Here is a 55,684-nt window from a genome sequence, read left to right on the forward strand (position 1 = left end):
AGGCGCACGTCGAGCGCGGCGATCTCCTCGGCGGCCATCTCGGTCATTTCTGGATCATCCAGCATGCTGTCAGCGGCGGCGCGCGCGCTGACGGCCGTGTCGTAGGCGGCCAGGGTCGCGGTCAGTGGCGCGAGGCGCGCATGCTCCTGCGAGAGTTCGCGCAGGCGCTTCGCATCGGCGGCGACATCGGCGCCTGAGAGCAGGCGTTCGAGCTCTTCGTGGCGTTCGGCGAGTTGTTCGAGCTTGCGGCGGATCGAGGGGTTCATCGGCATTCCGGGCCGCGTTCGCGCGGCGCGCGCATGATACGCGAGCCGCCGCGCCGGTCTGCGCCGGCATGACTTCATGGCCGTGCGGCGAAGGCCGGCCAGCCCGACAATGGCTCGTCCCCCGTGGTGGAGAACTCCATGTTCAAGCGTGCGTGTGCCTGGGTGCTGGTCGCGGCCCTTCCGCTGTCGGCTTGCGCCGCCGCCGACCGCTGGCAGTTGCCTGTCGCGGTCAAGACCCTCGACAACGGCCTGACCGTGGTTGTCAGTGAAGACCACAGCTCGCCGACCGTCGGCGTCAGCGTCGTCTACCACGTCGGCATGCGTCTCGAACCCAAGGGACGCACCGGTTTCGCCCATCTGTTCGAGCACCTGATGTTCCAGGGAACGCCGGAAGCGCCGAAGGGCGTGTTCGACCGCGTCATCAGCAGCGGAGGCGGCTTCAACAATGGCTCGACGCGTGGCGACTACACGAACTACATCGAGACCGCGCCCGTATCGGCGCTCGAACCGATCCTCTGGCTCGAGGCCGACCGCATGAAGACGCTGGACTTCTCCGCGGAGAACCTCAAGAACCAGCAGGACGTGGTCAAGGAAGAGATCCGCGTCAACGTGCAGAACCGCCCGTACGGCCTGTTCTTCTGGGACGGTCTCAACGCCATCGCGTTCTCGAAGTGGGAGAACAGCCACGACGGTTACGGCAGTTTCACCGACCTCGAGAACGCGAAGCTGGAGGACGTGCGCGCCTTCCACCGCGATTTCTACGGCCCGAACAATGCAGTCATCGCGATCGCCGGCGATGTCGAGGCCGAAGCGGTGTTCGCCCTGGTCGAGAAATACTTCGGCGGCATCGCGAAACGGCCGGTGCCGCCGCGCGCTGACGTCGACGAGCCGCTCAATGCGCAGGAGAAGCGCGAGCGGCAGACTGATGCGCTGGCGCAGGTGCCGGCCTTCGCGGCCGGCTGGAAGATGCCGGCGCGCGGCAGTGCCGACCACGCGCCGATGGCGGTGCTCGCCCAGTTGTTGGTCGGCGACACCGCGTCGCGTCTGTACCAGGGTTTGGTCAAGGGGCGCGAGCAGTTGCTCAATGTCGAGGGTGGCCTCAACTGGCCGCTAGGCGACGCCTGGGACTATGACGGTCCGACGCTGTTCGTGCTGTTCGGCCTGTACAAGCCGAATGCCTCCATGGATGCGATCCTGTCCGCCATCGACGAGGAGGTCGCACGCGTGGCCGGCAACGGCATCGATGCGGCCGGCCTGTCCCGCGTGAAAACCCGGATGATCGCCGATTACTACAACGGCCTCGACGCGTTCATCTCGCGCGCCGACGCGCTGGCCAAGGCGCAGGTGCTGTGGGGTGATGCGAATGCCGTCAACCGCGTACCCGGCTGGATCGATGCGGTTACGACCGACGATGTGAAGCGCGTCGCCGCAAAGTACCTGGTCGCTGCCAACCGTGTCGCCATCGACCGCGTGCCGGTCGCCGCCGCGACCGCCACGGACCCGCAATGAGGCCATCCATGAAAACCCCGATCCTTTCCCTCGTTGCGGCATTGTCCCTGGCCTTTGCCACTGGCGCGACCGCCGCCGAACCGTTCGTTCCGAAGGGCATGCCCAAGTTCGGTGCCGACAGGCCGCTGCCGATCCCCGAAATCGCGCAGAAAACGCTGGCCAACGGGCTTGCCGTGTGGGTGCTGCCACGCCGCGGCGGCAATCCGAAGGTCGACCTCGTGCTCGCCGTGCGCGGCGGCAAGGCGGCTGATCCGCTCGCGCGACCGGCGATGTCCGATCTGCTCGCCGACCTGCTGGTCGAGGGCACGTCCAATCGCGATTCGGTGCGCATCGCCGAGGACTTGCAGGCACTCGGTGCCACGCTCACCGCCAGTGCCGGCAACGAAGGCATCAGCCTGCGCGCAGCCGGCATCGCCTCGGGGGCCGAGTCGCTGGCCCTGCTGTTGGCCGATGTCGCGCGCCACGCCAACTTCCCCGCCGCCGAGATCGAGCTGGCCAAGAGCAACGCGATGCAGGCACTCAAGGCCGCCGAGGCCGAGGCCAGCTACCAGGCCGACAATGCCTTCGACGAGGTCGTCTATGGTGATCATCCGTATGCACGCACTCGGCCGACCGAGGCTTCGATCGGCAGCACCGATCGCGCTGCCCTGGTCACCGCACACGCCGCACGCTTCCGCCCTGATCGCGCCCTGCTGGTGATTGCAGGCCCGATCACCGGCGAACGCGGCTTCGCGCTTGCCGAGAAGGCCTTCGGCGACTGGAAGGTCAAGGGCAAGGCGATCGCCGACGTGCCGAAACCCGAGCCCACGCGGCTCGCACAGCGTGTGTTCGTCGAGCGTGCCGGCAGCGTGCAGTCCGCCGTACGCATCGGTCGCCCCGGCTTTGCCGCCGGCAATGCCGACGAGATCCCGGCGACGATCGCCAATGCCGTGCTCGGCGGCGATTTCTCGAGCCGCCTGTCGAGGGTGCTGCGCGAGGAGAAGGGCTACACCTACGGCGCTTACAGCGCATTCTCGACGTACCGGCTCGGCGGGGCGTTCGCGGCCTCGGCCGACGTGCGCAACGAGGTCACTGGCGACGCCGTCGGCGAGTTCCGCAAGCAGATGCAGATGCTCGTCGACACGCCGGTCGCTGCGGAGGAGCTCAACCGCGCGAAACGCTCCGTGGCGGGCAATTACCTGTTTCGCAACCAGTTGCAGGGTGCGGTCGCCGCCTCACTGGCGAACGGCTGGCTGCTTGGCCGCCCGCCCGAGTACCTCGGCGAATATGTCGGCCGCACCAATCAGGTCACGGCTGCGCAAGTCCAGGCGATCGCAACGAAATATTTCGACCCGAAGCAGCTCAGCATCGTCGTCGTCGGCGACCAGGCCGTAGTCGCGCAGCTCACGCCGTACGGCAAGTTCGTGACCAAATCGAAATAGGCATCCGCCCCGCAGAACCCAGCCGCAGGAAGCGGCCGTAGGAAGCGGCCGTAGGAAGCGGCCGTAGGAAGCGGCCGTAGGAAGCGGCTTCAGCCGCGATGCTCTGGCTGTACAACGCAACAACGAAGGAGCATCACGCCTGAAGGCGTTTCCTACAGGGCGATGGGTTCCCGGAGAGCATCACGCCTGAAGGCGTTTCCTACAGGGCGATGGGTTCCCGGAGAGCATCACGCCTGAAGGCGTTTCCTACAGGGCGATGGGTTCCCGGAGAGCATCACGCCTGAAGGCGTTTCCTACAGGGCGATGGGTTCCCGGAGAGCATCACGCCTGAAGGCGTTTCCTACAGGGCGATGGGTTCCCGGAGAGCATCACGCCTGAAGGCGTTTCCTACAGGGCGATGGGTTCCCGGAGAGCATCACGCCTGAAGGCGTTTCCTACAGGGCGATGGGTTCCCGGAGAGCATCACGCCTGAAGGCGTTTCCTACAGGGCGATGGGTTCCCGGAGAGCATCACGCCTGAAGGCGTTTCCTACAGGGCGATGGGTTCCCGGAGAGCATCACGCCTGAAGGCGTTTCCTACAGGGCGATGGGTTCCCGGAGAGCATCACGCCTGAAGGCGTTTCCTACAGGGCGATGGGTTCCCGGAGAGCATCACGCCTGAAGGCGTTTCCTACAGGGCGATGGGTTCCCGGAGAGCATCACGCCTGAAGGCGTTTCCTACAGGGCGATGGGTTCCCGGAGAGCATCACGCCTGAAGGCGTTTCCTACAGGGCGATGGGTTCCCGGAGAGCATCACGCCTGAAGGCGTTTCCTACAGGGCGATGGGTTTCCGGAGAGCATCACGCCTGAAGGCGTTTCCTACAGGGCGATGGGTTCCCGGAGAGCATCACGCCTGAAGGCGTTTCCTACAGGGCGATGGGTTTCCGGAGAGCATCACGCCTGAAGGCGTTGCCTACTCTATGCCGAGCTTTTCCAGCCGGTAGCGCAACTGGCGCAGGGTCAGGCCGAGCTGGCGGGCGGCGGCGGTGCGGTTCCAGCGCGTCGCTTCGAGGGCTTTCATGATGACCGCACGCTCGGTCTCGGCGACAGTCGCGGCGAGATCGCCGCCGTAGGCGGAATCGGGCAGGACGCGTGCCGGCGGTTCTGTCGCGCCCGGCGCTGCGGGCGGCGGTGGCGGTGCAGCCTGCGCCTGCAGGCTGCTGGTGTTGGCCCAGCGTTCGGCGTTCTCGCTGGTCATTGCTGGCGCACGTGCGACCAGGCGCAGATCTTCGGCGCTGATCGTGCCGTTCTCGCACAAGGCCACGGCGCGTTCGAGCACGTTCTCGAGTTCGCGCACGTTGCCGGGAAAATCGTAGTCGAGCAGTGACTTCAGTGCATCGGGAGTCAGTCGTGCCGGCGTGGTGCCGCTGTCGCGACCGAGCCGTTCGAGCACGCGGCCGGCAAGTTTGGGGATGTCGTCGCGGCGCTCGCGCAGCGGTGGTACACGCAGTTCGATGACGTTGATGCGGTAGAAAAGGTCCTGGCGGAACGCGCCGAGGTCGACCAGCTTGGCGAGATTCTTGTGCGTGGCCGAGAGGATGCGCACATCGACCGGTACTTCCGCGCGCGCGCCGATCGGGCGCACAGCCTTTTCCTGTATCACGCGCAGCAGCTTGACCTGCATGTGCACAGGCAGCTCGGCAACCTCGTCGAGGAAAAGGGTGCCACCGTGTGCAGCCTGGAACAGGCCTTCCTTGTCGGCGTGCGCGCCGGTGAAACTGCCTTTCTTGTGCCCGAAGAATTCGCTCTCCATCAACTCCGAAGGGATCGCGCCACAGTTGACGGGCACGAACGGCGCGGCCGCGCGCGGGCCGAGTTCATGGATCAGGCGGGCGACCAGCTCCTTGCCGACGCCCGATTCGCCGGCGATGTACACCGGTGCCTGGCTGCGCGCGACCTTGGCGATCGTCGCGCGCAGTTCGTTCATGGCCGTCGAATCGCCGATCAGGCGCGACTGGCTGGCGTCCGTGCTCGAGCGCTTCTCCTCGGACAGCTTCAATGCTGTCTGCACGAGGCGACGCAATACGTTGATGTCGACGGGCTTGGAGACGAAGTCGAAGGCGCCGGCCTTGAGTGCGATGACGGCGGCATCGACGTTGCCGTAGGCGGTGATCATCGCCACCGGCGTTTCCGCATAGTTGGCAGCGATGTGCTCGATGACGTCGTGGCCGGTACCGTCGGGCAGGCGCATGTCGGTGAAGCACAGCGCGTAGCGTTGTTCGCCGAGGCGGGTCTTGGCTTCGGTGACGGTAGCGGCGGTTTCGACGATCAGGCCCATGCGACCGAGCGTCAGGGTCAGCAATTCGCGGATATCCCGCTCGTCGTCGATGACCAGTGCGTATTGCTTGCTCATGCCTTGCCAGGGTGAGGGGTGAGCGACCCGGCCAAGGTTAGCGGTAGCGTGGTGCCATGGCAAAGGAACCGGGGCCCATGTCGCGCGCCAGGGAAATTCACGCGGGCTCGTCCGATGCCGGCGGTGCCGATTCGGGCCCGCCGAGCGCGAACAGGCGTTCGGCCGAACGCAGCAGCTCGATGTCGCCCCGCAGCGCGGCTGCGCGCAGGCTTGCGCTCGGCGCATGCAGCAGCTTGTTGGTCAGGGTATGGGCGAGGTACTCGAGGGCCTCCTCGGGCGGGCGTCCACGCGCGAGCAGGGCGCGCGCGCGCGCGAGCACGTCGTCGCGGCTGGCTTCGGCCTCGCGGCGCAGGCCACCGACCGGGTTGCGCAGGTCGAGCGCGCGCCACCACTCCATGAAGTGCTCGACCGACAGCTCGATCATCGCCTCGGCCTCGCGTGCGGCCTGCTGACGCGAGCGCAGGTTCTCGTCGATGACCTCGCGCAGGTCGTCGATCGTGTAGAGGAAGACATCGTCGAGAGTACCGACCGAGGCTTCGATGTCGCGCGGGACGGCGATGTCGACGAGGAACATCGGCCGGCGTCGGCGCGCGCCGATCGCGCGGGCGACCATGGCACGAGTCAGTACGGGTTCCGGCGCGGCGGTCGAGGAGATGACGATATCGGCTTCGGCCAGATGGCGTTCGAGATCGGACAATGGGATCGCGTAGCCGCCGAAGCGCGCGGCCAGCGCCTGTGCATTGTCGAGCGTGCGATTGGCGACAATCAGGCGACGCACGCGCGCCTCGGTCAAGTGGCGCGCGGCCAGCTCGATCGTCTCGCCGGCGCCGATCAGCAGCACGCAGGCCTCGGCGAGGTCGGCAAACACGCGCTCGGCCAGGCGCACCGCGGTGAACGCGACCGACACCGTGCTGGCGCCGATGCGCGTGTCCGAGCGCACGCGCTTGGCCACGGCGAAGGTGTTCTGGAACAGGCGCTCGAGCGGTGCGTCGAGCGCGCGTGCTTCGCGCGCGAGGGTGTAGGCGTCCTTGACCTGGCCGAGGATCTGCGGTTCGCCGAGCACCATCGATTCGAGCCCGGTGGCGACGCGGAACAGGTGGCGCACGGCGTCGGCGTCGTGGTGGCGGTAGGTGAACTCGTCGATGTTCGAGCCGGCAAGCTGGCGGTGGCGGTGCAGCCATTCGAACGGCGAGGACTCGGCACCCGCTTCGACGTTGCAGTAGAGCTCGGTGCGGTTGCAGGTCGACAGGATCGCCGCCTCGCGCACGCCGGGCTGGGCGATCAACTGGCCGAGGGCTGGGCCGGTATGCTCCGGCGCAAAGGCCACGCGCTCGCGCAGCGACACCGGCGCTGAGAGGTGGTTGAGTCCGAGGGCGATCAGGGCCATGCGTGCGACAATCGGCTAAGCTTGCCCGTGAACGAACAGGTGCGCGGCGGGGTAGCGACGATGCCGGTCCCGGATGCGGTCCCAGCCACCCGTGGCCGGCGCGGTCGCATGAAATTGTGCGGTCCGTACCCCCCAAGTTCAAGCAAGTACCGGTTTCCGAAGGTGTCCGCGCGTGTCGATCGGTTCCCGCAAGCATCTCATCCGCGCCCGCACGGTCCCGGCCTTGACCGCATTGGTGCTGCTGGTTGGCGTCGCCCTCGCCGGTTGCACGGCGCCGCAGGCACGACCTGCCCTGCGTCAGTCGACCACACAGAGCGTGCACCCGGTCGCCATAGAGGACGACCTGCCGCTGCAACTGATCGCTGCCGAACTGGGAATGCAGCGCAACGACCTCGCCGAGGCCGCGCGTCGCTATGCGCGCGCGGCGGTGCTGACGACCGATCCGGCGGTGGCTGAGCAGGCGACGCGCCTGGCCATCGCGATCAAGGCCTGGCCGACCGCACGCAGCTCGCTTGCGCGTTGGCAGTCGCTTGCCCCCGATGCACTGGGGATCGTGCAGTCGCGGGCCTGGATCGCGCTTGGCGAGGGCGATGTCGATACCGCCACGGTCGAGCTTGAACGCCTGATTGCAAAAGGGGATCGTCGCGCATGGCGCGCGTTTGCCCAGGTGCTCGTCGGCAGTGCCGACAAGGCGCTTGCCGCGCGCATGCTGGCTCAGGTCGCCACGCCGGAGCGTTTGGGCCAGGGCGAGGCTGACTGGGTGGCAATGAGCCAGCTCGCCTTGCGTCTCGGCGACAAGGACCTGGCCACGCGCCTTGCCGACCAAGCACTGGCACGCTTTCCCAGTGCCGATACCCATGCTTGGAGTGCCCAGCTCGCCATCGATCGCGGTGACCACGATGCGGCGCGCCGTCAGTACGCCGAGGCGCTCAAACGTGATCCTGGCAGCTTGCGTCTGCGCAGTGGCTACGCGGCGCTGCTCGGCGACAGTGGCGACAACGTCGGTGCCGCACGCGTGCTCGCCGCCGGCGAACAGACCGACGGGACATTCGGCGCACGGGCCGCCTATGCCGCACGTGCTGGCGACAAGGCCCTGCTGGCGGCGCTGTATGGCGAGATCGAGAAACACGGCGGCGAACGCTCGCCGAAGCGGCTCATGCTGCTCGGCCAGGTTGCCGAGTTCCTCGAACGCCCGCATGAGGCGATCGGCTGGTATCGGGAAGTTCCCGAAGGCGACGAACGCTGGTTCGCCGCCGGCATGCGCATCGTCGTGCTGAGCGACAAGGCGGGCGACGCGGTCGCTGCACGCCAGCGTCTGGCCGAACTGCGCATGGTGGCCGGCACCGATGTCGAGGATGCGGTTCGCCTGTACCTGCTCGAAGCCGAACTGCTCGATGCGAAGGCGCAGACAGGCGAGGCTGACGCGGTCTACCAGCGCGGGCTGGATCAGTTTCCCGGAGATTCGCGCCTGCTCTATGCGCGCGCGATGCTGGCGATCGAGCGCGATGACCTTGCTGCGGCCGAGCGCGATCTGCGCGCAATCATCGAAGCGGATGCCGACAACGCCGAAGCGCTGAACGCGCTTGGTTACACCCTGGCCGACCGCACCGATCGCCACGCGGAGGCGCTGGACCTGATCCGCCGCGCGCTCGCGCTGAAGCCCGACGAGGCGGCGATCATCGACAGCTACGGCTGGGTGCACTATCGCCTCGGCGACCTCGACGAAGCGACCCGACAGCTGCGCCGCGCCTATACGAAGGTGCCGGATGCCGAGATCGCCGCCCATTTCGGCGAGGTGTTGTGGGTCGGCGGTGAGCGCGACGCGGCACGCCGTGTCTGGGAGGAAGGGCGACGCAAGGATCCGGACAACAAGGTCCTGCTCGAAACGCTGGGCCGCTTCGACCCGTGAAGTACTTCGTCCCCCTGCGCCTGCTCGCCTGCGCCCTCGGCCTGGCCTGGCTGGCCGGCTGCGCGTCGCAGCGCATCCGTCCTGATGCCGGCTTGATGGAGGCGCAGGCGCAGCGTGAGCGCTCGCTCGCTGCGCAGCCGGCATGGGCGCTCAAGGGGCGTCTGGCCGTGGCGACCCCCCAGGATGGCGGCAGTGGATCGCTCGAATGGTGGCAGGACCGCGACCACTACCGCTTCACGGTGAATGCGCCGGTCACCGGCAAGACCTGGACCCTCGAAGGCGATGCGACGCGGGCCGAGCTGACCGGCCTGCGTGCCGGCCCGGTGCTTGGTGGCAACGCGGCTGCCCTGCTCGAACGTGAACTCGGTTGGAAGGTGCCAGTCGCGCAACTGGCCTCGTGGGTGCGCGCGGCACGCGCCGGCACACAAGGGGAACTGGTCTTCCGCGCCGACGGCCTGCCGGCTTCGCTGCTCGAGGATGGTTGGAAAATCGACTATCCCGACTATTTCGATGGCACCACGCCGGCACTACCGCGGCGCGTGTTCGCCAGCCGCGGCGGCTATCGCGTGCGGCTCGTCATTGAACGCTGGCAGACGCCATGAGCTTTTCCGCCGAAGAGGGCTGGAGCGCCTGGCCGGCGCCGGCCAAGCTCAACCTGTTCCTGCATGTCATTGGCCGGCGGGCCGATGGCTACCACCTGCTGCAGACCGTGTTCCACCTGCTCGACTGGGGCGACACCGTGCATTTGCGCCCGCGCGCGGACGGTGTAATTCGGCGTGCCTCGACCCTCGCCGGTGTGGCCGAGCACGACGACCTCGTCGTGCGCGCCGCACGGCGCCTGCGCGAGCACGTTGGCCAGCCCGGACTCGGTGCCGACATCGCCGTCGACAAGCGCATCCCGCTCGGCGGCGGACTCGGCGGCGGCAGCTCCGACGCAGCCACCGTGCTGGTCGGCCTCGACCGACTCTGGGGTCTCGGCCTGGGCAATGATGTCCTCGCTGGCCTCGGCCTGGCGCTTGGCGCCGACGTGCCGGTGTTCGTGCGCGGGCGCAGCGCGTTTGCCGAAGGCATCGGCGAAGCGCTGACGCCGCTCGAGCTGACGCCGACCGACTACTTGGTCGTCGACCCCGGTGTCGGTGTGCCGACCGGCGAGCTTTTCCGCGCCCCGGAATTGACACGCGACATGCCACCGCTGACAATTCGCGGCTTCCTTTCCGGCGAGCCGACGCGAAACGCGTTCGAACCGGTCGTGCGTGCGCGTTTTCCGGCCGTTGCGCGCGTCTTCGATTGGCTGGCACCTCACGGCGAACCGCGTCTGAGCGGTTCGGGTGGTGCGGTGTTCATGCCCGTTGGGAGCGAAGGTGCAGGCTTGGTTGCGGCCTGTCCGGCCGGGATGCGTGCGTGGATCGCACGCGGCATCGACCGCTCGCCGCTGCTCACGGCGGCGGCTGGTGGCAGCATGGCTTGAAGGCGCACGGCCGTTCCACCGTGCCGTGAAGGTTCCGGGTTTCCGCTGGGGCGTCGCCAAGTGGTAAGGCACCGGGTTTTGATCCCGGCATTCGCAGGTTCGAATCCTGCCGCCCCAGCCACGTCGCGACAGGCGGCGACCCCTCATGCCGGCCTGGCGATGGCGGCACTGCGTTGACGGAGTGGCGTGTGAATACGGCGGCGAAATCCACCGGCATCCTGGTGTTCAGCGGCAACGCCAACCGGCCGCTCGCGCAGACCATCTGCGAGGAGCTCGCCATCCCGCTCGGCAAGGCCCAGGTCGGCCGCTTCAGCGACGGCGAGGTGCAGGTCGAGATCGAGGAGAACGTGCGCCGCCAGGAGGTGTTCGTCATCCAGCCGACCTCGGCGCCGACGGCGGACAACTTCATGGAACTGCTGGTGCTGGTGGATGCGCTCAAGCGCGCCTCGGCGGCCAGCGTGACCGCGGTGCTGCCGTACTTCGGCTATGCGCGCCAGGACCGCCGCCAGCGCTCGGCGCGCGTGGCGATCACGGCCAAGGTCGCGGCGAAGATGATCGGCACGGTCGGCACCGACCGCGTGCTGACGGTCGACCTGCACGCCGACCAGATCCAGGGCTTCTTCGACATCCCGCTCGACAACGTCTATGCCTCGCCGGTGCTGCTGGCCGACATCTGGCGCTACTACGCCAGGGACAACCTGATCGTGGTCAGCCCCGACGTCGGGGGCGTGGTGCGCGCGCGGGCGATCGCCAAGCGCCTCGACGACGCCGATCTCGCGATCATCGACAAGCGCCGCCCGCGGCCGAACGAATCGACCGTGATGAACATCATCGGCGAGGTGCGCGACAAGGTCTGCGTGCTCGTCGACGACATCGTCGACACCGCCGGAACGCTGTGCGCCGCCGCGGCTGCGCTCAAGCGCAACGGCGCACGCAAGGTCGTCGCCTACTGCACGCATCCGGTGCTGTCCGGCCCGGCGATCCAGAACATCGAAGGCTCGCAGCTCGACGAGCTCGTCGTCACCGACACCATAGCGCTGTCGCCGGCCGCCCAGGCCTGCGCGCGCATCCGCCAGCTGTCGGTGGCCGAACTGCTCGCCGAGACGATCCGCCGCATCGCCTACGGCGAGTCAGTCAGTTCGCTTTACGTGGATTGAGGCGCGGCGCCCGTCCGGCGCAATGTCGAGATCCGTTCCAAGGCTTCCCTGGTCGCGGGGAAGTCCAATCGCCGCCGCGAGGCGGTCCATCGAAAGACAGGTAGTACCAACATGGCAAAGTCACACAAGATTTCGGTCCAGCTGCGCAAGGACGAGGGGAAAGGTGCGAGCCGCCGCCTGCGTCGTGCGGGGCAGGTGCCGGCCGTCGTCTATGGCGGCAAGCTCGACCCAGTAAGTATCCAGATCGAGCACGAGGCCGTCTGGCTCGCCTCGCAACACGAGTCGTTCTACTCGGCGATCCTCGACCTCGACCTCAACGGCGACGTGCAGAAGGTGCTGTTGCGTGACATGCAGCGCCACCCATTCAAGTCGCAGATCGCCCACCTCGACTTCCAGCGCGTGCTCGACGACCAGCCGATCCGCCTGCGTGTGCCGCTGCATTTCCTGAATCAGGAGCAATCGGTTGCCGGCAAGACCTCGGGCGTGGTCATCACCCACGAGCTCAACGAAGTCCTCGTCTCGTGCCTGCCGAAGGATCTGCCGGAGTTCATCGAGGTCGACCTCTCCGGCCTGGGCGTCGGCGATATCGTCCATCTTTCGCAGGTCAAGCTGCCGGGCGGCGTCGAGATCCCCGAGCTGAAGCTCGGCAAGGAACACGACATCGCCATCGTCATCGCCAAGGAAGCGAAGGAAGAGGTCGATCCTGTTCCTGCCGAGGGCGAGGCGGCTCCTGCCGCGGATGCGAAGAAGGACGCGCCGAAGAAGGACGCGAAGAAGTAAGCGGCGGCACAGGGCGGCATGGCTGGCCTGCGCCTTGTGGTCGGCCTCGGCAACCCCGGGGCCGAACACCTCAGGACCCGGCACAACGCCGGGTTCTGGTTCGTCGATGCGCTGGCGCAGCGCGAGGGTGTGCGCTTCGGCATCGAGTCGAAGCTGCATGCCGAGACGGCCAGGATCGTCGTCGACGGCCAGCCGGTGTGGCTGCTCAAGCCGATCACCTTCATGAATCGCAGTGGCCTCGCCGTCGCTGCCGCCCTGCGCTACTGGAAGATCGACCCGGCCGAGATGCTGGTCGCCCACGACGAACTCGACCTGCCCGCTGGCACGGTGCGGCTCAAGTTCGACGGCGGCCACGGTGGTCAGAACGGCCTGCGTGACCTGTTCGCCCACCTCGGCCACGGCCGTTTCCACCGCCTGCGCATCGGCATCGGCCATCCCGGCCACAAGGACCGCGTCACCTCATGGGTGCTCGGGCGGCCCGGAGTGAATGACGAGCAGGCCATCCTCGGCGGCGTCGGCGCGGCGCTGGACCTGGTGCCGATGATCGTCGCCGGCGAGTTCGACAAGGCGATGCAGAGGTTGCACACCAGTAATCGTGATTCGTGATTCGTGATCGGTGATCCGAAGAAGCACCAGTTCTTCGTCGCCATTCCGAACCGCAAGCTCGTCTTGCGGCTTTCACGAATCACCAACCACGAATCACCAATCACGGATCTCGAGTCATGGGCATCAAATGCGGCATCGTCGGCTTGCCCAATGTCGGCAAGTCGACCCTGTTCAACGCGCTGACCAAGGCGGGCATCGCCGCAGCGAATTTCCCGTTCTGCACGATCGACCCGAACGTGGGCGTGGTACCGGTGCCCGATCCGCGCCTCGAGGCACTGTCCAGTATTGCCAAGCCACTCAAGATCATCCCGACGACGATGGAGTTCGTCGACATTGCGGGACTGGTCGCCGGTGCCTCGAAGGGAGAGGGGCTCGGCAACAAGTTCCTCGCCCACATCCGCGAGGTTGATGCGATCGCACACGTCGTGCGCTGCTTCGAGGACACCGACATCGTCCACGTTGCCGGGCGCATCGATCCGATCGCCGACATCGAGACGATCGATACCGAACTGGCCCTGGCCGATCTCGAATCCGTCGACAAGGCGCTGGCCCGCGTCGAGAAGGCGGCCAAGGCCAACGACAAGGACGCGCTGGCACGTCGTCCGGTGCTGCAGAAGCTGCGCGCCGCACTCGACGAGGGACGTTCGGCCCGCAGCATCGGATTGGACGACGAGGAGAAGCAACTCGTCCGCGACCTGTTCCTGCTGACCCTGAAGCCCCTGATGTACATCGCCAACGTGCGCGAGGACGGCTTCCAGGACAATCCCTTCCTCGAGCGCGTGCGCGAGCACGCAGCCGCCGAAGGCGCCCAGGTCGTGCCGGTCTGCGCAGCCATCGAGGAGGAGCTTGCCCAGCTTGACGATGCCGATCGTGCCGAGTTCCTTGCCGACATGGGGCTCGACGAACCGGGTTTGAATCGCGTGATTCGCGCCGGCTACGCCCTGCTTGGCCTGCAGACCTATTTCACCGCTGGCGAGAAAGAGGTGCGTGCCTGGCAGGTCAAGGTCGGCGCCACCGCGCCGCAGGCGGCGGGCGTCATCCACACCGACTTCGAGCGCGGCTTCATCCGTGCCGAGACGATCGCCTACGACGACTACATCCGCTACAAGGGCGAAGCCGGTGCCCGCGAAGCCGGCCGCCTGCGCCTCGAAGGCAAGGACTACATCGTCAAGGAAGGCGACGTTCTGCACTTCCGTTTCAACGTCTGATCAGTCCAGAATCCGCTCTCGTCACATCGGCCCGGTGACCGGAGATGCGGATGAAGTGGCGCCTCGCTGGGATCGTGCTCGCCGTGCCCTTGATTGCGGCGTGCACTGGTCAGGCTGTCCCGGCGGACGAGGTCGATCAGCAAGAGCCCGCCGGCGAACGGCGCGAATCACAGCAGGCGCCGGACGCATTGCATGCCTCCGCCGAGAGCGGTGATGCGCAGGCGCAGTTCACGCTGGGCATCCTGCTGCTCGAGTCCGGTCGGGAAGAATCCCGGGCGAAAGGCACGCAGTGGTTGGCCGCAGCGGGTGAGCAGGGTCACGCCCTCGCCCTTATGACCTTGGGCACGCTGGCGCTTGAGCGCGGGGACGAGGCTTCCGCGCTGACTCATTTGCAGAATGCGGCCGCGACCGGCGACCCGGACGCGAACTACGCCCTGGGTCTGGTTCACTTCAACGGCGAGAACGTCGTGCCGGACGCGGCGCGCGCTGCGGACCTGTTCAAGGTGGCTGCCGATGCCGGTCACGCCGCGGCGCAGATGCGTCTGGCTGCGGCCTATTGGAATGGCGAAGGCCGTGCGCGCGATCCCGAACAGGCTTTTTTCTGGTTCCTGCTGGCCGCACCTGAAAACCGGAGCGCAGCGGAGTTTCTGCCCTCCGCCGAATCCGCCCTGGATTCCGCGCAGCGCGAGGCGGTACTCAAGAGGGTGGCTGGATGGAAGCCGAAGAACCACGTTCCGGCGTGGTCGTCGAAGCGGGGCAAGGGCCACTGACGCTCTTGCGGTGGAAGCCGCTACCACCAAAGCAAGCCCGGACAGGGCTGGGTCGGATGCGGGCGGCTTGTGACGAGTCGAGGTCGTCAGTGCAGTCCGCGCCGCAATCCGTACGGGGGGCGGCGGCGGAGCCGAAAAATCCGCGACGGTCCGCATGAACTCCCGTCCTGCCATCTCGTTCGGACCCCATCGGGGGCGGTGGGACTGTTGACACCCCCCGAACCCGTCCGCGACAATGCGCGGCTCCGTTTTCCGGAGGGATACCCAAGCGGCCAACGGGGGCAGACTGTAAATCTGCTGGCTCACGCCTTCGGTGGTTCGAATCCACCTCCCTCCACCAGCTGTACCAGTGGCACGGCCCCGCAGGAGGTGGATGAGAACCACCGAATCGGGTGCCGGTTCGACCGATTCGCAGGAGCGAATCGGAACGCGACGCGAAGCGGCGCGGCCCCGGACGGGCGGAGGGCAGGAAGCCCGGAGTCATCCACCTCCCTCCACCAGCTGTACCAGTGGCACGGCCCCGCAGGAGGTGGATGAGAACCACCGAATCGGGTGCCGGTTCGACCGATTCGCAGGAGCGAATCGGAACGCGACGCGAAGCGGCGCGGCCCCGGAGGGGCGGAGGGCAGGAAGCCCGGAGTCATCCACCTCCCTCCACCAGCTGTACCAGTGGCACGGCCCCGCAGGAGGTGGATGAGAACCACCGAATCGGGTGCCGGTTCGACCGATTCGCAGGAGCGAATCGGAACGCGACGCGAAGCGGCGCGGCCCCGGAGGGGCGGAGGGCAGGAAGCCCGGAGTCATCCACCTCCCTCCACCAGCTGTACCAGTGGCACGGCCCCGCAGGAGGTGGATGAGAACCACCGGATGGGGTGCCGGTTCGACCGATTCGCAGGAGCGAATCGGAACGCGACGCGAAAGCGGCGCGACCTGTTCAGATTCAAGGAGTTCGGCCCGGGCGGGAGTAGTTCAATGGTAGAACCTCAGCCTTCCAAGCTGATTGTGCGGGTTCGATTCCCGTCTCCCGCTCCACTGGACACCCGGCAAGGTTTACGGCTTCAGCTTCAACTGTTTTGAAAAGTCCGGCATGGATGCCGGGTTGTTCCTTGCGAGCAGGGAGGGTCGCACGAGTACCTGCTCACGTAGCTCAGTCGGTAGAGCACTTCCTTGGTAAGGAAGAGGTCGATGGTTCGATTCCATTCGTGAGCACCACCGCTTTCCCACATCCCTAGTCGATTCGAGAAGAACGCTGCCATGGCAAAAGGTAAATTCGAGCGCACCAAGCCCCATGTGAACGTGGGCACGATCGGTCACGTTGACCACGGCAAGACGACGCTGACGGCGGCGCTGACGAAGGTCGGGGCGGAGCGTTTTGGCGGCGAGTTCAAGGCGTACGACCAGATCGACGCGGCGCCGGAAGAGAAGGCGCGCGGGATCACGATCTCGACGGCGCACGTGGAATACGAGTCGCCGACGCGTCACTACGCGCACGTTGACTGTCCGGGTCACGCGGACTACGTGAAGAACATGATCACGGGCGCGGCGCAGATGGACGGTGCGATTCTGGTGTGTTCGGCTGCGGACGGTCCGATGCCGCAGACGCGCGAGCACATCCTGCTGGCTCGCCAGGTCGGCGTGCCGTACATCGTGGTCTTCCTGAACAAGGCGGACATGGTGGACGACGCGGAGCTGCTGGAGCTGGTGGAGATGGAAGTCCGCGAGTTGTTGTCGAAGTACAACTTCCCTGGCGACGACACGCCGATCGTGAAGGGCTCGGCGCTGAAGGCGCTGGAAGGCGACCAGTCGGAGATTGGCGTGCCGGCGATCCTGAAGTTGGTGGAAGCGCTGGACAGCTGGATTCCTGAGCCGCAGCGCGACGTGGACAAGTCGTTCCTGATGCCGGTCGAGGACGTGTTCTCGATTTCGGGACGCGGCACGGTGGTGACGGGCCGCATCGAGCGCGGCGTGATCAAGGTCGGTGACGAAATCGAAATCGTCGGCATCCGTCCGACGCAGAAGACGACGGTCACGGGCGTGGAGATGTTCCGCAAGCTGCTGGACCAGGGCCAGGCGGGCGACAACGCGGGCCTGCTGCTGCGCGGCACCAAGCGTGACGAAGTGGAGCGTGGCCAGGTGCTGGCCAAGCCGGGTACGATCACGCCGCACACGAAGTTCGAGGCGGAGGTGTACGTGTTGTCGAAGGAGGAGGGCGGTCGTCACACGCCGTTCTTCAAGGGCTACCGCCCGCAGTTCTACTTCCGCACGACGGACGTGACGGGTGCGGTGGAGCTGCCGGAAGGCGTGGAGATGGTGATGCCCGGCGACAACATCAAGATGGTGGTGACGCTGATCGCGCCAATCGCGATGGACGAGGGTCTGCGCTTCGCGATCCGCGAGGGTGGCCGCACGGTCGGCGCGGGCGTGGTGGCGAAGATCATCCAGTAAAAGGGGCAGGGGACGAGGGCTCAGGGATTGGAGCGGCCCGTGAAGCGGGCCGGGAATCCCTGCCCGACGCCAAGCTGTTCTTGAATGGTCCAGCAGGGATGCTGGTTTGTTCTTTTGTCGTCAGGGAGGACGGCTGAAATGAACGCCAGTAGCTCAATTGGCAGAGCAGCGGTCTCCAAAACCGCAGGTTGGGGGTTCGAGTCCCTCCTGGCGTGCCACCGGAGCGCAAGTCGCTCCGGTGGTCCAGTGAACGAATCGAGACGACGGCAGGAATGAACGCAAAGGTCGAACACAGCGGCGGCAACAGCCCGGCCGATCGCGTCAAGCTGTGGCTGGCGGGGCTGGTCGTCGTGGCGGGGATCGTCGGTTTCTACTACTTCGCCAACCAGTGGCCGGTCGCCGTGCGTGCGATCGGCCTGGTCGTCGCCTTCGTGCTTGCCATCGTTGTCGGTGCCGGCACGCACAGCGGACGCGCCCTGCGTGAATACATCGCCGAGTCACAGTTCGAACTGCGCAAGGTCGTATGGCCGACTCGCGAAGAGACGGTGCGCACGACGGGCGTGATCATCGTCGTGGTCATCATCATCAGCATCGTGCTGGGACTCATCGACCTCCTGCTCAAGGTGGTTGTGATGGACTGGCTGTTGAAACTCGGGCAGTGACACAAGCAATGGCCAAGCGCTGGTACGTCGTCCACGCCTATTCGGGCTTCGAGCATCAGGTCGCGCGTGCGCTCAAGGAACGCATCGTGCGTGCCGGCATGCAGGAGAAATTCGGCGACGTGCTCGTGCCGACCGAGGAAGTCATCGAAATGCGCGGCGGTCAAAAGCGCCGTAGCGAGCGCAAGTTCTTCCCTGGCTATGTACTGGTGCAGATCGAGACCAGTGGCGAAGGCGGAGGTTTGCGAATCGACGACGATTCCTGGCATCTCATCAAGGAAACCCCGAAGGTCATGGGGTTCATTGGTGGTACTGCCGATCGCCCGCTGCCGATCAAGGATTCCGAGGCCGAGGCAATTGTTCAGCGCGTGCAGGAAGGCGTCGACAAGCCGAAGCCGAAGGTGCTGTTCGAGCCGGGCGAGATGGTGCGCGTCACCGAAGGTCCCTTCAACGACTTCAATGGTGTCGTCGAAGAGGTCAACTACGAAAAGAGCCGCTTGCGCGTGGCGGTACTGATTTTCGGGCGTTCAACTCCGGTCGAACTCGAGTTCGGACAGGTGGAGAAGGCCTGAGGGCCGGGATTCGGGATTCGGGATTGGGGATTCGGTGAAGCGAAAAAGCACGCGCTTTTGCTCTTTCCGAATCCCCAATCCCGAATCCCCAATCCCATGATTCCAAAAACAGCGAGGAGCCTGACAACAGGCGCTTGCACTCGCAGGAGTGAAACATGGCAAAGAAGGTAGTCGGTTACATCAAGCTGCAGGTGAAGGCCGGTCAGGCCAACCCCTCGCCGCCGGTCGGCCCCGCGCTCGGTCAGCGTGGCCTCAACATCATGGAGTTCTGCAAGGCGTTCAATGCCGCCACGCAGAAGCTCGAGCCCGGCCTGCCGATCCCGGTCGTCATCACGGCGTATTCGGACCGCAGCTTCACGTTCATCACCAAGACCCCGCCGGCGTCGATCCTTCTCAAGAAGGCCGTCGGCATCCAGTCCGGTTCCAAGCGACCGAACACCGAAAAGGTGGGCAAGGTCACGCGCAAGCAGCTCGAGGATATCGCCAAGACGAAGGAGCCTGATCTGACCGCGGCGAGCCTGGATGCGGCCGTGCGCACGATCGCCGGCAGCGCGCGCAGCATGGGTCTGGTGGTGGAGGGCTAAGACATGGCAACGATTGGAAAGCGCTACAAGGCCCTCCGCGAGAAGGTCGTTCCGGGCAAGGCCTATGGCCTCGACGAGGCGATCAAGATCGTCAAGGATGGTGCCAAGACGAAGTTCGTCGAATCGGTCGACGTGGCGATCCGCCTCGGCATCGATGCGAAGAAGTCCGACCAGGGTGTGCGCGGTTCGTCCGTGCTGCCGCATGGCACCGGCAAGAGCGTGCGCGTGGCAGTGTTCTGCCCGCCGGGTGAGAAGGCCGAAGCGGCCAAGGCCGCAGGCGCCGATGCGGTCGGCATGGATGACCTCGCCGAACGCATGCAGACCGGCGAGATGAACTACGACCGCGTGATTGCGACGCCGGACGCGATGCGCGTCGTCGGCAAGCTCGGCCAGCTGCTCGGCCCGCGTGGCCTGATGCCGAATCCGAAGGATGGCTCGGTCGCGGCGGACGTCGTCAATGCAGTCAAGAACGCGAAGGCGGGTCAGGTGCGTTTCCGCAACGACAAGGCCGGCATCATCCACTGCACGATCGGCAAGGTGAATTTCGAGGCCAGCGCGCTCAGCGAGAACCTCGGCGCCCTGTTGGCCGACCTCGTCAAGGCGAAGCCCGCCGCGGCAAAGGGCGTGTTCGTGCAGAAGGTGTCGCTGTCGAGCACGATGGGCGTCGGCGTGGCGATCGATCCGTCGAGCCTGCCGCTCAAGTAAGTATTTCCACGGTCGGCTGCCGCGTGCAGCCGGTCGGTCGATTTTGAGGGCATCGCCCGGCCGGAAACGGCTGGGCGACCGCCGTCAAAGACCGCAGGCGGCCAGCACCGCCGGGTCGGGACGCATGGATGCTGTTTCCTGCGAAGGATGATCCCGATCCGTCGGCAAGGCCTCAAAACAGCCAGCCTGCGCAGATGGTGCCCCTGCTGGACGTTCTCTGTTTCAGGTCGCTGGACAGATCGGTCAGAAAGGCCACCGCCGGGACGTATCGACGTCCCCGGCTCCCAGGACGGGAACCGACCAGGACCGCAAGCGGCAGGAGCCGCGAGCGGAATCGAGAGGCAGGGATTCGAGGTTCGGAAAGGTGGTTCGCGGAAGCGCTTGAGTTCGAGCTCTCCGCTGGTCACCCGCCGCGAATCACGGGCCCCCGCTCTAACGAAGGAGTGCCAATGGCTCTCAATCTGTCCCAGAAGAAAGAAGTCGTCGCCGAATTGTCCGGCGTCGCGGGCACGGCCCACTCCCTGATCGCAGCCGAGTATGCAGGCACCACGGTCGAGCAGTTGACCGCGATGCGCAGGAAGGCACGCGAAACCGGCGTCTACCTGCGTGTCGTCAAGAACACGCTCGCCTCGCGTGCCGTCGCCGGCACCGAGTTCGAGTGCGTGCAAGACTCGCTCGTCGGTCCGCTGCTGTATGCGTTCTCGACCGAGGAGCCCGGCGCAGCCGGCCGCCTCATCAAGGAGTTCGCCAAGTCGAACGACAAGCTGAAGCCGAAGGTCGTCGCCGTCGGCGGCCAGCAGTACCCGGCCAGCCATGTCGACGTGCTTGCCGCGCTGCCGACCCGCGATCAGGCGCTGGCCATGCTGGCCCGTGTGCTCGCCGAACCCGCCGCGATGTTCGCACGCGCGGTCAAGGCGGTCGCCGACAAGCAGGGCGGTGGCGATGTCCCCGCTGCTGCCGAAACGGCGTGACGCCCGACCCGGCGACGATCCACAGAATCCCATCCAGTCAAACATTCAGAAGGTAAACATCAATGTCTCTGTCGAACGATCAGATTGTCGACGCGATCGCCGCGAAGTCGCTCATGGAAGTGATGGAGTTGGTCAAGGCCATCGAGGAAAAGTTCGGCGTGTCCGCCGCCGCCCCGGTTGCCGTGGCGGCCGGTCCGGCCGCTGCCGCCGCTCCGGCCGAGGAGCAGACCGAGTTCACCATCGTGCTGAAGAGCGCGGGTGACAAGAAGGTCGACGTGATCAAGGCGGTCCGTGCGATCACCGGCCTCGGTCTCAAGGAAGCCAAGGACCTCACCGAAGCGGGTGGTGTCCTCAAGGAAGGCGTGTCGAAGGACGAGGCTGCGAACTTCAAGAAGGATCTCGAAGCCGCCGGCGCCACTGTCGAGGTCAAGTGACTTCAGGATGAAGTCATCCCGGACAGCCCACGGACGGGCGGCGATCCGGGGTCCAGCGCCTGCATCGATGCAGTACGCCGGGCTCCGTCCATCGCCGGAATGACGCCAAGAAGCCTGGGGGTGCAAACCCCCGGGCTTTGTCCGTTGCAGCAACGGGATTGGTGATTGGCGATACGGGATTCGCAAGAGCAGGCAAAGCCGCCGGTTCCTGACGAATTCCGAATCCCCAATCCCGAATCCCGGCATTTCAAACCCCGGCTGGCGTCCCCCGCGCTGGCCAAGCTCCGAGGCGGTACCCCACGATGACCTACTCGTTCACTGAAAAGAAGCGCATCCGCAAGGATTTCGGCAAGCGGCCACCGGTACTCGATGTGCCGTTCCTGCTTGCGATCCAGGTCGATTCCTACCGCGAGTTCCTGCAACTCGACGGCGATCCGAACAAGCGTGAAGACAAGGGGCTGCACGCCGCGCTCAATTCGGTGTTCCCGATTTCGAGCTATTCGGGCAATGCCGCACTCGAGTATGTCAGCTATCGCCTCGGCGAGCCGCCGTTCGACGAGCGCGAATGCCGGTCGCGCGGCATGAGCTACGGTGCACCGTTGCGCGTGACCGTGCGCCTCGTGATCTACGACCGCGAGTCATCGAACAAGGCAATCAAGTACGTCAAGGAGCAGGAAGTCTACATGGGCGAACTGCCGCTCATGACCGATACCGGCACCTTCATCGTCAACGGCACCGAGCGCGTCATCGTTTCGCAGCTGCATCGTTCGCCGGGCGTGTTCTTCGACCACGACCGTGGCAAGACGCATTCGTCGGGCAAGCTGCTCTACAGCGCGCGCGTGATCCCGTATCGTGGCTCGTGGCTCGACTTCGAGTTCGACCCGAAGGACGCCCTGTTCACGCGCATCGACCGTCGCCGCAAGCTGCCGGTGACGATCCTTCTGCGCGCGCTCGGCTACACCAATGAGCAGATGCTCGACATCTTCTTCGAGCACAACGTCTTCCATCTCGGCAAGAAGGACGGCGCCGAGCTCGAGCTCGTTGCCGAACGCCTGCGCGGCGAGACGCTGAACTTCGACCTCAAGGTCGGCGACGAGGTCATCGTCGAGACCGGCAAGCGCATCACCGCACGCCATGTGCGCCGGCTCGAAGCGGCCAAGATCAAGTCGCTGGAAGTGCCCGACGAATACCTGGTCGGCCGAATCCTCGCCACCGACATCGTCGACACCAAGACCGGCGAACTGCTCGCCGCGGCCAACACCGAACTGGCCGACTCGCACCTTGAGGCGTTCCGCAAGGCCGGCGTCGAGAGGATCGCGACCCTGTGGGTCAACGACCTCGATCGCGGTGACTACATCTCCAAGACCCTGCGTATCGATCCGAGCCGTACGCCGCTCGAGGCGCTGGTCGAGATCTATCGCATGATGCGCCCGGGCGAACCGCCGACCAAGGACGCCGCGCAGAATTTGTTCCAGAACCTGTTCTTCTCGTCCGAGCGCTACGATCTCGATCGCGTTGGTCGCATGAAGTTCAACCGCCGCGTCGGCCGCAAGGACGACCGCGGTCCCGGTGTGCTCTATGACGGGCGCTACTTCCGCGACCGCAACGACGAAGCGTCGAAGTCGCTGGTCAAGGAACTGGGCGACGGTTCGGACATCCTCGACGTGCTCAAGGTGCTGATCGAGATCCGCAACGGCCGTGGCACGGTCGACGACATCGATCACCTCGGCAACCGCCGCGTGCGTTCGGTCGGCGAGATGGCCGAGAACGTGTTCCGCATTGGCCTCGTGCGTGTCGAGCGCGCGGTCAAGGAGCGCCTGTCGCTGGCTGAATCGGAAGGCCTGACCCCGCAGGAGCTGATCAACGCCAAGCCAGTGGCGGCGGCGATCAAGGAGTTCTTTGGCTCCTCGCAGCTCTCGCAGTTCATGGACCAGAACAATCCGCTGTCGGAAGTCACTCACAAGCGCCGCGTCTCGGCGCTCGGCCCGGGCGGCCTTACCCGTGAACGTGCCGGTTTCGAGGTGCGCGACGTGCATCCGACCCATTACGGCCGTGTCTGCACGATCGAGACGCCGGAAGGTCCGAACATCGGCCTGATCAATTCGCTGGCCGTGTATGCGCGCACCAACGAGTATGGCTTCCTCGAGACGCCGTACCGCAAGGTCGTCAACGGCAAGATCACCAACGAGGTCGAGTACCTGTCGGCGATCGACGAAGGCGACCATGTGATCGCCCAGGCGAACTCGCCGCTCAAGAAGGACGGCAGTTTCGTCGAGGACTTCGTCTCCTGCCGTTCGCATGGCGAGTCGGAACTGCGCCCGTCCAGCGACATCGAGTACATGGACGTGTCGCCGATGCAGACCGTGTCGGTTGCTGCCGCGCTGGTGCCGTTCCTCGAACACGATGACGCCAACCGCGCACTCATGGGCGCGAACATGCAGCGCCAGGCCGTGCCGACGCTGCGCGCGCAGACCCCGGTCGTTGGTACCGGCATCGAGCGCGCCGTGGCGCGCGACTCGGGCGTGATCGTTGCTGCGCGCCGCGGCGGCGAGATCGACCAGGTCGACGCCGCGCGCATCGTCGTGCGCGTGCACGAAAGCGAGATCGGCGAGAACGACGCGGGCGTCGACATCTATCCGCTGACCAAGTACACCCGCTCGAATCAGAACACCAACCTCAACCAGCGTCCGCTGGTGAAGGTCGGCGACAGGGTCGAGAAGGGCGACGTGCTCGCCGACGGTCCGTCCACCGACCTTGGCGAACTCGCGCTAGGCCAGAACATGCTCGTCGCGTTCATGCCGTGGAACGGCTACAACTTCGAGGACTCGATCCTGATCTCGGAGCGTGTGGTCCAGGAGGACCGCTACACGACGATCCACATCGAGGAACTGACCTGCCAGTGCCGCGACACCAAGCTCGGTCCCGAGGAGATCACTGCCGACATTCCCAACGTCGGTGAGCAGGCGCTCGCGCGTCTCGACGAATCTGGCATCGTCTATATCGGAGCCGAGGTCAAGGCCGGCGACATCCTCGTCGGCAAGGTCACGCCGAAGGGCGAGAGCCAGCTCACGCCCGAGGAGAAGCTGCTGCGTGCGATCTTTGGCGAGAAGGCCTCGGACGTGAAGGACAGCTCGCTGCGCGTGCCGCCGGGCATGGATGGCACGGTGATCGATGTCTCCGTGTTCACCCGTGATGGCATCGAGAAGGACAAGCGTGCGCGCCAGATCGAGGAGATGGAGATCAAGCGCATCAAAAAGGACTTCGATGACCAGTTCCGCATCCTCGAGGGTGCGATCTACGCGCGCCTGCGCACGGCGATCGTCGGCAAGGTCGCCAACGGCGGTCCTGGCGGCCTCAAGAAGGGCGTCGAAATCACCGACGCGTACCTCGATGGCCTGAAGAAGGACGAGTGGTTCTCGATCCGCATGAAGGACGAGGATGCGGCCGATTTCCTCGAGCGTGCGCAGGAACAGGTCAAGGGCCATCGCGAGGAGTTCGATCGCCGCTTCAGGGAGAAGCAGGCCAAGATCACCGCGGGCGACGATCTCGCCCCCGGCATGCTCAAGATGGTCAAGGTCTACCTCGCCGTGAAGCGCCGCATCCAACCCGGCGACAAGATGGCGGGTCGCCACGGCAACAAGGGTGTGGTTTCGATGATCGTGCCGGTCGAGGATATGCCCTATGCGGCTGATGGCCGCCCAGTCGACATCGTGCTGAATCCGCTCGGCGTGCCCTCACGCATGAACATCGGGCAGATCCTCGAGACCCACCTCGGCTGGGCCGCCAAGGGCCTCGGCGAAAAGATCGGTCGCATGCTGGATGCCAACGAGAAGGTTGGCGAGGTGCGCAAGTTCCTCGACGCGATCTACAACCATGACAAGGACGCGTTCAAGGCGCGGGTCGACCTGAAGTCGCTCAACGATGACGAACTGCTTGCGCTCGCGCGCAACCTCCGCAATGGCGTGCCGATGGCGACGCCGGTGTTCGACGGCGCGTTCGAGTCCGAGATCAAGGCCATGCTGAAGCTCGCCGACTTGCCTGAGTCGGGGCAGACGCAGCTGTTTGACGGCCGCACTGGCGAAGCCTTCGATCGCCCGGTCACTGTCGGCTACATGCACATGCTCAAGCTCAACCATCTCGTCGACGACAAGATGCACGCGCGTTCGACGGGTCCGTACTCGCTGGTCACCCAGCAGCCGCTTGGTGGCAAGGCGCAGTTCGGTGGCCAGCGTTTCGGCGAAATGGAGGTCTGGGCGCTCGAGGCGTACGGTGCCGCGTACACGCTGCAGGAAATGCTCACGGTCAAGTCCGACGACGTGTCCGGCCGCAACCAGATGTACAAGAACATCGTCGACGGCGATCACGAGATGGCCGCCGGCATGCCCGAGTCGTTCAACGTGCTGGTCAAGGAAATCCGCTCGCTCGCGATCAATATCGAGCTTGAAGAAACCAAGACCAAGTGATCGGCTGCTGAGCACAGGAGAACCCCATGAAAGACCTGCTTAACCTGTTCAACCAGCAGCGTCAGACGCTGGACTTCGACGCGATCAAGATCGCACTCGCGTCGCCGGACCTCATTCGCTCATGGTCGTTTGGCGAGGTGAAGAAGCCGGAGACGATCAACTACCGCACGTTCAAGCCCGAGCGCGACGGTCTGTTCTGCGCTGCGATCTTCGGTCCGATCAAGGACTACGAGTGCCTGTGCGGCAAGTACAAGCGCATGAAGCACCGCGGCGTGGTCTGCGAAAAGTGTGGCACCGAGGTCACTCTGGCAAAGGTCCGTCGCGAGCGCATGGGCCACATCGAGCTGGCCAGCCCGACCGCACACATCTGGTTCCTGAAGTCGCTGCCTTCGCGCATTGGCCTGATGCTCGACATGACCCTGCGCGACATCGAGCGCATCCTCTACTTCGAGGCATACGTGGTCATCGATCCGGGCCTGACTTCACTCGAGCGCGGCCAGTTGCTCAACGAGGAGCAGTATCTGCAGGCGGTCGAGGAACATGGCGACGAGTTCGATGCGCGCATGGGCGCCGAGGCTGTCTATGAGCTGCTCAAGACGATCGACCTCAACGCCGAGATCGTGCGCCTGCGTGAGGAAATCGCCTCGACAAACTCGGAGACCAAGCTCAAGCGCTTGTCCAAGCGCATCAAGCTGGTCGAGAGCTTCATCGAATCCGGCAACCGCCCGGAGTGGATGGTGCTGACCGTGCTGCCGGTGCTCCCGCCGGACCTGCGTCCGTTGGTCCCGCTCGACGGCGGTCGTTTTGCCACGTCCGACCTCAACGATCTGTATCGTCGCGTCATCAATCGCAACAACCGTCTGAAGCGCCTGCTTGAACTCAATGCGCCCGACATCATCGTGCGCAACGAGAAGCGCATGCTGCAGGAAGCGGTCGATGCATTGATGGACAACGGTCGTCGCGGTCGTGCCATCACCGGCACCAACAAGCGACCGCTGAAGTCGCTGGCCGACATGATCAAGGGCAAGCAGGGCCGCTTCCGGCAGAACCTGCTCGGCAAGCGTGTCGACTACTCGGGCCGCTCGGTCATCGTGGTCGGCCCGACTCTCAAGCTGCACCAGTGCGGCCTGCCGAAGAAGATGGCGCTCGAACTGTTCAAGCCGTTCATCTTCTCGAAGCTGCAGCGTCGTGGTCTGGCCACGACGATCAAGGCCGCCAAGAAGCTCGTCGAGCGTGAAGAAGGCGACGTCTGGGACATCCTCGAAGAGGTCATCCGCGAACATCCGGTCCTGCTGAACCGTGCGCCGACCCTGCATCGCCTCGGTATCCAGGCCTTCGAGCCGGTGCTGATCGAGGGCAAGGCGATCCAGCTGCATCCACTGGTCTGCACGGCGTTCAACGCCGACTTCGACGGTGACCAAATGGCCGTGCACGTGCCGCTTTCGCTGGAAGCCCAGCTTGAGGCGCGTGCACTCATGATGTCGTCGAACAACATCCTGTCGCCAGCCAACGGGGACCCGATCATCGTACCGACCCAGGACGTCGTGCTCGGTCTGTACTACATGACCCGCAGTCTCGAAAACCGTCTCGGCGAGGGCATGGTGTTCGCCAATGTCGATGAAGTGCATCGCGCTTACGACAACCGCAAGGTCGACCTGCACGCTCGCGTCAAGGTGCGTATCAGCGAGGTCGCCGTTGACGAGACCACCGGCGAACGCAATCGGCACATGTCGATCCAGGAGACGACGATCGGCCGAGCCCTGCTTTCCGAAGTGCTTCCGGAAGGTCTCCCCTTCGCGCTGATCAACACCGAACTGACCAAGAAGAACATTTCGCGTCTGATCAACGGTTGCTATCGCCAGCTTGGTCTCAAGGAAACCGTCGTGTTTGCCGACAAGCTCATGTACATGGGCTTCCACTACGCGACGCGTGCCGGCATCTCGATCGGCATCGACGACATGAAGATTCCTGGTACCAAACGCGAGATCCTCGAGCACGCTGAGAAGGAGGTCGTCGAGATCCAGGAGCAATTCCAGTCTGGTCTGGTGACTGCCGGCGAGCGCTACAACAAGGTCGTCGACATCTGGTCGCGTACGAACGAGCAGGTTGCCCAGGCGATGATGAAGGGCATCGGTGTCGACAAGGTCAAGAACGCCAAGGGAGAGGACGTCGAACAGAAGTCGATGAACTCGCTCTACATCATGGCCGATTCCGGCGCGCGTGGTTCGGCGGCGCAGATCCGTCAGCTCGCCGGCATGCGCGGCCTGATGGCGCGCCCGGACGGTTCGATCATCGAGACGCCGATCAAGGCGAACTTCCGCGAGGGCCTCGACGTCCTGCAGTACTTCAACTCGACCCACGGCGCGCGCAAGGGTCTGGCCGACACGGCGCTGAAGACCGCGAACTCCGGCTACCTGACGCGTCGCCTGGTCGACGTCGCCCAGGACGTTGTGGTCACCTCGGTCGACTGCGATACGGCGAATGGCCTGACCATGACCGCGATCGTCGAGGGTGGTGATGTCGTCGAACCACTGCGCGACCGCGTGCTCGGCCGAGTCGCCGCCGAGGACGTGTTCGCCCCCGGCAACGACGAGGATCCGATCGTTGAGCGCAACACCCTGCTCGACGAGAAGATCGTCGAAAAGCTCGAGGTCGCTGGCGTGCAGTCCGTGCTGGTGCGTTCGCCGATCACCTGCGACGCGACATTCGGTGTGTGCGCACGTTGCTACGGCCGTGACCTTGCACGGGGCCACATCGTCAACATCGGCGAGGCGGTCGGCGTCATTGCCGCGCAGTCGATCGGCGAGCCCGGCACGCAGCTGACCATGCGCACGTTCCACATCGGTGGCGCGGCTTCGCGTGCCGCCGCCGTCGACAACGTGCAGGTCAAGACGACCGGCACCCTGAAGTTCAACAACCTCAAAACCGTGCAACATGCCAACGGCAACCTGGTCGCCGTGTCGCGCTCGGGTGAGCTTTCGATCATGGATGCGCACGGCCGCGAGCGCGAACGTTACAAGGTTCCGTATGGCGCAGTCATCGATGTCAAGGACGGCGCCGCGGTCAAGGCTGGCCAGACGATCGCCAAGTGGGACCCGCATACCCATCCGATCGTCTCCGAAGTCGCCGGCGTGATTCGTTTCGTCGACTTCCAGGACGGCATCACCGTGCAAGAGCAGGTCGACGAGCTGACCGGCCTGGCCAGTTCGGTGGTGACCGATCCGAAGCGCCGCGGCGGTTCGGCCAAGGACCTGCGCCCGATGGTGCGCATCGTCGACAAGAAAGGTGGCGAACTGCGCCTGCCGGGTACTGACATCCCGGCCCAGTACTTCCTGCCGGCCGGCGCGATCGTCTCGCTGCAGAACGGTGTCGAGGTCGGCGTCGGCGATGTCGTCGCGCGCATTCCGCAGGAAACCTCGAAGACCCGCGACATCACCGGCGGTCTGCCACGTGTGGCCGACCTGTTCGAAGCACGCAAGCCGAAGGAGCCGGCGATCCTCGCCGAGCGTTCGGGCGTGATCAGCTTCGGCAAGGACACCAAGGGCAAGCAGCGCCTGATCATTCGTGATGCCGATGGCAACGAGCACGAGGAGCTGATTCCGAAGTGGCGCCACGTCATCGTGTTTGAAGGCGAGCATGTCGAGAAGGGCGAGACCATCGTCGATGGCGAGCCCAACCCGCACGACATCCTGCGCCTGCTCGGTGTCGAGCAGCTCGCCTCGTACCTGACCAAGGAAATCCAGGACGTCTACCGCCTGCAAGGCGTGAAGATCAACGACAAGCACATCGAGGCGATCATCCGCCAGATGTTGCGCAAGGTGGAGATCACCGATGCCGGTGACACGCGTTACTTGCGTGGCGAGCAGGCTGATCGCCTGCGCGTCATCGAGGAAAATGCGCGTGCCAACGCTCGCGACGGCCGCCCGGCGCAGTTCGATCCTGTCCTGCTCGGCATTACCAAGGCATCGCTGGCCACGGAGTCGTTCATCTCGGCGGCCTCGTTCCAGGAGACGACGCGCGTGCTGACTGAGGCGGCGGTCCGTGGTACCCGTGATACCTTGCGGGGCCTGAAGGAAAACGTTATAGTCGGCCGCTTGATTCCTGCCGGTACCGGTCTCGCTTACCACTCGAAGCGTCGCAGTTTCCACGGCGAGCTGACCGAGTCGGAGCGCGAGGCGCTGGGCACCTCGAGTTCGGTGGCCGAGGCCGTTGCAGAGGATGGCGACGCGCACTGATCGTCGACCCGGTCGCATCGGTTGCCTGCTTGATTCGACCGCACATCGAAACGGGGCGCATGGAGCGCCTCGTGTTCGGGCGACAGGCGCGAACGCTGGCGACGCCGTCGTGTTGACGGCTTCGCCGCGCGCTCGTTAAAATTCCGCTTCTGGGCAGGCCGGGTTTACTCGGCCTGTCTTTTGTTTCTCAGGGCCCTATACACATGGCAACGATCAACCAGCTGGTGCGCAAGCCGCGCAACCCGAAGTCCTACAAGAGCGCCTCGCCGGCACTGCAGGATTGTCCTCAGCGTCGCGGCGTTTGTACGCGTGTCTACACGACCACGCCGAAGAAGCCGAACTCGGCCCTGCGCAAGGTGGCCAAGGTTCGGTTGACCAACGGCTTCGAGGTCATCAGCTATATCGGTGGCGAAGGCCACAACCTGCAGGAGCACTCGGTTGTGCTGATTCGCGGCGGTCGCGTCAAGGACTTGCCGGGCGTGCGCTACCACACGGTGCGTGGCAGCCTCGATGCCGCCGGCGTGACCAAGCGCCGCCAGAGCCGTTCCAAGTATGGGGCCAAGCGCCCGAAGGGCTGATCTGGCCCGCACTACATCGACAGGCGCTTCGGCGTTTGAGTATCAAGCGGCCCCGGTGCCGCACTATTGAGAAGAACCCATGTCCCGCAAAGGCAATACCCCTACCCGCGAACTGCTGCCCGATCCCAAGCACGGCAGCGACGTCATCGCCCGTTTCATCAACATGGTGATGCAGAGCGGCAAGAAGTCCGTCGCCGAGAAGATCGTCTACGGCGCGCTTGAGCAGATCGGCCAGAAGCATGCCGAGCCGGTCGCCCTCGTCGAGAAGGCGCTCAACAACGTGGCCCCGGCGGTCGAGGTGAAGTCCCGTCGCGTTGGTGGTGCCACGTATCAGGTTCCGGTCGAGGTTCGCTCGACCCGTCGCATCGCCCTGGCCATGCGCTGGCTCATCGACGCCGCGCGCAAGCGGGGTGAGAACACGATGCCGCGCAAGCTTGCGGCCGAGCTGCTCGACGCGGCAGAGAGCCGTGGCGGCGCGGTCAAGAAGCGCGAAGAAACGCACCGCATGGCGGAAGCCAACAAGGCGTTCTCGCACTACCGCTGGTAAGCCGAAGAGTGCGGTCAGGACGACCGCTTTTTGATCTTCGCGTTCAGGGACGAGCGCAAAGGCGAAGCCGAAGAGTGCGGCCAGGACGACCGCTTTTTGATCTTCGCGTTCAGGGACGAGCGCAAAGGCGAACCCGAAGAGTGCGGCCAGGACGACCGCTTTTTGATCTTCGCGTTCAGGGACGAACGCAAAGGCAAACCCGATATGGCGCGCACCACCCCCATCGACCGCTATCGCAATTTCGGCATCATGGCCCACATCGATGCCGGCAAGACGACGACGACCGAGCGCATCCTGTTCTACACCGGCGTGAACCACAAGCTCGGTGAGGTCCACGAGGGTGCCGCCACGATGGACTGGATGGAGCAGGAGCAGGAGCGCGGCATCACGATCACGTCGGCTGCGACGACATGCTTCTGGGCCGGCATGGATGGGAGCCTCGAGCAGCACCGCTTCAACATCATCGACACGCCAGGACACGTCGACTTCACGATCGAAGTCGAGCGTTCGCTGCGCGTGCTTGACGGCGCCGTCTTCGTGCTTTGCGCGGTCGGTGGGGTGCAGCCGCAGTCGGAGACAGTCTGGCGCCAAGCCAACAAGTACGGTGTGCCGCGCCTGGCCTTCGTCAACAAGATGGATCGCACCGGCGCAGACTTCAACAAGGTCGTCGCCCAGCTGAAGGCGCGACTCGGCGCGAATCCGGTACCGATGCAGGTTCCCATCGGCGCCGAAGAAGGTTTCGAGGGCGTCGTCGACCTCATTAAGATGAAGGCGATCTACTGGGATGCCGAGTCCCAGGGGCTTAAGTTCGAGTACCGCGACATTCCGGCCAACCTCCGGGAAACCTGCGAGAAGGCGCAGGCCTTCCTCGTCGAGTCGGCTGCCGAGACGTCCGAGGCGCTGATGGACAAGTATCTCGAGGAAGGCGCCCTGACCGAGGAAGAGGTCCTCGGCGGCATCCGTGCCGGTACGGTGGCGACCTCGATCATTCCGGTGTTCTGCGGCACGGCCTTCAAGAACAAGGGCGTGCAAGCGATGCTCGATGCGGTCATCCAGTTGCTGCCGTCTCCGGTCGACCGTCCGCCGGTAAAGGGCATCGACGAGGACGAGCACGAGGCGAGCCGCAAGGCCGGTGATGCGGAGCCCTTCTCGGCGCTCGCGTTCAAGATCATGACCGACCCGTTTGTCGGGTCGCTGACCTTCTTCCGCGTCTATTCGGGCGTGCTGAACTCCGGCGATACGGTCTACAACCCGGTCAAGGCGAAGAAGGAGCGCGTCGGTCGACTCCTGCAGATGCATGCGAACCAGCGCGACGAGATCAAGGAAGTCCGCGCCGGCGACATCGCAGCTGCGGTCGGCCTGAAGGATGTCACCACGGGCGATACGCTGTGCGCGCAGGACAAGGTCATCACGCTCGAGCGCATGACCTTCCCGGAGCCCGTCATCGCCATGGCGGTCGAGCCGAAGACGAAGTCCGATCAGGAGAAGATGGGCATTGCCCTGTCGCGCCTGGCCCAGGAAGACCCGTCCTTCCGCGTGCGCACCGACGAGGAGTCGGGGCAGACGATCATCGCCGGCATGGGCGAACTGCACCTCGACATCATCGTCGATCGCATGCGGCGCGAATTCAACGTCGAGGCCAATGTCGGCAAGCCGCAAGTCGCGTACCGCGAGGCGATCCGCAGGCCGGTGCGCCAGGAAGGCAAGTTCGTGCGCCAGTCGGGCGGCAAGGGCCAATACGGCCATGTCGTCATCGAGATGGAGCCACAGGAGCGTGGTGCTGGTTACGTGTTCGAGAACATGACGGTCGGCGGTTCGGTTCCCAAGGAATATGTTCCCGCCGTCGACAAGGGCATCCGTGAGGCGATGACGAACGGCCCGATGGCGGGATTCCCTGTCGTCGACATCAAGGTGAAGCTCGTCGACGGTTCGTACCACGAGGTCGACTCGAACGAGATGGCGTTCAAGATCGCCGGTTCGATGGCCTTCAAGGATGGGTTCAACAAGGCCAGCCCGGTCCTGCTCGAGCCGATGATGAAGGTCGAGGTCGTCACGCCCGAGGACTACATGGGCGACGTCATGGGCGACCTCAGTCGTCGCCGTGGCATCCTGCAAGGCACTGACGACACGCCGTCCGGCAAGACCATCAACGCCCAGGTTCCACTCGGTGAGATGTTCGGCTATGCGACAAGCTTGCGGTCGATGTCGCAGGGTCGTGCGACCTTCACCATGGAATTCGACCACTACGCCGAAGCGCCGACCAACATCGCCGACGCAGTAATCAAGAAATCCTGAGATTCGGGATGGGGGATTCACTCACGGCGGCCCCCCGACACCCCGATATCGAACCCCCAATCCCCTCAATCCTGGAGTTCAAGATGGCCAAGGGTAAATTCGAGCGCACCAAGCCCCATGTGAACGTGGGCACGATCGGTCACGTTGACCACGGCAAGACGACGCTGACGGCGGCGCTGACGAAGGTCGGGGCGGAGCGTTTTGGCGGCGAGTTCAAGGCGTACGACCAGATCGACGCGGCGCCGGAAGAGAAGGCGCGCGGGATCACGATCTCGACGGCGCACGTGGAATACGAGTCGCCGACGCGTCACTACGCGCACGTTGACTGTCCGGGTCACGCGGACTACGTGAAGAACATGATCACGGGCGCGGCGCAGATGGACGGTGCGATTCTGGTGTGTTCGGCTGCGGACGGTCCGATGCCGCAGACGCGCGAGCACATCCTGCTGGCTCGCCAGGTCGGCGTGCCGTACATCGTGGTCTTCCTGAACAAGGCGGACATGGTGGACGACGCGGAGCTGCTGGAGCTGGTGGAGATGGAAGTCCGCGAGTTGTTGTCGAAGTACAACTTCCCTGGCGACGACACGCCGATCGTGAAGGGCTCGGCGCTGAAGGCGCTGGAAGGCGACCAGTCGGAGATTGGCGTGCCGGCGATCCTGAAGTTGGTGGAAGCGCTGGACAGCTGGATTCCTGAGCCGCAGCGCGACGTGGACAAGTCGTTCCTGATGCCGGTGGAGGACGTGTTCTCGATTTCGGGACGCGGCACGGTGGTGACGGGGCGCATCGAGCGCGGCGTGATCAAGGTCGGTGACGAAATCGAAATCGTCGGCATCCGTCCGACGCAGAAGACGACGGTCACGGGCGTGGAGATGTTCCGCAAGCTGCTGGATCAGGGCCAGGCGGGCGACAACGCGGGCCTGCTGCTGCGCGGCACCAAGCGTGACGAAGTGGAGCGTGGCCAGGTGCTGGCCAAGCCGGGTACGATCACGCCGCACACGAAGTTCGAGGCGGAGGTGTACGTGTTGTCGAAGGAGGAGGGCGGCCGTCACACGCCGTTCTTCAAGGGCTACCGCCCGCAGTTCTACTTCCGCACGACGGACGTGACGGGTGCGGTGGAGCTGCCGGAAGGCGTGGAGATGGTGATGCCCGGCGACAACATCAAGATGGTGGTGACGCTGATCGCGCCAATCGCGATGGACGAGGGTCTGCGCTTCGCGATCCGCGAGGGTGGCCGCACGGTCGGCGCGGGCGTGGTGGCGAAGATCATCCAGTAATACGGAACGGGATCGGCAATGGCGGCAGCGAAGTACGCTTCGCTGCCGCATGATTCCGACGCCTGTTCACATTTTTCCGCCGGGTGTGTACAATGCCCGGCTCACAGCGAAAGGAGGCACAGGAGGTGCTTCGTGTTCGCGGGACAAGGAAGCGCGTGCCGACTCGTCATCGTCAATGCTGTTGACGGTCTCGTTCGGCGCGTATTACACTCTTCCGTCTAGGCGAGCCGGGTGACTGGCTCGCCTGGTTTTTTGGTTCAAACGTTTTTCGGGGGTCGACCACGGAGTCCGATCCCGTCGCTCTTTTCATCCAGGAATCACCGCAATGGCTGACCAGAAGATCCGCATCAGGCTCAAGGCGTTCGACCATCGCCTGATCGATCGCTCGGCGAGCGAGATCGTCGAGACCGCGAAGCGCACGGGTGCGCAGGTGCGCGGACCGATTCCGCTTCCTACGAAGATCGAGCGCTACACCATCCTGGTGTCGCCGCACGCCGACAAGGATGCCCGTGACCAGTACGAGACGCGTGTGCACAAGCGCGTGCTGGACATCGTGGATCCCAACGACAAGACCGTGGATGCCCTCATGAAGCTCGACCTGGCCGCCGGTGTCGACGTCCAGATCAAGCTCTACTGACCAGCGGCCCGCGACAGGAAACGACGATGAGTATCGGATTGGTAGGCCGCAAGTGCGGCATGAGCCGGGTCTTCACTGACGACGGCCGTTCGGTGCCGGTGACGCTGATTGAGGCGACGCCGAACCGGGTCACTCAGGTGAAGACGACGGAAACCGACGGCTATAACGCCGTCCAGGTCACGGCCGGCGCGAAGCGCGCGGCGCTGATCAACAAGCCGCTGGCTGGCCACTACGCCAAGGCCAAGGTCGAAGCGGGTCGTGGCTTGTGGGAGTTCCGCCTCGAGGCGGCCGATGTGGCCAAGTACGTTGTCGGTGGCGAGATCAAGGCCGACGAGGTGTTCTCGGTCGGTCAGGCCGTCGACGTCGCGGGCGTGAGCAAGGGCAAGGGCTTCCAGGGCACGATCAAGCGCCACAACTTCACGATGGGCGACGCCACGCACGGCAATTCGCTTTCGCATCGCGCGCCGGGCTCCATCGGCCAGCGCCAGACTCCGGGTCGAGTGTTCCCGGGCAAGAAGATGGCTGGCCACATGGGTGCCGTGCGTCGTTCCTCGATGAACCTCGAGGTCGTGCGCATCGACAGCGAGCGCCACCTGATCGCCGTCAAGGGGTCGGTGCCGGGCGCTCCGGGCGGCAACGTCATCATCCGTCCCGCGGTCAAGGCCTGAGGAGCGACGCCATGGAAATCAACGTCATTGGCGCCAAGCCGGTCAACGTTTCGGAGGCCGTGTTTGGCCAGGAGTTCCGCCAAGATCTCGTGCATCAGGTCGTGGTCTCGTACCGCAACGCTGGGCGCGCCGGAACGAAGGCGCAGAAGTCGCGTTCAGACCTGTCCGGTACGACCAAGAAGTTCAAGAAGCAGAAGGGCGGCGGTGCGCGCCACGGCGACTACCGTTCCCCGATCTTTGTCGGTGGCGGCGTGAGTTTCGCCGCGCGCCCGCGCAGCTTCGCACAGAAGGTCAACCGCAAGATGTATCGCGGTGCGTTCGCGTCGATCCTTTCCGAACTGAACCGCCAGGGTCGCCTGCGCCTGGTCGAATCCTTTGGCATCGATCAGCCGAAGACCAAGGCGCTGGTTGGCAAGCTCGCTGCGCTCGAGGCGACGGGGCGTACCGTGCTCGTGGCCGAGAATGCCCCCGAAGCGCTTTACCTGGCTGCGCGCAACGTGCCGTACGTGCATGTGGTCGATGCCGCCGCGCTCGATCCGGTCAGCCTCGTCGGTGCGGATCACGTGCTCATGACCGTCGAGTCGGTCAAGAAGATCGAGGAGTGGCTGGCGTGAAAGAGAATCTCTACAGCGTTCTGCGTGCGCCGCTGATCTCCGAGAAGACGGCGCGTTTGCAGGAAACCAACCAGTACGTGTTCGAGGTGTCGCAGGGCGCCACCAAGGCCGATGTCAAGGCGGCCATCGAGCAGCTGTTCAACGTCCAGGTCAAAGCCGTGAACGTGGTCAACCTGCGTGGCAAGACCAAGGCGTTTCGTCAGCGCATCGGCACGCGTGGTGGCAGTCGCAAGGCGTACGTCCGCCTCGGCGAAGGCCAGTCCATCGACGTGATGGCCAAGGCCTAAGGTGGCTGCGGGTGCTCCGGCACCTGCGGAATCAGGAAAACAGACATGGCACTGATCACTCTCAAACCCACTTCGGCAGGACGCCGCTCGGCGGTGCGCGTTTCGACGCCCGGCCTGCACAAGGGTTCGCCCTATGCGCCGCTGACCGAGTCGCAGACCAAGACCGGCGGTCGCAATCACTACGGTCGCATCACCACGCGCCACAAGGGCGGTGGTTCGAAGCAGCACTACCGCATCATCGACTTCAAGCGTGACAAGGAAGGCATCGCCTGCCGCATCGAGCGCCTCGAGTACGACCCGAACCGCACCGCGCACATCGCACTGTTGCTGTATGTGGATGGTGAGCGGCGCTACATCATCGCACCCAAGGGCGCGCAGGTCGGCGACCAGCTCATGGCCGGGCGCGAGGCGCCGATCAAGGTCGGCAATGCGCTTCCGTTGCGCAACATCCCGATCGGCTCGACCGTGCACTGCATTGAGATGAAGCCGGGCAAGGGCGCTCAGCTTGCGCGTGCCGCCGGCGCCTCTGCGCAGCTCGTCGCTCGTGAGCAGGGCCATGCAACGCTGCGCCTGCGTTCGGGCGAGATGCGCAAGGTTCCAGTCGAGTGCCGCGCGACGATCGGCGAGGTCGGCAACAGTGAGCACAGCCTCGAGAAGCTCGGCAAGGCCGGCGCCAGCCGCTGGCGTGGCGTGCGTCCGACCGTTCGCGGCGCGGCCATGAACCCCGTCGACCATCCGCACGGTGGTGGCGAGGCGAAGGCCGGCCAGGGCAACCCGCATCCGGTATCGCCGTGGGGCATGCCGACCAAGGGTTACAAGACGCGCAAGAACAAGCGGACCAACCAGTTCATCGTGCGCGATCGCAGAGGCTAAATTGAATTGTCCGGCCCGGATGGCCGGTCCTTCCGGGTCAGGACGACCCATGAGGAAAACACCATGGCTCGTTCACTGAAGAAAGGCCCGTTCATCGACCACCATCTCCTGAAGAAGGTGGAGAGTGCGTCGGCGTCCAACAACAAGCGTCCGATCAAGACTTGGTCGCGCCGTTCCATGATCTCGCCGGAAATGGTCGGGCTCACGCTCGCCATCCACAACGGCCGTCAGCACGTGCCGGTGTTGGTCAATGAGAACATGGTCGGCCACAAGCTCGGCGAGTTCGCCGTGACCCGCACGTTCAAGGGTCACTCGGGCGACAAGAAAGCCGCAGACAAGAAGAAATAAGGAGCCCGCCCGTGGAAGCCAAAGCGATTCTGCGCAGCGCGCGCATCTCCGCCCAGAAGGTCCGCCTCGTCGCCGACCAGGTTCGTGGCATGGATGTCGGCAATGCGACCAACCTGCTGGCGTTCAGCAACAAGAAGGCCGCGCATCTGGTCAAGAAGGTGTTGCTGTCGGCCATCGCCAACGCCGAGAACAACCTTGGCGCCGACGTCGACGAACTGAAGGTTGCGAAGATCTTCGTCGATGACGGTCCGGTCCTGAAGCGCATGCATGCGCGCGCCAAGGGACGTGGTACCCGTATTTCCAAGCGCACCAGCCACATCACCGTGGTCGTGGGCGAGTAAAGGACGCTAACGATGGGTCATAAAGTCAATCCCACCGGCTTCCGCCTCGGCGTTTCGAAGGACTGGAACTCGAAGTGGTTTGCCAACAAGCGCGAGTTCGCCGGCTATCTGGTTGCCGACCTCAAGGTGCGCGAACTTCTGAAGAAGAAGCTCGCCCAGGCCGGCATTTCGAAGATCCAGATCGAACGCCCGGCCAAGTCCGCACGCGTCACGATCCATACTGCCCGCCCAGGTGTCGTCATCGGCAAGAAGGGCGAGGACATCGAGAAGCTGCGCAAGGAAGTCTCGCAGGTGATGGGTGTTCCAGCCCACATCAACGTGACGGAAGTGCGCAAGCCGGAACTCGACGCCCAGCTCGTCGCCGAGTCGATCGCCCAGCAGCTCGAGCGTCGCATCATGTTCCGTCGCGCAATGAAGCGCTCGGTGCAGAATGCCATGCGCCTTGGAGCGCTCGGTATCAAGATCAACGTCGGCGGCCGTCTCAACGGTGCTGAAATCGCCCGCTCCGAGTGGGCCCGCGAGGGTCGCGTGCCGCTGCACACGCTACGTGCGGACATCGACTACGGCGTCGCCGAAGCGAACACGACCTATGGCGTCATCGGCGTCAAGGTGTGGATCTACAAGGGTGAGATCTTCGACCTCCACGCTGCCACCCAGGAAGCCAAGGTCGAGGCCGCCGAAGAGCGTGCGCCGCGCCGGGCTCCGGCGGCGAAGCAAGGAAACTAAGCCATGTTGCAACCGAAGCGAACCAAATACCGCAAGGTGCAGAAGGGCCGCAATCCGGGTCTGTCCTACGTCGCCACGAAGGTCAGCTTCGGTGCGTACGGCCTCAAGGCGACCACGCACGGACACCTGACTGCGCGCCAGATCGAGGCGGCTCGCCGCTGCATCACGCGTTTCGTCAAGCGTGGCGGCAAGTTGTGGATCCGCGTATTCCCCGACAAGCCGATCACCAAGAAGCCGATCGAGGTCCGCATGGGCAACGGCAAGGGCAACGTCGAGTTGTGGGTGGCGCCGATCCAGCCGGGTCGCATGCTGTATGAAATCGAGGGCGTGGACGAGACCACCGCGCGCGAGGCGTTCCGCCTGGCCGCCGCGAAGCTGTCCGTGCAAACCCAGTTCGTAGCCAGAACGGTGCTGTGATGGAACTGAAAGAACTTCGGCAGAAATCGGAGAAGGAACTGAACGAGCATCTCGGCGAGTTGCGCCGCGAGCAGTTCAATCTGCGCATGCAGAAGGGTTCCGGACAGCTCACCCAGACGCACCAGTTCGGCCGGGTTCGGCGCGAGATCGCTCGCGTCAAGACCCTGCTTGGCAGCAAGAAGTAAGGACGGTCGGCAATGAGCGAGACACAGAAAAGCGCACGCACCGTCGAAGGCCGCGTGGTCAGCAACAAGATGCAGAAGACGGTGACCGTGCTGCTCGAACGCCAAGTGCAGCATCCGCTGTACGGCAAGATCGTGCGGCGCTCCACCAAGGTGCACGCGCACGACGCCAATGGCGAGTGCCGCGAAGGCGACGTGGTCCGCATCTCAGAGACGCGGCCCATGTCGAAGACGAAGAACTGGCGCGTGGTCGAGATCGTCACGCGGGCCGCTCAATAAGCCCGCCGGACGTAAGGAGCAAGCAACATGATCCAGATGCAGACCACGTTGGCCGCGGCGGACAACAGCGGCGCCCGTGAACTGATGTGCATCAAGGTGCTCGGTGGCTCGAAGCGCCGCTATGCGCAGATCGGCGACGTCATCAAGGTGTCGGTGCGCGAAGCGATTCCGCGCGGCAAGGTCAAGAAGGGCGAGGTCTACGATGCCGTCGTCGTGCGTACGCGCAAGGGCGTGCGCCGCGCGGACGGGTCGCTGATCCGTTTCGACGGCAATGCCGCCGTCCTCCTCAACAACAAGCAAGAGCCGATCGGCACTCGTATCTTCGGGCCGGTCACGCGTGAGCTGCGCAGCGAGAAGTTCATGAAGATCGTCTCGCTCGCTCCGGAAGTGCTGTAACTGGGAAACCGCCATGAACCGCATCCGCAAGGGCGATCAGGTCATCGTGATCGCCGGCAAGAACAAGGGGCAGAGAGGCGAGGTCGTGCGCGTGGTCGGTGACCGCGTGTTCGTTCAGAACATCAACCTCGTCAAGCGCCACACGAAGCCGAATCCCCAGGCCAACCAGGCTGGCGGCATCGTCGAGCGCGAAGCCTCGATCAATATTTCCAACGTCCAGTTGTTCAACTCCGCCACCGGCAAGGGCGCGCGCGTCGGCTTCAAGAATCTTGAAGACGGTCGCAAGGTTCGCGTCTTCCGCCCGTCCGGCGAAGTGATCGACGCTTGAGGTCCGCCATGACGACGCGTCTTGAAACGATTTACCGCGAGAAGATCGTGCCGAAGCTCACCGAGCGCTTCGGTTACGAGAACCCGATGCAGGTGCCGCGCCTGGTCAAGGTCACGCTCAACATGGGCGTGGGTGAGGCCGTGGGCAACAAGAAGGTGCTCGAGAACGCTGTGGCCGACATGGCCAAGATCGCTGGCCAGAAGCCGGTGGTGACGCTGTCGAAGAAGTCGATCGCGACGTTCAAGATTCGCGAGAACTGGCCGATTGGCTGCAAGGTCACGCTGCGCCGCGCGCATATGTACGAATTCATCGACCGCCTGGTCAATATCTCGTTGCCGCGCGTGCGCGACTTCCGCGGCATTTCCGGCCGTTCTTTCGACGGCCGCGGCAATTACAACATGGGCGTGAAGGAACAGATCATCTTCCCGGAGATCGATTTCGACCAGATCGATGCGTTGCGCGGCATGGACATCGCCGTGACCACGACCGCCCGCACCGATGAAGAAGCCAAGGCGCTGCTCGAAGCGTTTGGTTTCCCGTTCCGCAACTGATTCAGCCAGGCAGGAATAGACGGCAATGGCCAAGACTTCCATGATCGAGCGCGAGACCAAGCGCGCGAAACTCGTCAAGCGGCATGCGGCCAAGCGCAAGCAGCTGAAGGAAATCGTCAGCAGCCCGACGGCCTCGTATGACGAGAAGCTCGAGGCCGCCACGAAGCTGCAGAAGCTGCCGCGTGATTCGAGTCCGTCGCGCCAGCGCAACCGCTGCGCGCAGACTGGTCGTCCACGTGGCGTCTACCAGAAGTTCGGTCTCGGCCGGACCAAGCTGCGTGAAGCGACCATGCGCGGCGATGTGCCGGGGCTGCGCAAGGCGAGTTGGTAACAAATCCCGGGATAGGGGATGGAGAATAGGAAATCGTGCAGGCACGCTTTCCAACTCCAGATTCCCGATTCCCCGTTCCCGCAACAAGCGGATATCGATGCTAGTCAGGAACTGAAACATGAGCATGACTGATCCCATCGCCGACATGTTCACGCGCATCCGCAATGCCCAGTTGACGGGCAAGCGCGTAGTGAAGATGCCGTCGTCCCGTATGAAGCAGGCACTCGCCACACTGCTCAAGGATGAAGGCTACGTGGCCGACTTCCAGGTGCAGAGTCGCGAAGGCAAGCCCGAACTCGAGATCGCCCTGAAGTACCACGAGGGCAAGCCGGTCATCGAGCGCCTCGAACGCGTCAGCCGTTCCGGGCTGCGCGTGTACCGCGGCAAGAATGAACTGCCGAAGGTGCTCAACGGTCTTGGCGTTTCGATCGTTTCCACGTCGTCCGGCATCATGACCGACGCCGCCGCCCGCCAAAAGGGCATCGGTGGCGAGATCATCGGCATCGTGGCGTAAGGAGCACAGAACATGTCACGCGTTGCCAAGAAACCCGTTTCGATCCCCAAGGGCGTCGACATCCAGGTGAACGCCGAAGCGATCACCGTCAAGGGCCCGAAGGGTGCGCTCAAGCTGCCGACGCCTCCTGGCGTCGTCGCCGAGATCAAGGATGGTCAGGTTCTGTTGAACGGCAAGACGCCGAACGACATCAAGATGGCCGGAACCGCACGCGCTTTGATCGCCAACATGGTGGTCGGCGTCAGCGAAGGCTACCAACGCAAGCTCGAGCTCGTCGGCGTCGGCTATCGCGCCGCGTTGCAGGGCAAGGACCTCAATCTGAGCCTCGGCTTTTCGCACCCGATCGTGTTCAAGGCGCCAGAGGGCATCACCCTCGAAGTGCCGACGCAGACCGAGATCCTGATCAAGGGTGCCGACAAGCAGTGCGTCGGCGAGGCGGCCGCAAAGATCCGTGCGTTCCGTCCGCCGGAACCCTACAAGGGCAAGGGCGTGCGTTACTCGGGCGAGAAGATCACCATCAAGGAAGCCAAGAAGGCGTAACAGGTCGAATCTGTCATTCCTGTGTGCAGAAGCAACCATGCCCGGTTGCGCTCCACACCGGACTCAGTCCGACCCCAGGCCGATCCGCTTCCTTCCGGAGAATTACAGTGGAAAAGAAGATTGCAAGACTTCGCCGCGCCAAGTCGACGCGCATGCACATCCGCGAACTCGGTGTCGCTCGCCTCAGCGTGCATCGTACCGGCCAGCACCTCTATGCGCAGGTCATGACTCCGGGCGGTGACAAGGTCATCGCTGCCGCGTCGACGGTGCAGAAGTCGGTTGCCGAAGGCCTGTCCGGCACGAAGAACAAGAGCGCCGCCGCCGCAGTGGGTCGAGCGATCGCTGAGCGTGCACTCAAGGCCGGCGTCGACACGGTCGCCTTCGATCGCTCGGGTTTCCGTTACCACGGTCGCATCGCAGCGCTCGCGGAAGCTGCGCGTGAGGCGGGCCTCAAGTTCTAACGGGACGGGGGCGAGGTTCCTCGTCCCCCATCCTACGCTTCAATCACAACTCCAAGCGGCCAAGCCGCAAGCAAAAGTCCGCATCGCCCTGGCGTGCGGCAACATAGGTGAAGCATGTCGACAAATGAACGTGAGAACAGCGACGGCCTTCTCGAGAAGCTGATCGCGGTCAATCGCGTGGCGAAGACCGTCAAGGGTGGCCGTCAGATGAGTTTCACGGCACTGACCGTGGTTGGCGACGGCGACGGCCGCGTGGGTTTCGGCTATGGCAAGGCCCGCGAAGTGCCGATTGCCATCCAGAAGGCCATGGAGCGTGCGCGCAAGAACATGATCCGCGTACAGCTCAAGGAAGGTACGCTCTGGCATTCGGTCAAGGCCAACCATGGCGCCGCGCGCGTATACATGCAGCCCGCATCCGAGGGTACCGGTGTCATTGCCGGCGGTGCGATGCGTGCCGTGCTCGAGGTGGTCGGCGTCAAGAACGTGCTGGCGAAAGCGGTCGGTTCACGCAATCCGATCAACCTCGTGCGCGCGACGATCAATGGACTCACCGCGATGGCGACGCCGCAGCGCATCGCTTCCAAGCGCGGCAAGACGCTCGAGGAGGTGCTCGGCAATGGCTAACGAGACGAAGACCGTGCGTGTGCGCCTGGTCAAGAGCCCGAACAGCTGCAAGGCGGTGCATCGCCTCAGCGTGCGCGCGCTCGGCCTGCGCAAGCTCAACGATGTGCGCGAACTGAAGGACTCCCCGTCCGTGCGTGGCCTTATCAACAAGGTCAGCTACCTCGTCCGCGTCGAAGACGCCTAAGCGTCGTCAGCAAACAGGAACAGCTCTCATGCGTCTGAATACTCTCAAGCCAGCCGCCGGCGCCCGCAAGGCGGGTGTGCGCGTCGGCCGCGGCATCGGCTCCGGCCTTGGCAAGACTGCCGGTCGCGGCCACAAAGGCTCGTATGCGCGTACCGGCAAGGGCAAGATCAAGGCCGGTTTCGAAGGCGGCCAGATGCCGCTGCAACGCCGTCTGCCGAAGGTTGGCTTCCGTTCAAGGAAGTCGCACGAGGTCTCCGAGGTGTTGCTGTACAAACTCGGCGTGCTCGACGTCGAAGTGATCGATTTCGAGGCACTGCGCGCCGCCGGTCTCGTCGAGAAGCGCGCGGAGCGCGCCAAGATCGTCAAGAAGGGTGAGTTGACCCGCGCCATCAAGCTGCGCGGCGTTGCCACGACGGCCGGCGCGCGTGCTGCCATCGAAGCCGCCGGCGGAAGCGTGGAGTAACCGTGGCCGCAGCGCAGTCCAATGGTCTCGCCTCGCTTGGCAAGCTGACCGAGCTCAGGCAGCGCCTGCTGTTCGTGGTCGGCGCCCTGATCGTCTACCGCTTCGGCTCGTTCATCCCGGTGCCGGGCGTCGACCCGGAGGCGATGGAACGATTGATCTCGCAGAGCGGCGGCCTGATCGACATGTTCAACATGTTCTCGGGCGGCGCGCTCAGTCGTTTCTCGCTGTTCGCGCTCGGCGTGATCCCGTACATCTCGGCGTCGATCGTCGTGCAGATGTTCAGTTCGGTGCTGCCGGCCTGGCAGGCGCTCAAGAAGGAAGGCGAGTCGGGGCGGCGCAAGCTGACCATGTATACGCGCTGGGGCACTGTCGGCCTCGCGGCGTTCCAGTCGTTCGGTGTTGCGACGATGCTGCAGACCCAGCCGGGCGTCGTCTATGCGCCGGGCGCGAGTTTCATCTTTGCCACCGTGGTCGGCCTGACCGCAGGGACGATGTTCCTGATGTGGTTGGGTGAACAGATCACCGAGCGCGGTATCGGCAATGGCATTTCGCTGATCATCTTCGCCGGCATCGTTGCCGGGCTGCCCGGTGCGGTCGTGCACACGCTGAGCATGACCAGCAACGGTGAACTGCACCCGCTGAAGCTTTTCCTCGTGCTCGCCGCCGTGCTGGTCGTTACCTATTTCGTGGTGTTCTTCGAGCGTGGCCAGCGCCGAATCACGGTCAATTATGCGCGTCGCCAGGGTGGTGCTGGCCGCGCCTACATGAACCAGACTTCCCACCTGCCGCTCAAGATCAACATGGCGGGCGTGATCCCGCCGATCTTCGCCTCGAGCCTCATCATGTTCCCGGCGACGGCGGCGGCGTGGTTCAACAACTCGAGCGAGATTCGCTGGCTGCAGGCATTGACCACCGCGCTGGGCCCGGGCGAGCCCCTGCACATGATCATCTATGCCCTGATGATCATCATCTTTGCGTTCTTCTACACGGCGTTGGTATTCAATTCGCAGGAAACCGCGGACAACCTCAAGCGTTCGGGAGCCCTGATCCCGGGGATCCGTCCGGGCAAGGCCACGGCCGAGTACATCGACGGCGTGATGACACGCCTGACCGGCATTGGCGCCATCTATCTCGTGGTGGTGTGCCTCGTGCCAGACCTGCTGCGGAATGCCTGGAACGTGCCGTTCTACTTCGGCGGGACTTCGCTGCTGATTGTTGTGGTCGTGGTCATGGACTTCACGGCCCAGATCCAGGCGCACCTCGTCTCGCACCAGTACGAAAGCCTGCTTAAGAAGGCGAACCTGCGGGGGCGCTGAGGGTAGGGCGGGGCGTCGTCGGTCTGGCCGGCGACTGGGGGCCGGGGGTTCCGAAAATCCCCGGTACCGGATAGAATACGAAGTTCACTGCGCATTTAGTTCTTCTGGAGACATTCAATCATGGCGCGCATCGCGGGTGTCAATCTTCCGGTCCAGAAACATGCCTGGATCGGATTGCAGAGCATCTTCGGCATCGGACGTTCGCGTTCGAAGAAGGTCTGCGTGGACGCGGGCGTCGTCCCGACCACGAAGATCAAGGACCTGACCGAAGCCGAAGTCGAAAAGCTTCGCCACGAAGTTGCCAAGTACACCGTCGAAGGTGACCTGCGCCGCGAGGTCGGCATTGCCATCAAGCGCCTGATCGACCTTGGCTGCTATCGTGGCCTTCGTCATCGTCGTGGTCTGCCGCTGCGTGGCCAGCGCACGCGCACCAATGCCCGTACCCGCAAGGGTCCGCGTCGCGCGATCAAGAAATAACCTGCCCGGAATCGCATCATGAACAAGCCGGTTGCCAAGCCGAAGAAGAAGGTCAAGCGCGTCGTCACCGACGCGGTCTGCCACGTGCAGGCGTCATTCAACAATACCGTCGTGACGATCACCGATCGCCAGGGCAATGCGCTGTCGTGGGCCACAGCCGGTGGCGCCGGCTTTCGCGGTTCGCGCAAGTCGACTCCGTTCGCTGCGCAGGTAGCCGCCGAGAAGGCGGCGCGTGCCGCTTCGGAATACGGCGTCAAGACGATCGAGGTGCGCATCAAGGGTCCCGGCCCTGGGCGTGAATCGGCCGTACGTTCGCTCAACAATGTCGGCTTCAAGGTGACCAACATCATCGACGTGACTCCGATCCCGCACAACGGTTGTCGTCCGCCCAAGAAGCGTCGCGTGTAACTTCCGCGGCCGTCGCGGGCCGCAGCGGATTTTGCCGAAGCGATCATGCGTGATCGCGAGAATCAGGAACCGGCCATCCGTGGCCGGGCCAGTTTCACCAAAGCGATCGTCCTTGATCGCGAAGATCAAAAACCGGCCATTCGTGGCTGGACTCTTCAAAAAAATCAGAGATTTCATCATGGCTCGTTATATCGGACCTACCTGCAAGCTGGCTCGCCGCGAAGGCGCCGACCTCAGCCTCAAGAGCCCGGCGCGCGCGATCGACTCGAAGTGCAAGCTCGAGCAGAAGCCCGGCCAGCACGGTGCCGCCCGCAAGGGCCGCCTGTCTGACTATGGCGTGCAGCTGCGCGAGAAGCAGAAGGTGAAGCGCATGTACGGCCTTCTCGAACGTCAGTTCCACAAGTACTACCAGAAAGCCTCGAACCAGAAGGGCAACACGGGCGAGAACCTGCTGCGCCAGCTCGAGACTCGTCTCGACAACGTCATCTATCGCATGGGCTTCGCGGTCACCCGCTCGCAGGCCCGCCAGCTCGTCTCGCATGGTGCGGTGATCGTCAACGGCAAGCGCGTCAACCTGCCTTCCTATCAGGTCAAGGCTGGCGACGAGATTGCGTTGACCGAACGTGCTCGCAGCCAGCTGCGCGTGCAGGAATCGGTCAACGTCTCGCAGGAAATGGATCTCGTTCCGTCGTGGATCGAGGTCGACGCCAAGAAGTTCTCGGGCGTCTTCAAGTCCCTGCCGGAGCGTTCCGACCTGCCGTCGGACATCAACGAGAGCCTGATCATCGAGCTCTACTCGAAGTAATCCATCGCCACCTTTCGGAGCCCCTGTTCATGGCAGGAACGTCCACCAACGTGCTGCGCCCACGCGGCATCCAGGTCGAGCGCATCGGTGCGAATCACGCGAAGGTCGTGGTCGAACCGATGGAGCGCGGCTTCGGTCATACCCTCGGCAATGCGCTGCGTCGCGTGCTGCTGTCGTCGATCCCAGGCTGTGCCGTCGTCGAGGTCGAGATCGACAATGTGCTGCACGAGTACACGACCCTCGAGGGCCTGCAGGAAGACATCATCGAGGTCCTGCTCAACATCAAGGACGTCGCGATCCGCATGCACGGCCACGACGAGACCACGCTCACGCTCAGCAAGAAGGGCAAGGGCGTCGTCACGGCCGGCGACATCAAGGTCGACCACTCGGTCGAAATCGTCAATCCGGACCACGTGATCTGCCACCTGACCAAGGATGTTGCGCTGAACATGCGCCTCAAGGTCGTGCGCGGTGTCGGCTACCAGCCGGCTGTCTCGCGTCGCCAGCCGGATGAGGAAGCGCGACCGATCGGGCGCCTTCAGCTCGACGCCTCGTTCTGTCCGGTCCGTCGCGTGTCCTACCAGGTCGACAGTGCTCGCCTCGAGCAGCGCACCGACCTCGACAAGCTCGTCCTGGAGATCGACACCAACGGTGCGATCGATGCGGAAGAAGCCGTGCGCAAGGCTGCCGAGATTCTGCAGGACCAGATTTCGGTGTTCGGCGACTTCACGCGGCGCGAGAGCGAAGGCTCGAAGGCCGACAAGAGTGGTGTCGACCCGGTGCTGTTGCGTCCGATCGACGATCTCGAACTCACCGTGCGTTCGGCGAATTGTCTCAAGGCCGAGAGCATCTATTACATTGGCGATCTCGTGCAGAAGACCGAAGTCGAGCTGCTGAAGACGCCGAACCTCGGCAAGAAGTCGCTGACCGAAATCAAGGACGTGCTCGGCCAGCGCGGCCTCTCGCTCGGCATGAAGCTCGATTCGTGGCCACCGCCGGGGATCGCGCACGGGATGCAGCTTGGTTGATGCGATCATCCTTGATCGCTGAGTAGCAAAGGGGTTCACCGGACGGAGTCTCCTCGCTCCTGTGAACTCCGGAAGCGGCCACCGTTGGTCGCGGATTTGGCGAGGCGACCATCCGTGGTCGCACATTTCGAGTACAGCCCGCTCTTGTGGCGGGTCGGTACGGGCGAGGAAGAATAAGCGGGTATTCCGCGGGAAACCGGACCTGTGAACCGGGTTCTCATAACAATCAGATCGAGGATTCCACCATGCGTCACCAGAAGTCGGGCCGCAAGCTCAACCGCACGAGCAGCCACCGCGAAGCAATGTTCAAGAACATGGCCGCTTCGCTGTTCAAGCACGAACTGATCCGCACCACCTTGCCGAAGGCCAAGGAGCTGCGCCGCGTCGCCGAGCCGCTGATCACCTTGGCGAAAACCGACGGCGTCGCCAACCGCCGTCTCGCGTTTGCGCGTCTGCGCGACAAGCAGGCGGTGGGCAAGCTGTTCGTCGAACTCGGTCCACGTTTCCGTGAGCGCAAGGGTGGCTACCTGCGTATCCTCAAGTGCGGCTTCCGTCCCGGCGACAATGCGCCGATGGCCTACGTCGAATTGCTCGACCGCCCGCAGACGGCCGCGCCCGCCGTCGACGAGTAAGCGACAGACATTGAGCGACGAAGAGGCCCCGCTCGTGCGGGGCTTCTTGGTTTTGGAACTGCGGCATCGGCGGCCTGGAATGCGAAGGAATTTGCTGATTCGTCGAAGCGCGGCTCCAGGGATACCCTGATCAATCCGACAATGGCGTCACCGTCTTGCGCGGGTGCAGATCAAGGCGCGACGGCGAAGGCAGATTGGCCGTCTGTCGAGCCGGCGCAAGGCCGAGCTGCGCCTGCACAGGACGGCCCCAACCTTCTGATTCCAAAGGACGGGGTGACATCCGCAAGGCCCGCAGCGCGGCGTGCACGGCTCGCCCAGGCAACCAGCCTGCACTTCGCCACGCCCACCGCGCTGCGAACCCTGCAGATGCCCCAACCGTTGGATTCCCTTCGCGGCTGAAGCCGCTCCTGCAAGGCCTTGAATTCGTGGGAATGCCTTCAGCCGTAAAGGGCAAAATCGGAGCATCCTTAACCGCGATGGGGGCTGGTCAGAACATCCGAAATGCACGGAAGTAGTGTATTCAACGGCCGGATGCATTCTGTGTCTCCGGCCTGTTTCATGTTGCGATCAGGCGTGTGCGACGCTTTCGTCGGAACCCGCGGCGTGTCACCCCTGTCTTCGCTTGTACCCATCTCTCCACTGCATCGGGATCTGCCATGACCCTGAACCGCCTTTCCAGCCGCACGGTGTTCGCTTTGATCGCCCTGTGCTGCGGCCTGCTCATGGGCTATGCGCTGTTCGCCCAGCACGTACAAGGTTTCGAGCCCTGCATGCTGTGCATGGTCCAGCGCGTTTTCGTCTGTGCCGCCGGCGTGGTTGCACTTGCCGCCGCCATGCACGGAGCCGCGACCGTGGGGCGCCGTGTCTACGGCAGCCTCACCGCCCTGGTGGCGCTCGGCGGCGCGTACGTCGCCGGACGCCACGTCTACCTGCAATGGCTCGCGCTCAATGCACCGGAGAAGCTCGACGGATGTGCTCCGTCGTTCGAATACGCCTTGCAGAACTACGGTCTCCCGAAGTTCTTCAGCACGATCTTCATTCGCGAGCAGGATTGCGGGGTGATCGACTGGACCTTCCTCGGCTTGTCGATGCCGACCTGGACCTTGTTCTGGTTCGTCATCATCGCCGGAGTTGCGGTGTGGGCGGGGTTTCGCCGCGCGCGCTGACGGTGGTGGCTTTTCCGCGCCCGCGGCTGTGGCATGATGTCGTACCGCATCGCAGCATTCCGGATGGCTCTCATGCAGCGCGAACGTTCCATCACGCCGGTCGCCGTCGCCAACGACTGGACCCCAGCGTCATGGCGGGCGCGCCCGGCGGTGCAGCAGCCAACCTACGACGATCCTGCGGAACTGGCAGGAGTGTTGGCCCAACTTGCCGAGCTGCCGCCGCTGGTGACGTCGTGGGAGATCCTGGCTCTCAAGGGCCTGCTTGCCGACGCCGCGGAAGGGCGTCGCTTCCTGCTCCAGGGCGGTGACTGCGCCGAGAGTTTCGACGACTGTACTTCGCCGCTGATCTCGAACCGCCTCAAGGTCATGCTGCAGATGAGCCTCGTGCTCACGCACGGGCTGCGCCTGCCGATCGTGCGAGTCGGTCGCTTCGCCGGCCAGTACGCGAAGCCGCGCTCGGCGGACACCGAGACGCGCGATGGCAGGGCGCTGCCGTGCTATCGCGGCGACATTGTCAACGGTCCGGCGTTCTCCGCCGAGGCGCGACGTGCCGATCCGCGCCGTCTGCTCAAGGCGCATGCGCGTTCGGCAATGACGATGAACTTCGTGCGTGCACTGATCGATGGCGGTTTCGCCGACCTGCATCACCCGGAATACTGGGACCTCGCCTGGGTCGAGCACTCGCCGCTGCATTCGGAGTACCGGCGCATGGTCGAGTCGATCGGGGACTCGCTCAAGTTCATGGAAACGCTGGCTGGCCGCTCCGTCGACGAGTTCCAGCGCGTCGATTTCCACACCTCGCACGAGGCTCTGTTGCTCGACTATGAGGAATCGCTGACGCGCCAGGTGCCCAGGCAGTGGGGCTGGTTCAACATGTCCACGCATTTCCCGTGGATTGGCATGCGCACGGCAGCGCTCGACGGAGCGCACGTCGAATACTGTCGCGGCATTCGCAATCCGGTCGGCGTCAAGATCGGCACCTCGACGAAACCGGATCAGCTCCTGCGCCTCGTCGAGCTGCTCAACCCGGACAATGAAGCGGGTCGCCTCACCCTGATCCACCGCATGGGCGCCAAGGCGATCGGAGATGCCCTGCCGCCGTTGCTCAGTGCCGTGCGTGCGGCCGGGCGCAAGGTCTTGTGGTGCTGCGACCCCATGCATGGGAATACCGAATCGCTCGGCAGCGGGGTCAAGACGCGCCGCTTCGAGAACATCCGCAGCGAGCTCGAGCAGGCCTTCGACATCCACGCCGCTGCCGGTACGCGTCTCGGTGGCGTGCACCTTGAGCTGACCGGCGAGAACGTCACCGAGTGCCTCGGCGGCGCGCGCGACCTGACCGAAAGTGATCTTCATCGCGCCTATCGTTCGACCGTCGATCCGCGCCTCAACTACGAGCAGTCGATCGAACTGGCGATGCTGATCGTGCGCAAACGCGGTGGAGCACCGGCACACTGAGAGGCCAACTCGGCATCCCCCTTGCGACCGGCTATGCTTCGGCAGTCCTTGCAAGGGGGTTCAGATGATTCGCCAACCAGTCTTACGCTGGGCGTGGTACCGGTTTGCGCCGGGCCTGCTCGCGGCACTCGTCTCTCCATGCGCGCTCGCCGCGCCCGGCATCGAGCCGGTTGAAGGCATCGCCGACCGCGCGCCAAGCAGCTATGCGATCACGCATGCGCGTGCCGTGGTGAAACCCGGCCAGGTGATCGACGATGCGACCATCATCGTGCGCGACGGACGCATCACCGGCGTCGGCGTTCGACTCGCCGTTCCCGGCGATCTGGTCGAAGTCGATCTCGGCGGTCGCAGTGTGTTTGCCGGCTTCATCGACGCGAACGCTCGCTATGGGCAATCGACTGAGGTCACGAACGCCCGTGCCCAAGGCGGACGTGCGCCCGCGGCGGTGTATGCGCGCAGCGGACCGCGCCACTGGAATCGCCTCGTACATCCGGAGGTGGATGTCGCGGATGCCTTCAAGCCCGATGCTGGCGCGGCGAAACCACTGCGTGAAATGGGCTTCGTCGCGGTCCTCTCGGCACCGCAGTCGGGCATCCTGCGTGGCCAGTCGGCCCTGGCTTTGACGGCCGACGCAACACGACCCAATGAAGTCCTGCTGAAAAGCGCAGTCGCGCAGCATATCGCCTTTGAGCAGGGGCAGTGGCCATCAAACGAGTATCCGTCGTCGTTGATGGGCTCGATCGCCCTGGTCCGGCAGACCCTGCACGACGTTCGCTGGAGGCAGTCTTGGGCGGTATGGCAGAAGCGCCAGCGCAATGCCGCAACGATCGAGGCGAACCTCGCCCTCGACGCGCTGGTGCCCTTGCTCGACGGTCGCCAGCCGGCGGTGTTCGCGACCACCGATGAACTCGACATCGGTCGCGCGCTCGCCATTGCCAGCGAGTTCGACCTGAAGCTCGTCATGCTCGGCAACGGGCACGAGTATCGTCGTGTGTCCCGGCTCAAGTCCGCCGGGGTGCCGGTGATCCTTCCTCTGGACTGGCCCGAGGCACCGGCAGTGGAGGATCCCGATCGAGCGCTCGACCTGAGCCTTGCCGAACTCGAACACTGGGAATGGGCGCCGCACAACCCGCGCGTGCTGGCGGAGGCTGGCGTGCCGTTCGCTTTCACCACAGCGGGCCTCAAGAAGCCCGCCGAGCAATTCTGGAGCAACCTGCGCAAGGCGGTGGTGAGTGGTCTTGGCGAAGACGTTGCGCTCGCCGGCCTGACGACGCAGCCTGCCGCGATGCTCGGCGTGTCCGACCGGCTCGGCTCGATCGAGACCGGGCGCATGGCTGCCTTCGTCATCGCCGACGCGGGTCTGTTCCGTTCGGCCGACGCGCGCATCCACGAAGTCTGGATCGGCGACCAGCGCCACGTCATCCGCGCCGGTGCCGGCGATGAGCCGCGCGGCACTTGGACCCTGCAATGGAGCGGTGCCGACGGCGCGCGCGAACTCGTCGTCAGCGGCGAAACGCCGTCGCTGAAGGCGACGCTCGGCGACAACAGCTTCCCGGCGACCTGGAGCGGCACGGAACTGACCCTGTATGCGCCGGGCAAGGCGCTTGGCCGCAGCGGCGAGCGCGTGGCGATCGTCGCCACCTTGTCCGGTGATCGCCTGCGCGGACGTCTCGCCGGTAGCGATGGCCGCGAGGTGCTGATCGAGGGTGTGCGCACGAAGCAGGCTGATGCTGGTGCGAAGCCGGTCGCAGCCGTGACGCGGCCGCCTTCGCCACTGCGCTATCCGGCCGGCGAGTTCGGTGTGCTCGCCACGCCAGCAGTGGAGGACGTCGTCGTGCGCGGCGCAACCATCTGGACCCAGGGACCGCAGGGTCGGCTCGAACAGTCCGACCTGCATGTTGCGGGCGGACGCATCCGCGCAGTCGGGCGCGACCTGGCCGTGCCACGCGGCACGCGCGAGATCGACGCGCGCGGCAAGCACGTCTCGCCCGGCATCATCGATGCGCATTCGCACATCGCAATCGCGCGCGGCGTCAACGAAGGCTCCGACTCGGTGACCAGCGAGGTGCGCGTCGGCGACGTGCTCGACCCGACCGACATCTCGATCTACCGCCAGCTGGCTGGCGGCGTGACCAGTTCCCACCTGCTGCACGGTTCGGCCAACACGATTGGCGGCCAGGCGCAGCTCATCAAGCTGCGCTGGGGCGAGGACGCCGATGGCCTGCGCTTTGCTGGCGCACCGGCGACGATCAAGTTTGCGCTCGGCGAGAACGTCAAGCAGGCCAACTGGGGCGAGGCCTTCAACAAGCGCTATCCGCAGACACGCATGGGTGTGCAGGAAATCCTTCGCGACAGCTTTGTTGCCGCGCGCGCCTACGCGACGGAGGGTGGCAAGGGTGCGCCGCCGCGTAGGCGTGATCTGCGCCTGGAAGCACTGGCGGAGGTGCTCGACGGCCGGCGATTCGTGCACATCCACAGCTATCGCCAGGACGAGATCCTCGGTTTCGTGCGCATCGCCGGCGAGTACGGCATCGTGCCGACGTTCCAGCATGTACTGGAAGGCTACAAGGTTGCCGATGAACTGGCGAAACTGGGTGCCGGCGCGTCGACTTTCAGTGACTGGTGGGCCTACAAGATGGAGGTCGCCGATGCGATTCCGTACAACGGTGCACTGATGACGCGCCAGGGCGTGGTCGTCTCGTTCAACTCCGACTCCGACGAGTTGGCGCGCCGCCTCAACACCGAAGCCGCAAAGGCGGTCAAGTACGGCGGCCTCGACGAGGTCGCCGCGCTCGACCTCGTGACGCGCAATCCTGCGCGCCAACTGCGGGTCGATGCGCGGGTGGGTTCGCTCCAGGTCGGGATGGACGCCGACTTCGTGATCTGGAGTGACAATCCTTTGTCCACGTTCGCGAGAGTCGAGCAGACTTGGATCGACGGGCGGCGCTACTTCGACCACGAAGCCGATACGGCCGAACGCCTGCGCATCGACACGGAGCGCGAGCGACTCATTGCCAAAGCATTGCCTGAGCGTGTAAAGGCGCTTGCGGCGAAACCGGAGGCGCCAGCTGCCTCGCCCGGGAAACCGGCCACGCCGGAGGTTGCCAACACCAATCGTCTCGTCGACCACATCCACACACGCTCGGTCTACCACGCTGGTGAATCGCTCCACGTCTGCACGGAGGCCCACGAATGAACGCGCGCATCCTGCTGGCCTGTGTGGCCATCCTCGCATTCGCATCGAACACAACGGTCGCCGAATCGAAGGCGCAGTTGCTGACCGGGGCGCAGCTGCATACCGTGAGCCATGGCGTCATCGAGCGTGGTGAGGTCCTGATCCGCGATGGGCGCATCGCGGCCATCGGCGCGCGTGTCGATGCGCCGGCCGATGCCGAGCGTATCGATCTTGCCGGCAAGCACATCTATCCGGGGCTGGTCGCTTCGCAGAGCGTGCTCGGCCTGAGTGAAGTCGCAGCCGTGCGTGCGACCAACGATTTCGCCGAGGCCGGCGCAATCACGCCGGAGGTGCGCGCCGAAGCCGCGGTCAATCCGGATACCGAGCTGTGGCCGGTCGCGCGTGCCAACGGTGTGCTGACCGCCCTGATCGTGCCGCGACCCGGCGGTGATGGCGTCATCAGCGGGCGTTCGGCATTGATGCAGCCGGATGGCTGGACGGCCGAGCAGATGACCCTCAAGGCTGCCGCGGCGATGCACCTGTTCTGGCCGAGCGCGCACATGCCCGAGTGGATGCCCGCGACAGCCCGCGAGCGCGCTGCCGAGGCGGCACGCACGAAACGCGAAGCGCTTGAGCGCGCACTGCGTGAAGCGCGGGCCTATGCCGCCGCTCGCGATGCGAAGCGGAACATCGATCCGGACCTGCGCTGGGAAGCGATGCGCCCGGTGCTGGCCGGCACGATGCCATTGTTCGTGCACGCCGATCGGGCAGCGGCGATCCGCGAGGCGCTGGCGTTCGCCGAGCGCGAACGCCTACGCATCGTA

Annotated in this window: 57 protein-coding genes and 5 tRNA genes (2 of these 62 only partly in view); 59 read left to right on the plus strand and 3 right to left on the minus strand. The window is 64.6% G+C overall.

Annotated elements, in window-relative coordinates; translation table 11 throughout:
• Positions 1 to 266, minus strand: the 5' portion of a protein-coding gene (gene prfA / locus KF907_RS07315; protein ID WP_291219387.1) for a peptide chain release factor 1. The gene continues 817 nt to the left of window position 1, outside the view; the window shows 266 of its 1,083 coding nt (coding positions 1–266); it begins with the start codon at positions 264 to 266; its stop codon lies off the left edge, out of view.
• Between the two features lie 138 nt (positions 267 to 404).
• On the opposite strand from prfA, the gene KF907_RS07320 reads away from it, so the two are divergent.
• The gene (locus KF907_RS07320) at positions 405 to 1,775 is read left to right on the plus strand and encodes a M16 family metallopeptidase (RefSeq protein ID WP_291219388.1); all 1,371 of its coding nucleotides are present in this window, start codon (positions 405 to 407) and stop codon (positions 1,773 to 1,775) included.
• A gap of 8 nt (positions 1,776 to 1,783) precedes the next feature.
• Positions 1,784 to 3,196: a M16 family metallopeptidase gene (locus KF907_RS07325; RefSeq protein ID WP_291219389.1), complete on the plus strand. Its 1,413-nt coding sequence runs from the start codon at positions 1,784 to 1,786 to the stop codon at positions 3,194 to 3,196.
• Positions 3,197 to 4,147: 951 nt separating this feature from the next.
• Here the strand turns inward: KF907_RS07325 and KF907_RS07330 are convergent.
• Both KF907_RS07330 and hemA read right to left on the minus strand, forming a co-directional pair.
• Positions 4,148 to 5,587 (minus strand): sigma-54-dependent transcriptional regulator, encoded by a 1,440-nt coding sequence (locus KF907_RS07330; protein WP_291219391.1) that lies wholly within the window; start codon positions 5,585 to 5,587, stop codon positions 4,148 to 4,150.
• A 97-nt stretch (positions 5,588 to 5,684) separates the two neighbouring features.
• Complete coding sequence (gene hemA, locus KF907_RS07335) at positions 5,685 to 6,974, minus strand: glutamyl-tRNA reductase (RefSeq protein ID WP_291219392.1); 1,290 nt, start codon at positions 6,972 to 6,974, stop codon at positions 5,685 to 5,687.
• A gap of 172 nt (positions 6,975 to 7,146) precedes the next feature.
• On the opposite strand from hemA, the gene KF907_RS07340 reads away from it, so the two are divergent.
• The 57 genes from KF907_RS07340 to KF907_RS07620 all read left to right on the plus strand — a co-directional run.
• Positions 7,147 to 8,883, plus strand: a complete 1,737-nt coding sequence (locus KF907_RS07340; protein WP_291219393.1) for a tetratricopeptide repeat protein — start codon at positions 7,147 to 7,149, stop codon at positions 8,881 to 8,883.
• Positions 8,880 to 9,485 carry a lipoprotein insertase outer membrane protein LolB gene (gene lolB / locus KF907_RS07345; protein ID WP_291219395.1) on the plus strand — a complete coding sequence of 202 codons (606 nt, stop codon included), beginning with the start codon at positions 8,880 to 8,882 and terminating at the stop codon, positions 9,483 to 9,485. The genes KF907_RS07340 and lolB overlap by 4 nt, the downstream gene beginning before the upstream one ends.
• Positions 9,482 to 10,351 (plus strand): 4-(cytidine 5'-diphospho)-2-C-methyl-D-erythritol kinase, encoded by an 870-nt coding sequence (gene ispE / locus KF907_RS07350; protein ID WP_291219397.1) that lies wholly within the window; start codon positions 9,482 to 9,484, stop codon positions 10,349 to 10,351. The genes lolB and ispE overlap by 4 nt, the downstream gene beginning before the upstream one ends.
• A gap of 46 nt (positions 10,352 to 10,397) precedes the next feature.
• Positions 10,398 to 10,472 (plus strand) — tRNA-Gln (locus KF907_RS07355).
• A 67-nt stretch (positions 10,473 to 10,539) separates the two neighbouring features.
• Positions 10,540 to 11,508: a ribose-phosphate diphosphokinase gene (locus tag KF907_RS07360; RefSeq protein WP_291219399.1), complete on the plus strand. Its 969-nt coding sequence runs from the start codon at positions 10,540 to 10,542 to the stop codon at positions 11,506 to 11,508.
• 111 nt (positions 11,509 to 11,619) lie between these two features.
• Positions 11,620 to 12,288, plus strand: coding sequence for a 50S ribosomal protein L25/general stress protein Ctc (locus tag KF907_RS07365; protein WP_291219400.1), 669 nt, complete (start codon positions 11,620 to 11,622; stop codon positions 12,286 to 12,288).
• A gap of 18 nt (positions 12,289 to 12,306) precedes the next feature.
• Positions 12,307 to 12,894 carry an aminoacyl-tRNA hydrolase gene (pth, locus tag KF907_RS07370; RefSeq protein ID WP_291219402.1) on the plus strand — a complete coding sequence of 196 codons (588 nt, stop codon included), beginning with the start codon at positions 12,307 to 12,309 and terminating at the stop codon, positions 12,892 to 12,894.
• A gap of 116 nt (positions 12,895 to 13,010) precedes the next feature.
• Positions 13,011 to 14,102, plus strand: a complete 1,092-nt coding sequence (gene ychF / locus KF907_RS07375; protein ID WP_291219403.1) for a redox-regulated ATPase YchF — start codon at positions 13,011 to 13,013, stop codon at positions 14,100 to 14,102.
• A 50-nt stretch (positions 14,103 to 14,152) separates the two neighbouring features.
• Complete coding sequence (locus KF907_RS07380; protein ID WP_291219405.1) at positions 14,153 to 14,872, plus strand: tetratricopeptide repeat protein; 720 nt, start codon at positions 14,153 to 14,155, stop codon at positions 14,870 to 14,872.
• Between the two features lie 254 nt (positions 14,873 to 15,126).
• Positions 15,127 to 15,212, plus strand: a tRNA-Tyr gene (locus tag KF907_RS07385).
• Positions 15,213 to 15,830: 618 nt separating this feature from the next.
• A tRNA-Gly gene (locus KF907_RS07390) sits at positions 15,831 to 15,904 on the plus strand.
• Positions 15,905 to 16,008: 104 nt separating this feature from the next.
• Positions 16,009 to 16,084: transfer RNA gene (locus KF907_RS07395), tRNA-Thr, on the plus strand.
• A gap of 42 nt (positions 16,085 to 16,126) precedes the next feature.
• A complete protein-coding gene (gene tuf, locus KF907_RS07400; RefSeq protein WP_291219407.1) occupies positions 16,127 to 17,317 on the plus strand; it encodes an elongation factor Tu in 1,191 nt (396 codons plus the stop codon).
• Between the two features lie 142 nt (positions 17,318 to 17,459).
• Positions 17,460 to 17,535 (plus strand) — tRNA-Trp (locus tag KF907_RS07405).
• A 54-nt stretch (positions 17,536 to 17,589) separates the two neighbouring features.
• On the plus strand, positions 17,590 to 17,979 hold the full coding sequence (gene secE, locus KF907_RS07410; protein ID WP_291219409.1) for a preprotein translocase subunit SecE: 390 nt from the start codon (positions 17,590 to 17,592) through the stop codon (positions 17,977 to 17,979).
• Positions 17,980 to 17,987: 8 nt separating this feature from the next.
• A complete protein-coding gene (gene nusG / locus KF907_RS07415; RefSeq protein WP_343214755.1) occupies positions 17,988 to 18,548 on the plus strand; it encodes a transcription termination/antitermination protein NusG in 561 nt (186 codons plus the stop codon).
• 155 nt (positions 18,549 to 18,703) lie between these two features.
• Complete coding sequence (gene rplK / locus KF907_RS07420) at positions 18,704 to 19,132, plus strand: 50S ribosomal protein L11 (protein ID WP_291219413.1); 429 nt, start codon at positions 18,704 to 18,706, stop codon at positions 19,130 to 19,132.
• Between the two features lie 3 nt (positions 19,133 to 19,135).
• A complete protein-coding gene (rplA, locus tag KF907_RS07425; RefSeq protein WP_291219414.1) occupies positions 19,136 to 19,837 on the plus strand; it encodes a 50S ribosomal protein L1 in 702 nt (233 codons plus the stop codon).
• A 449-nt stretch (positions 19,838 to 20,286) separates the two neighbouring features.
• On the plus strand, positions 20,287 to 20,808 hold the full coding sequence (rplJ, locus tag KF907_RS07430; protein WP_291219415.1) for a 50S ribosomal protein L10: 522 nt from the start codon (positions 20,287 to 20,289) through the stop codon (positions 20,806 to 20,808).
• Positions 20,809 to 20,870: 62 nt separating this feature from the next.
• Positions 20,871 to 21,242, plus strand: coding sequence for a 50S ribosomal protein L7/L12 (gene rplL / locus KF907_RS07435; protein WP_291219416.1), 372 nt, complete (start codon positions 20,871 to 20,873; stop codon positions 21,240 to 21,242).
• A 302-nt stretch (positions 21,243 to 21,544) separates the two neighbouring features.
• Positions 21,545 to 25,705: a DNA-directed RNA polymerase subunit beta gene (rpoB, locus tag KF907_RS07440; protein ID WP_291219417.1), complete on the plus strand. Its 4,161-nt coding sequence runs from the start codon at positions 21,545 to 21,547 to the stop codon at positions 25,703 to 25,705.
• Positions 25,706 to 25,731: 26 nt separating this feature from the next.
• A complete protein-coding gene (gene rpoC / locus KF907_RS07445) occupies positions 25,732 to 29,940 on the plus strand; it encodes a DNA-directed RNA polymerase subunit beta' (protein WP_291219418.1) in 4,209 nt (1,402 codons plus the stop codon).
• A gap of 203 nt (positions 29,941 to 30,143) precedes the next feature.
• A complete protein-coding gene (gene rpsL, locus KF907_RS07450) occupies positions 30,144 to 30,518 on the plus strand; it encodes a 30S ribosomal protein S12 (protein WP_291219419.1) in 375 nt (124 codons plus the stop codon).
• 79 nt (positions 30,519 to 30,597) lie between these two features.
• A complete protein-coding gene (gene rpsG / locus KF907_RS07455; protein ID WP_291219420.1) occupies positions 30,598 to 31,065 on the plus strand; it encodes a 30S ribosomal protein S7 in 468 nt (155 codons plus the stop codon).
• Between the two features lie 204 nt (positions 31,066 to 31,269).
• Positions 31,270 to 33,360, plus strand: a complete 2,091-nt coding sequence (gene fusA, locus KF907_RS07460) for an elongation factor G (RefSeq protein WP_291219422.1) — start codon at positions 31,270 to 31,272, stop codon at positions 33,358 to 33,360.
• 83 nt (positions 33,361 to 33,443) lie between these two features.
• Complete coding sequence (gene tuf, locus KF907_RS07465; RefSeq protein ID WP_291219407.1) at positions 33,444 to 34,634, plus strand: elongation factor Tu; 1,191 nt, start codon at positions 33,444 to 33,446, stop codon at positions 34,632 to 34,634.
• Between the two features lie 325 nt (positions 34,635 to 34,959).
• Positions 34,960 to 35,271: a 30S ribosomal protein S10 gene (gene rpsJ / locus KF907_RS07470; protein WP_291219424.1), complete on the plus strand. Its 312-nt coding sequence runs from the start codon at positions 34,960 to 34,962 to the stop codon at positions 35,269 to 35,271.
• 26 nt (positions 35,272 to 35,297) lie between these two features.
• On the plus strand, positions 35,298 to 35,939 hold the full coding sequence (gene rplC, locus KF907_RS07475) for a 50S ribosomal protein L3 (RefSeq protein WP_291219425.1): 642 nt from the start codon (positions 35,298 to 35,300) through the stop codon (positions 35,937 to 35,939).
• 11 nt (positions 35,940 to 35,950) lie between these two features.
• Complete coding sequence (gene rplD / locus KF907_RS07480) at positions 35,951 to 36,553, plus strand: 50S ribosomal protein L4 (protein WP_291219426.1); 603 nt, start codon at positions 35,951 to 35,953, stop codon at positions 36,551 to 36,553.
• Positions 36,550 to 36,840, plus strand: coding sequence for a 50S ribosomal protein L23 (gene rplW / locus KF907_RS07485; protein WP_291219428.1), 291 nt, complete (start codon positions 36,550 to 36,552; stop codon positions 36,838 to 36,840). Before rplD ends, rplW begins: the two co-directional genes overlap by 4 nt.
• Positions 36,841 to 36,885: 45 nt before the next feature.
• A complete protein-coding gene (rplB, locus tag KF907_RS07490) occupies positions 36,886 to 37,713 on the plus strand; it encodes a 50S ribosomal protein L2 (RefSeq protein ID WP_291219429.1) in 828 nt (275 codons plus the stop codon).
• Between the two features lie 63 nt (positions 37,714 to 37,776).
• Positions 37,777 to 38,061, plus strand: a complete 285-nt coding sequence (gene rpsS / locus KF907_RS07495; protein WP_291219431.1) for a 30S ribosomal protein S19 — start codon at positions 37,777 to 37,779, stop codon at positions 38,059 to 38,061.
• Positions 38,062 to 38,072: 11 nt separating this feature from the next.
• On the plus strand, positions 38,073 to 38,402 hold the full coding sequence (gene rplV / locus KF907_RS07500) for a 50S ribosomal protein L22 (RefSeq protein ID WP_291219433.1): 330 nt from the start codon (positions 38,073 to 38,075) through the stop codon (positions 38,400 to 38,402).
• A 12-nt stretch (positions 38,403 to 38,414) separates the two neighbouring features.
• A complete protein-coding gene (gene rpsC, locus KF907_RS07505) occupies positions 38,415 to 39,128 on the plus strand; it encodes a 30S ribosomal protein S3 (RefSeq protein ID WP_291219435.1) in 714 nt (237 codons plus the stop codon).
• Between the two features lie 3 nt (positions 39,129 to 39,131).
• Complete coding sequence (gene rplP, locus KF907_RS07510) at positions 39,132 to 39,545, plus strand: 50S ribosomal protein L16 (RefSeq protein ID WP_291219436.1); 414 nt, start codon at positions 39,132 to 39,134, stop codon at positions 39,543 to 39,545.
• Entirely contained in the window at positions 39,545 to 39,730 is a 186-nt protein-coding gene (rpmC, locus tag KF907_RS07515; RefSeq protein WP_291219438.1) for a 50S ribosomal protein L29, read from the plus strand. The genes rplP and rpmC overlap by 1 nt, the downstream gene beginning before the upstream one ends.
• A gap of 12 nt (positions 39,731 to 39,742) precedes the next feature.
• Complete coding sequence (gene rpsQ / locus KF907_RS07520) at positions 39,743 to 40,006, plus strand: 30S ribosomal protein S17 (protein ID WP_291219439.1); 264 nt, start codon at positions 39,743 to 39,745, stop codon at positions 40,004 to 40,006.
• Positions 40,007 to 40,033: 27 nt separating this feature from the next.
• On the plus strand, positions 40,034 to 40,402 hold the full coding sequence (gene rplN / locus KF907_RS07525) for a 50S ribosomal protein L14 (RefSeq protein WP_291219441.1): 369 nt from the start codon (positions 40,034 to 40,036) through the stop codon (positions 40,400 to 40,402).
• 13 nt (positions 40,403 to 40,415) lie between these two features.
• Positions 40,416 to 40,730, plus strand: a complete 315-nt coding sequence (gene rplX, locus KF907_RS07530; protein ID WP_291219443.1) for a 50S ribosomal protein L24 — start codon at positions 40,416 to 40,418, stop codon at positions 40,728 to 40,730.
• An 8-nt stretch (positions 40,731 to 40,738) separates the two neighbouring features.
• Positions 40,739 to 41,281 carry a 50S ribosomal protein L5 gene (gene rplE / locus KF907_RS07535; RefSeq protein ID WP_291219445.1) on the plus strand — a complete coding sequence of 181 codons (543 nt, stop codon included), beginning with the start codon at positions 40,739 to 40,741 and terminating at the stop codon, positions 41,279 to 41,281.
• Positions 41,282 to 41,306: 25 nt separating this feature from the next.
• Complete coding sequence (gene rpsN, locus KF907_RS07540) at positions 41,307 to 41,612, plus strand: 30S ribosomal protein S14 (protein WP_291219447.1); 306 nt, start codon at positions 41,307 to 41,309, stop codon at positions 41,610 to 41,612.
• A gap of 118 nt (positions 41,613 to 41,730) precedes the next feature.
• Positions 41,731 to 42,126, plus strand: coding sequence for a 30S ribosomal protein S8 (rpsH, locus tag KF907_RS07545; RefSeq protein WP_291219449.1), 396 nt, complete (start codon positions 41,731 to 41,733; stop codon positions 42,124 to 42,126).
• Positions 42,127 to 42,138: 12 nt separating this feature from the next.
• A complete protein-coding gene (rplF, locus tag KF907_RS07550) occupies positions 42,139 to 42,666 on the plus strand; it encodes a 50S ribosomal protein L6 (protein WP_291219450.1) in 528 nt (175 codons plus the stop codon).
• A gap of 101 nt (positions 42,667 to 42,767) precedes the next feature.
• Positions 42,768 to 43,127 carry a 50S ribosomal protein L18 gene (rplR, locus tag KF907_RS07555; protein ID WP_291220273.1) on the plus strand — a complete coding sequence of 120 codons (360 nt, stop codon included), beginning with the start codon at positions 42,768 to 42,770 and terminating at the stop codon, positions 43,125 to 43,127.
• A 114-nt stretch (positions 43,128 to 43,241) separates the two neighbouring features.
• Complete coding sequence (rpsE, locus tag KF907_RS07560; protein WP_291219452.1) at positions 43,242 to 43,751, plus strand: 30S ribosomal protein S5; 510 nt, start codon at positions 43,242 to 43,244, stop codon at positions 43,749 to 43,751.
• A complete protein-coding gene (gene rpmD, locus KF907_RS07565; RefSeq protein ID WP_291219454.1) occupies positions 43,744 to 43,935 on the plus strand; it encodes a 50S ribosomal protein L30 in 192 nt (63 codons plus the stop codon). Before rpsE ends, rpmD begins: the two co-directional genes overlap by 8 nt.
• A gap of 28 nt (positions 43,936 to 43,963) precedes the next feature.
• A complete protein-coding gene (gene rplO / locus KF907_RS07570; protein ID WP_291219456.1) occupies positions 43,964 to 44,398 on the plus strand; it encodes a 50S ribosomal protein L15 in 435 nt (144 codons plus the stop codon).
• 2 nt (positions 44,399 to 44,400) lie between these two features.
• Complete coding sequence (secY, locus tag KF907_RS07575) at positions 44,401 to 45,714, plus strand: preprotein translocase subunit SecY (RefSeq protein WP_291219457.1); 1,314 nt, start codon at positions 44,401 to 44,403, stop codon at positions 45,712 to 45,714.
• Between the two features lie 120 nt (positions 45,715 to 45,834).
• Positions 45,835 to 46,191 carry a 30S ribosomal protein S13 gene (gene rpsM, locus KF907_RS07580; RefSeq protein WP_291219458.1) on the plus strand — a complete coding sequence of 119 codons (357 nt, stop codon included), beginning with the start codon at positions 45,835 to 45,837 and terminating at the stop codon, positions 46,189 to 46,191.
• An 18-nt stretch (positions 46,192 to 46,209) separates the two neighbouring features.
• Complete coding sequence (gene rpsK, locus KF907_RS07585) at positions 46,210 to 46,599, plus strand: 30S ribosomal protein S11 (RefSeq protein WP_291219460.1); 390 nt, start codon at positions 46,210 to 46,212, stop codon at positions 46,597 to 46,599.
• 178 nt (positions 46,600 to 46,777) lie between these two features.
• The gene (gene rpsD, locus KF907_RS07590; RefSeq protein ID WP_291219462.1) at positions 46,778 to 47,404 is read left to right on the plus strand and encodes a 30S ribosomal protein S4; all 627 of its coding nucleotides are present in this window, start codon (positions 46,778 to 46,780) and stop codon (positions 47,402 to 47,404) included.
• 29 nt (positions 47,405 to 47,433) lie between these two features.
• On the plus strand, positions 47,434 to 48,432 hold the full coding sequence (locus tag KF907_RS07595) for a DNA-directed RNA polymerase subunit alpha (RefSeq protein WP_291219464.1): 999 nt from the start codon (positions 47,434 to 47,436) through the stop codon (positions 48,430 to 48,432).
• A gap of 245 nt (positions 48,433 to 48,677) precedes the next feature.
• Positions 48,678 to 49,064: a 50S ribosomal protein L17 gene (gene rplQ / locus KF907_RS07600; RefSeq protein ID WP_291219466.1), complete on the plus strand. Its 387-nt coding sequence runs from the start codon at positions 48,678 to 48,680 to the stop codon at positions 49,062 to 49,064.
• A 656-nt stretch (positions 49,065 to 49,720) separates the two neighbouring features.
• Entirely contained in the window at positions 49,721 to 50,230 is a 510-nt protein-coding gene (locus tag KF907_RS07605; RefSeq protein WP_291219468.1) for a disulfide bond formation protein B, read from the plus strand.
• Positions 50,231 to 50,302: 72 nt separating this feature from the next.
• The gene (locus KF907_RS07610; RefSeq protein ID WP_472843829.1) at positions 50,303 to 51,685 is read left to right on the plus strand and encodes a class II 3-deoxy-7-phosphoheptulonate synthase; all 1,383 of its coding nucleotides are present in this window, start codon (positions 50,303 to 50,305) and stop codon (positions 51,683 to 51,685) included.
• Between the two features lie 64 nt (positions 51,686 to 51,749).
• Entirely contained in the window at positions 51,750 to 54,881 is a 3,132-nt protein-coding gene (locus KF907_RS07615) for an amidohydrolase family protein (protein ID WP_291219471.1), read from the plus strand.
• Positions 54,878 to 55,684: the 5' portion of an amidohydrolase family protein gene (locus tag KF907_RS07620; RefSeq protein WP_291219473.1), read on the plus strand. 495 nt of this gene lie beyond the right edge of the window; the window shows 807 of its 1,302 coding nt (coding positions 1–807); it begins with the start codon at positions 54,878 to 54,880; its stop codon lies off the right edge, out of view. The genes KF907_RS07615 and KF907_RS07620 overlap by 4 nt, the downstream gene beginning before the upstream one ends.

This window comes from Dokdonella sp. (genome assembly GCF_019634775.1).
Taxonomy (GTDB): Bacteria; Pseudomonadota; Gammaproteobacteria; order Xanthomonadales; family Rhodanobacteraceae; genus Dokdonella.

Excerpts from the sequence above, each read along its gene's own strand:
- rpsL (WP_291219419.1), top strand. The coding sequence starts at position 30,144 with ATGGCAACGATCAACCAGCTGGTGCGCAAGCCGCGCAACCCGAAGTCC.
- rpsQ (WP_291219439.1), top strand. The coding sequence starts at position 39,743 with ATGAGCGAGACACAGAAAAGCGCACGCACCGTCGAAGGCCGCGTGGTC.
- rpsK (WP_291219460.1), top strand. The coding sequence starts at position 46,210 with ATGAACAAGCCGGTTGCCAAGCCGAAGAAGAAGGTCAAGCGCGTCGTC.
- rpsE (WP_291219452.1), top strand. The coding sequence starts at position 43,242 with ATGTCGACAAATGAACGTGAGAACAGCGACGGCCTTCTCGAGAAGCTG.
- KF907_RS07595 (WP_291219464.1), top strand. The coding sequence starts at position 47,434 with ATGGCAGGAACGTCCACCAACGTGCTGCGCCCACGCGGCATCCAGGTC.
- pth (WP_291219402.1), top strand. The coding sequence starts at position 12,307 with ATGGCTGGCCTGCGCCTTGTGGTCGGCCTCGGCAACCCCGGGGCCGAA.
- rpsG (WP_291219420.1), top strand. The coding sequence starts at position 30,598 with ATGTCCCGCAAAGGCAATACCCCTACCCGCGAACTGCTGCCCGATCCC.
- rpsD (WP_291219462.1), top strand. The coding sequence starts at position 46,778 with ATGGCTCGTTATATCGGACCTACCTGCAAGCTGGCTCGCCGCGAAGGC.
- KF907_RS07325 (WP_291219389.1), top strand. The coding sequence starts at position 1,784 with ATGAAAACCCCGATCCTTTCCCTCGTTGCGGCATTGTCCCTGGCCTTT.
- tuf (WP_291219407.1), top strand. The coding sequence starts at position 33,444 with ATGGCCAAGGGTAAATTCGAGCGCACCAAGCCCCATGTGAACGTGGGC.
- rpoB (WP_291219417.1), top strand. The coding sequence starts at position 21,545 with ATGACCTACTCGTTCACTGAAAAGAAGCGCATCCGCAAGGATTTCGGC.
- rpsN (WP_291219447.1), top strand. The coding sequence starts at position 41,307 with ATGGCCAAGACTTCCATGATCGAGCGCGAGACCAAGCGCGCGAAACTC.
- rplC (WP_291219425.1), top strand. The coding sequence starts at position 35,298 with ATGAGTATCGGATTGGTAGGCCGCAAGTGCGGCATGAGCCGGGTCTTC.
- rpoC (WP_291219418.1), top strand. The coding sequence starts at position 25,732 with ATGAAAGACCTGCTTAACCTGTTCAACCAGCAGCGTCAGACGCTGGAC.
- rplP (WP_291219436.1), top strand. The coding sequence starts at position 39,132 with ATGTTGCAACCGAAGCGAACCAAATACCGCAAGGTGCAGAAGGGCCGC.
- hemA (WP_291219392.1), bottom strand. The coding sequence starts at position 6,974 with ATGGCCCTGATCGCCCTCGGACTCAACCACCTCTCAGCGCCGGTGTCG.
- rpsS (WP_291219431.1), top strand. The coding sequence starts at position 37,777 with ATGGCTCGTTCACTGAAGAAAGGCCCGTTCATCGACCACCATCTCCTG.
- rplX (WP_291219443.1), top strand. The coding sequence starts at position 40,416 with ATGAACCGCATCCGCAAGGGCGATCAGGTCATCGTGATCGCCGGCAAG.
- KF907_RS07320 (WP_291219388.1), top strand. The coding sequence starts at position 405 with ATGTTCAAGCGTGCGTGTGCCTGGGTGCTGGTCGCGGCCCTTCCGCTG.
- fusA (WP_291219422.1), top strand. The coding sequence starts at position 31,270 with ATGGCGCGCACCACCCCCATCGACCGCTATCGCAATTTCGGCATCATG.
- ychF (WP_291219403.1), top strand. The coding sequence starts at position 13,011 with ATGGGCATCAAATGCGGCATCGTCGGCTTGCCCAATGTCGGCAAGTCG.
- secE (WP_291219409.1), top strand. The coding sequence starts at position 17,590 with ATGAACGCAAAGGTCGAACACAGCGGCGGCAACAGCCCGGCCGATCGC.
- KF907_RS07615 (WP_291219471.1), top strand. The coding sequence starts at position 51,750 with ATGATTCGCCAACCAGTCTTACGCTGGGCGTGGTACCGGTTTGCGCCG.
- ispE (WP_291219397.1), top strand. The coding sequence starts at position 9,482 with ATGAGCTTTTCCGCCGAAGAGGGCTGGAGCGCCTGGCCGGCGCCGGCC.
- KF907_RS07605 (WP_291219468.1), top strand. The coding sequence starts at position 49,721 with ATGACCCTGAACCGCCTTTCCAGCCGCACGGTGTTCGCTTTGATCGCC.
- rplF (WP_291219450.1), top strand. The coding sequence starts at position 42,139 with ATGTCACGCGTTGCCAAGAAACCCGTTTCGATCCCCAAGGGCGTCGAC.
- rplD (WP_291219426.1), top strand. The coding sequence starts at position 35,951 with ATGGAAATCAACGTCATTGGCGCCAAGCCGGTCAACGTTTCGGAGGCC.
- KF907_RS07380 (WP_291219405.1), top strand. The coding sequence starts at position 14,153 with ATGAAGTGGCGCCTCGCTGGGATCGTGCTCGCCGTGCCCTTGATTGCG.
- rplA (WP_291219414.1), top strand. The coding sequence starts at position 19,136 with ATGGCAACGATTGGAAAGCGCTACAAGGCCCTCCGCGAGAAGGTCGTT.
- rpmD (WP_291219454.1), top strand. The coding sequence starts at position 43,744 with ATGGCTAACGAGACGAAGACCGTGCGTGTGCGCCTGGTCAAGAGCCCG.
- rplJ (WP_291219415.1), top strand. The coding sequence starts at position 20,287 with ATGGCTCTCAATCTGTCCCAGAAGAAAGAAGTCGTCGCCGAATTGTCC.
- KF907_RS07365 (WP_291219400.1), top strand. The coding sequence starts at position 11,620 with ATGGCAAAGTCACACAAGATTTCGGTCCAGCTGCGCAAGGACGAGGGG.
- tuf (WP_291219407.1), top strand. The coding sequence starts at position 16,127 with ATGGCAAAAGGTAAATTCGAGCGCACCAAGCCCCATGTGAACGTGGGC.
- rplK (WP_291219413.1), top strand. The coding sequence starts at position 18,704 with ATGGCAAAGAAGGTAGTCGGTTACATCAAGCTGCAGGTGAAGGCCGGT.
- rpsJ (WP_291219424.1), top strand. The coding sequence starts at position 34,960 with ATGGCTGACCAGAAGATCCGCATCAGGCTCAAGGCGTTCGACCATCGC.
- rpsM (WP_291219458.1), top strand. The coding sequence starts at position 45,835 with ATGGCGCGCATCGCGGGTGTCAATCTTCCGGTCCAGAAACATGCCTGG.
- rpmC (WP_291219438.1), top strand. The coding sequence starts at position 39,545 with ATGGAACTGAAAGAACTTCGGCAGAAATCGGAGAAGGAACTGAACGAG.
- rplL (WP_291219416.1), top strand. The coding sequence starts at position 20,871 with ATGTCTCTGTCGAACGATCAGATTGTCGACGCGATCGCCGCGAAGTCG.
- rplN (WP_291219441.1), top strand. The coding sequence starts at position 40,034 with ATGATCCAGATGCAGACCACGTTGGCCGCGGCGGACAACAGCGGCGCC.
- rplO (WP_291219456.1), top strand. The coding sequence starts at position 43,964 with ATGCGTCTGAATACTCTCAAGCCAGCCGCCGGCGCCCGCAAGGCGGGT.
- rplQ (WP_291219466.1), top strand. The coding sequence starts at position 48,678 with ATGCGTCACCAGAAGTCGGGCCGCAAGCTCAACCGCACGAGCAGCCAC.
- rplB (WP_291219429.1), top strand. The coding sequence starts at position 36,886 with ATGGCACTGATCACTCTCAAACCCACTTCGGCAGGACGCCGCTCGGCG.
- rplE (WP_291219445.1), top strand. The coding sequence starts at position 40,739 with ATGACGACGCGTCTTGAAACGATTTACCGCGAGAAGATCGTGCCGAAG.
- KF907_RS07330 (WP_291219391.1), bottom strand. The coding sequence starts at position 5,587 with ATGAGCAAGCAATACGCACTGGTCATCGACGACGAGCGGGATATCCGC.
- nusG (WP_343214755.1), top strand. The coding sequence starts at position 17,988 with ATGGCCAAGCGCTGGTACGTCGTCCACGCCTATTCGGGCTTCGAGCAT.
- rpsH (WP_291219449.1), top strand. The coding sequence starts at position 41,731 with ATGAGCATGACTGATCCCATCGCCGACATGTTCACGCGCATCCGCAAT.
- rpsC (WP_291219435.1), top strand. The coding sequence starts at position 38,415 with ATGGGTCATAAAGTCAATCCCACCGGCTTCCGCCTCGGCGTTTCGAAG.
- KF907_RS07610 (WP_472843829.1), top strand. The coding sequence starts at position 50,303 with ATGCAGCGCGAACGTTCCATCACGCCGGTCGCCGTCGCCAACGACTGG.